This is a genomic window from Pseudomonas fontis (assembly GCF_028656955.1).
Lineage (GTDB): Bacteria > Pseudomonadota > Gammaproteobacteria > Pseudomonadales > Pseudomonadaceae > Aquipseudomonas > Aquipseudomonas fontis.
This window is the reverse complement of sequence record NZ_JAMDGY010000053.1, coordinates 57,672-115,342: the sequence shown is the minus strand read 5'-3', so window position 1 is coordinate 115,342 and position 57,671 is coordinate 57,672. Positions and strand designations below refer to the sequence as shown.

At 61.4% G+C, this 57,671-nt stretch carries 45 protein-coding genes (2 of these 45 cut by a window edge); 26 read left to right on the top strand and 19 right to left on the bottom strand.

What is annotated here, in order from left to right; all coding sequences use genetic code 11:
* On the bottom strand, window positions 1-246 hold the start of the coding sequence (gene rlmKL, locus M5G11_RS17300) for a bifunctional 23S rRNA (guanine(2069)-N(7))-methyltransferase RlmK/23S rRNA (guanine(2445)-N(2))-methyltransferase RlmL (RefSeq protein ID WP_273911776.1). 1,959 nt of this gene lie to the left of the window's left edge; 246 of the gene's 2,205 nt are visible here — the first part of the coding sequence; the start codon lies at window positions 244-246; its stop codon lies off the left edge, out of view.
* A 543-nt stretch (window positions 247-789) separates the two neighbouring features.
* Between rlmKL and rmf the strand changes: the two genes are divergently transcribed.
* Window positions 790-1,005 carry a ribosome modulation factor gene (rmf, locus tag M5G11_RS17295; protein ID WP_128326123.1) on the top strand — a complete coding sequence of 72 codons (216 nt, stop codon included), beginning with the start codon at window positions 790-792 and terminating at the stop codon, window positions 1,003-1,005.
* Window positions 1,006-1,099: 94 nt separating this feature from the next.
* On the opposite strand, the gene M5G11_RS17290 is transcribed toward rmf, so the two are convergent.
* From M5G11_RS17290 to ppsA, 9 genes are all read right to left on the bottom strand, one after another.
* A complete protein-coding gene (locus M5G11_RS17290) occupies window positions 1,100-2,125 on the bottom strand; it encodes a quinone-dependent dihydroorotate dehydrogenase (RefSeq protein WP_273911775.1) in 1,026 nt (341 codons plus the stop codon).
* Window positions 2,126-2,288: 163 nt separating this feature from the next.
* Window positions 2,289-3,326 (bottom strand): OmpA family protein, encoded by a 1,038-nt coding sequence (locus tag M5G11_RS17285; protein WP_273911774.1) that lies wholly within the window; start codon window positions 3,324-3,326, stop codon window positions 2,289-2,291.
* 109 nt (window positions 3,327-3,435) lie between these two features.
* A complete protein-coding gene (sigX, locus tag M5G11_RS17280) occupies window positions 3,436-4,002 on the bottom strand; it encodes an RNA polymerase sigma factor SigX (RefSeq protein ID WP_420793829.1) in 567 nt (188 codons plus the stop codon).
* 112 nt (window positions 4,003-4,114) lie between these two features.
* Complete coding sequence (locus M5G11_RS17275; RefSeq protein ID WP_273911772.1) at window positions 4,115-4,939, bottom strand: mechanosensitive ion channel family protein; 825 nt, start codon at window positions 4,937-4,939, stop codon at window positions 4,115-4,117.
* A 2-nt stretch (window positions 4,940-4,941) separates the two neighbouring features.
* Window positions 4,942-5,190 (bottom strand): CrfX protein, encoded by a 249-nt coding sequence (locus tag M5G11_RS17270; RefSeq protein ID WP_273911771.1) that lies wholly within the window; start codon window positions 5,188-5,190, stop codon window positions 4,942-4,944.
* 101 nt (window positions 5,191-5,291) lie between these two features.
* Window positions 5,292-6,287, bottom strand: a complete 996-nt coding sequence (locus M5G11_RS17265; RefSeq protein ID WP_273911770.1) for a zinc transporter ZntB — start codon at window positions 6,285-6,287, stop codon at window positions 5,292-5,294.
* Window positions 6,288-6,314: 27 nt separating this feature from the next.
* Complete coding sequence (gene rraA / locus M5G11_RS17260) at window positions 6,315-6,803, bottom strand: ribonuclease E activity regulator RraA (RefSeq protein WP_273911769.1); 489 nt, start codon at window positions 6,801-6,803, stop codon at window positions 6,315-6,317.
* 252 nt (window positions 6,804-7,055) lie between these two features.
* On the bottom strand, window positions 7,056-8,054 hold the full coding sequence (locus M5G11_RS17255) for an alpha/beta fold hydrolase (RefSeq protein WP_273911768.1): 999 nt from the start codon (window positions 8,052-8,054) through the stop codon (window positions 7,056-7,058).
* 109 nt (window positions 8,055-8,163) lie between these two features.
* The gene (gene ppsA / locus M5G11_RS17250; RefSeq protein WP_273911767.1) at window positions 8,164-10,539 is read right to left on the bottom strand and encodes a phosphoenolpyruvate synthase; all 2,376 of its coding nucleotides are present in this window, start codon (window positions 10,537-10,539) and stop codon (window positions 8,164-8,166) included.
* Between the two features lie 177 nt (window positions 10,540-10,716).
* Between ppsA and ppsR the strand changes: the two genes are divergently transcribed.
* Window positions 10,717-11,535, top strand: a complete 819-nt coding sequence (gene ppsR / locus M5G11_RS17245; protein ID WP_273911766.1) for a posphoenolpyruvate synthetase regulatory kinase/phosphorylase PpsR — start codon at window positions 10,717-10,719, stop codon at window positions 11,533-11,535.
* Between the two features lie 183 nt (window positions 11,536-11,718).
* Here the strand turns inward: ppsR and M5G11_RS17240 are convergent, their stop codons facing one another.
* Window positions 11,719-16,584, bottom strand: coding sequence for an NAD-glutamate dehydrogenase (locus M5G11_RS17240; RefSeq protein WP_273911765.1), 4,866 nt, complete (start codon window positions 16,582-16,584; stop codon window positions 11,719-11,721).
* A gap of 343 nt (window positions 16,585-16,927) precedes the next feature.
* Here M5G11_RS17240 and M5G11_RS17235 point away from each other — a divergent pair, with 343 nt between their 5' ends.
* The 7 genes from M5G11_RS17235 to M5G11_RS17205 all read left to right on the top strand — a co-directional run bounded on the left by M5G11_RS17235 (window position 16,928) and on the right by M5G11_RS17205 (window position 24,849).
* Complete coding sequence (locus tag M5G11_RS17235; RefSeq protein WP_273911764.1) at window positions 16,928-17,281, top strand: hypothetical protein; 354 nt, start codon at window positions 16,928-16,930, stop codon at window positions 17,279-17,281.
* A 12-nt stretch (window positions 17,282-17,293) separates the two neighbouring features.
* A complete protein-coding gene (locus M5G11_RS17230; protein WP_273911763.1) occupies window positions 17,294-18,043 on the top strand; it encodes an amidohydrolase family protein in 750 nt (249 codons plus the stop codon).
* A 76-nt stretch (window positions 18,044-18,119) separates the two neighbouring features.
* Complete coding sequence (locus M5G11_RS17225; protein WP_273911762.1) at window positions 18,120-18,830, top strand: FadR/GntR family transcriptional regulator; 711 nt, start codon at window positions 18,120-18,122, stop codon at window positions 18,828-18,830.
* A 111-nt stretch (window positions 18,831-18,941) separates the two neighbouring features.
* Window positions 18,942-20,135 carry an L-2-hydroxyglutarate oxidase gene (gene lhgO, locus M5G11_RS17220; protein ID WP_273911761.1) on the top strand — a complete coding sequence of 398 codons (1,194 nt, stop codon included), beginning with the start codon at window positions 18,942-18,944 and terminating at the stop codon, window positions 20,133-20,135.
* A gap of 45 nt (window positions 20,136-20,180) precedes the next feature.
* On the top strand, window positions 20,181-21,509 hold the full coding sequence (locus M5G11_RS17215) for an MFS transporter (RefSeq protein ID WP_273911760.1): 1,329 nt from the start codon (window positions 20,181-20,183) through the stop codon (window positions 21,507-21,509).
* 97 nt (window positions 21,510-21,606) lie between these two features.
* Window positions 21,607-22,860 carry an alpha-hydroxyketone-type quorum-sensing autoinducer synthase gene (gene cqsA / locus M5G11_RS17210; RefSeq protein WP_273911759.1) on the top strand — a complete coding sequence of 418 codons (1,254 nt, stop codon included), beginning with the start codon at window positions 21,607-21,609 and terminating at the stop codon, window positions 22,858-22,860.
* Window positions 22,861-22,926: 66 nt separating this feature from the next.
* Window positions 22,927-24,849: a DNA topoisomerase III gene (locus M5G11_RS17205; RefSeq protein WP_273911789.1), complete on the top strand. Its 1,923-nt coding sequence runs from the start codon at window positions 22,927-22,929 to the stop codon at window positions 24,847-24,849.
* Window positions 24,850-24,872: 23 nt separating this feature from the next.
* On the opposite strand, the gene M5G11_RS17200 is transcribed toward M5G11_RS17205, so the two are convergent.
* Window positions 24,873-25,640, bottom strand: coding sequence for a GntR family transcriptional regulator (locus M5G11_RS17200; protein ID WP_273911758.1), 768 nt, complete (start codon window positions 25,638-25,640; stop codon window positions 24,873-24,875).
* 357 nt (window positions 25,641-25,997) lie between these two features.
* Here M5G11_RS17200 and M5G11_RS17195 point away from each other — a divergent pair, with 357 nt between their 5' ends.
* Entirely contained in the window at window positions 25,998-27,347 is a 1,350-nt protein-coding gene (locus M5G11_RS17195) for an NCS2 family permease (RefSeq protein ID WP_273911757.1), read from the top strand.
* 306 nt (window positions 27,348-27,653) lie between these two features.
* Here M5G11_RS17195 and uraH read toward each other — a convergent pair whose 3' ends face one another.
* On the bottom strand, window positions 27,654-28,007 hold the full coding sequence (gene uraH / locus M5G11_RS17190) for a hydroxyisourate hydrolase (protein ID WP_273911756.1): 354 nt from the start codon (window positions 28,005-28,007) through the stop codon (window positions 27,654-27,656).
* 385 nt (window positions 28,008-28,392) lie between these two features.
* Between uraH and puuE the strand changes: the two genes are divergently transcribed.
* From puuE to M5G11_RS17155, 7 genes are all read left to right on the top strand, one after another.
* A complete protein-coding gene (puuE, locus tag M5G11_RS17185; RefSeq protein WP_273911755.1) occupies window positions 28,393-29,319 on the top strand; it encodes an allantoinase PuuE in 927 nt (308 codons plus the stop codon).
* A complete protein-coding gene (uraD, locus tag M5G11_RS17180) occupies window positions 29,319-29,834 on the top strand; it encodes a 2-oxo-4-hydroxy-4-carboxy-5-ureidoimidazoline decarboxylase (protein WP_273911754.1) in 516 nt (171 codons plus the stop codon). Before puuE ends, uraD begins: the two co-directional genes overlap by 1 nt.
* Window positions 29,835-29,945: 111 nt before the next feature.
* Window positions 29,946-30,449 (top strand): ureidoglycolate lyase, encoded by a 504-nt coding sequence (locus tag M5G11_RS17175; RefSeq protein ID WP_273911753.1) that lies wholly within the window; start codon window positions 29,946-29,948, stop codon window positions 30,447-30,449.
* Between the two features lie 50 nt (window positions 30,450-30,499).
* Window positions 30,500-31,825, top strand: a complete 1,326-nt coding sequence (locus M5G11_RS17170) for a urate hydroxylase PuuD (protein WP_273911752.1) — start codon at window positions 30,500-30,502, stop codon at window positions 31,823-31,825.
* A gap of 93 nt (window positions 31,826-31,918) precedes the next feature.
* Entirely contained in the window at window positions 31,919-33,274 is a 1,356-nt protein-coding gene (locus M5G11_RS17165) for a nucleobase:cation symporter-2 family protein (RefSeq protein ID WP_273911751.1), read from the top strand.
* 138 nt (window positions 33,275-33,412) lie between these two features.
* Window positions 33,413-34,198 (top strand): outer membrane protein OmpK, encoded by a 786-nt coding sequence (locus tag M5G11_RS17160; protein ID WP_273911750.1) that lies wholly within the window; start codon window positions 33,413-33,415, stop codon window positions 34,196-34,198.
* A 362-nt stretch (window positions 34,199-34,560) separates the two neighbouring features.
* Window positions 34,561-35,346 carry an outer membrane protein OmpK gene (locus M5G11_RS17155; RefSeq protein WP_273911749.1) on the top strand — a complete coding sequence of 262 codons (786 nt, stop codon included), beginning with the start codon at window positions 34,561-34,563 and terminating at the stop codon, window positions 35,344-35,346.
* Window positions 35,347-35,446: 100 nt separating this feature from the next.
* Here the strand turns inward: M5G11_RS17155 and M5G11_RS17150 are convergent, their stop codons facing one another.
* Window positions 35,447-35,758, bottom strand: coding sequence for a hypothetical protein (locus M5G11_RS17150; protein WP_273911748.1), 312 nt, complete (start codon window positions 35,756-35,758; stop codon window positions 35,447-35,449).
* A 230-nt stretch (window positions 35,759-35,988) separates the two neighbouring features.
* On the opposite strand from M5G11_RS17150, the gene M5G11_RS17145 reads away from it, so the two are divergent.
* Window positions 35,989-37,935, top strand: a complete 1,947-nt coding sequence (locus M5G11_RS17145; protein ID WP_273911747.1) for an LTA synthase family protein — start codon at window positions 35,989-35,991, stop codon at window positions 37,933-37,935.
* A 12-nt stretch (window positions 37,936-37,947) separates the two neighbouring features.
* Here the strand turns inward: M5G11_RS17145 and M5G11_RS17140 are convergent, their stop codons facing one another.
* From M5G11_RS17140 to M5G11_RS17125, 4 genes are all read right to left on the bottom strand, one after another.
* Window positions 37,948-38,265, bottom strand: coding sequence for an isochorismate lyase (locus M5G11_RS17140; protein ID WP_273911746.1), 318 nt, complete (start codon window positions 38,263-38,265; stop codon window positions 37,948-37,950).
* 45 nt (window positions 38,266-38,310) lie between these two features.
* Complete coding sequence (locus tag M5G11_RS17135; protein WP_273911745.1) at window positions 38,311-39,537, bottom strand: histidine decarboxylase; 1,227 nt, start codon at window positions 39,535-39,537, stop codon at window positions 38,311-38,313.
* Between the two features lie 65 nt (window positions 39,538-39,602).
* Window positions 39,603-41,438, bottom strand: coding sequence for a (2,3-dihydroxybenzoyl)adenylate synthase (locus M5G11_RS17130; RefSeq protein WP_273911744.1), 1,836 nt, complete (start codon window positions 41,436-41,438; stop codon window positions 39,603-39,605).
* A 24-nt stretch (window positions 41,439-41,462) separates the two neighbouring features.
* Complete coding sequence (locus M5G11_RS17125; protein WP_273911743.1) at window positions 41,463-42,608, bottom strand: isochorismate synthase; 1,146 nt, start codon at window positions 42,606-42,608, stop codon at window positions 41,463-41,465.
* A 148-nt stretch (window positions 42,609-42,756) separates the two neighbouring features.
* Between M5G11_RS17125 and M5G11_RS17120 the strand changes: the two genes are divergently transcribed.
* Entirely contained in the window at window positions 42,757-47,091 is a 4,335-nt protein-coding gene (locus tag M5G11_RS17120; RefSeq protein WP_273911742.1) for an amino acid adenylation domain-containing protein, read from the top strand.
* 89 nt (window positions 47,092-47,180) lie between these two features.
* Window positions 47,181-48,500 (top strand): putative histamine N-monooxygenase, encoded by a 1,320-nt coding sequence (basC, locus tag M5G11_RS17115; protein ID WP_273911741.1) that lies wholly within the window; start codon window positions 47,181-47,183, stop codon window positions 48,498-48,500.
* Window positions 48,501-48,567: 67 nt separating this feature from the next.
* Here basC and M5G11_RS17110 read toward each other — a convergent pair whose 3' ends face one another.
* Entirely contained in the window at window positions 48,568-50,730 is a 2,163-nt protein-coding gene (locus M5G11_RS17110; protein ID WP_273911740.1) for a condensation domain-containing protein, read from the bottom strand.
* A 228-nt stretch (window positions 50,731-50,958) separates the two neighbouring features.
* Here M5G11_RS17110 and M5G11_RS17105 point away from each other — a divergent pair, with 228 nt between their 5' ends.
* The 6 genes from M5G11_RS17105 to M5G11_RS17080 all read left to right on the top strand — a co-directional run.
* Window positions 50,959-51,483: a sigma-70 family RNA polymerase sigma factor gene (locus M5G11_RS17105; RefSeq protein ID WP_273911739.1), complete on the top strand. Its 525-nt coding sequence runs from the start codon at window positions 50,959-50,961 to the stop codon at window positions 51,481-51,483.
* A gap of 121 nt (window positions 51,484-51,604) precedes the next feature.
* Window positions 51,605-53,401 carry an ABC transporter ATP-binding protein gene (locus tag M5G11_RS17100; RefSeq protein ID WP_273911738.1) on the top strand — a complete coding sequence of 599 codons (1,797 nt, stop codon included), beginning with the start codon at window positions 51,605-51,607 and terminating at the stop codon, window positions 53,399-53,401.
* Window positions 53,395-55,164 carry an ABC transporter ATP-binding protein gene (locus tag M5G11_RS17095; protein WP_273911737.1) on the top strand — a complete coding sequence of 590 codons (1,770 nt, stop codon included), beginning with the start codon at window positions 53,395-53,397 and terminating at the stop codon, window positions 55,162-55,164. Before M5G11_RS17100 ends, M5G11_RS17095 begins: the two co-directional genes overlap by 7 nt.
* Complete coding sequence (locus M5G11_RS17090) at window positions 55,161-56,105, top strand: ABC transporter permease (RefSeq protein ID WP_273911736.1); 945 nt, start codon at window positions 55,161-55,163, stop codon at window positions 56,103-56,105. Before M5G11_RS17095 ends, M5G11_RS17090 begins: the two co-directional genes overlap by 4 nt.
* The gene (locus tag M5G11_RS17085; RefSeq protein WP_273911735.1) at window positions 56,102-57,052 is read left to right on the top strand and encodes an iron chelate uptake ABC transporter family permease subunit; all 951 of its coding nucleotides are present in this window, start codon (window positions 56,102-56,104) and stop codon (window positions 57,050-57,052) included. Before M5G11_RS17090 ends, M5G11_RS17085 begins: the two co-directional genes overlap by 4 nt.
* Window positions 57,049-57,671, top strand: partial view of an iron ABC transporter ATP-binding protein gene (locus M5G11_RS17080; RefSeq protein ID WP_273911734.1) — the 5' portion only. Its footprint extends 160 nt past the window's final position; 623 of the gene's 783 nt are visible here — the first part of the coding sequence; it begins with the start codon at window positions 57,049-57,051; the stop codon falls past the right edge of the window. Before M5G11_RS17085 ends, M5G11_RS17080 begins: the two co-directional genes overlap by 4 nt.

The following is a 57,671-nucleotide window of genomic DNA, read 5'->3' as shown; positions in this document are numbered from 1 at the left end:
GACTTCGTTGACGCCGTCGTAGAGGTCGTCGGCGTTCTTCATGTTGAAGCGCTTGAGTACCAGCAACACGCGGTTGCCCAGGCGTGACCAGAGGCACAGGCGGTAGGCGGTTTCCATGTCGGCGGTGCCGCGAATGGCCGAGGTGTGCTCACGCACGTCTTCCAGGCCGAGCCCTCGCGCTTCTTCAGCGAGCAGGCCTTCCAGGCCTTTGGGGCAGGTGAGATAGAGTTCGAAACGGTCCGACATGAGGTATCCAAGCCTTGAGCAATAGGTGAAAGGGCAAACGCATCGCCCCTCCGCTGTTTGATCGAACGCCTTTCCAGCAAGCGCTCGAATGGCACTCACCATGAGTGCCGGGCCACCCGGGCAGCGCCTTTTGCAACAGGGCAAAAAGGCTTTGATGCCTGGGTAGAACGAAAAATTCCGATTACGAAGGCCCGATAGTGACCCTTCGTCGTTTTATCCCATCGTGTTGAAAGTGTTTCTCAACGATGGCCATCTGCTTCGAGATTCGGGCAAAGGCTGATGATAGCTGGCTTTGCTGCAAATCCCTTGCTGAATCAATTTTTTACTTATCCTTAGACCCTATGAAAGGTTACGTCCTTATGACAAAACGGTCATTCACAGTGTGACTCGCATTGGTTAGAACTCAACTCAGGTTGTCACCGCAATGGGGCAACACTTCAGCTCGCCACGCCGGCAGCGAGCGCATAAACCGGCAGAACGACTCTGCCCGGCCTCAGACGAGGCCGACGGGACATTACAGTCAACAAGTGAGGGCAACACCCTATGAGAAGACTTAAGCGTGATCCGTTGGAAAAAGCATTTACACGAGGCTACCACTATGGGGTAGCCGGCAAATCCCGCGAGCTTTGCCCTTTTACTCTACCGTCGGTACGCCAAGCCTGGATCAACGGCTGGCGCGAAGGACGCGGCGACAACTGGGACGGTATGACCGGCACTGCGGGTATCCATAGACTCAACGAACTTCACGCCGTTGGCTGAACGAGGATCTGAATTCTAATTACCATGCGCGCCCTATCCGGGCGGCGGGCTTCGGCCCAGGGGCCCCTCTTAAGGGGCCCTTTTTTATGCCTGCTCAGCGCTTGGGCAATGCCGCAATCGCATCGACCGACTCACGAATCAGCGCCGGCCCCTTGTAGATGAAGCCCGAATAGATCTGCACCAGGCTAGCGCCTGCGGCGATCTTCTCGGCCGCGTGCTTGCCTTCGGTGATGCCACCAGCAGCGATGATCGGCATCTTGCCGCCCAGCTCCCCTGCCAGCACCTTGACCGTATTGGTGCTCTTCTCACGCACCGGCGCACCGGACAGGCCACCGGCCTCGTCAGCGTGCTGCAGGCCTTCCACGCCTTCGCGGCTGAGCGTGGTATTGGTCGCGATGACTGCATCCATTCCGGTTTCCAGCAACGCGGTAGCGACCAGCGCCGTCTCTTCGTCGGTCATGTCCGGGGCGATCTTGATTGCCAATGGCACGTGCTTGCCATGCACCGTCGCCAGCTCTGCACGACGGACTGCCAGGGCTTCAAGCAGTTGCTTGAGCGAATCGCCGAACTGCAGGCTGCGCAGGCCCGGGGTGTTGGGTGAGCTGACGTTGACGGTGATGTAGCTGGCGTGGTCGTAGACCTTGTCCAGGCAGATCAGGTAGTCGTCCACGGCGCGCTCGACCGGGGTGTCGAAATTCTTGCCGATGTTGATGCCCAGCACGCCTTTGTAGCTGGCGGCACGCACGCGGTTGAGCAGATTGTCGACACCCAGGTTGTTGAAGCCCATGCGATTGATGATCGCGTTGGCTTCCGGCAGGCGGAAAATGCGCGGCTTCGGATTACCCGGCTGCGGGCGCGGGGTGACCGTGCCAATTTCGACAAAACCGAAACCGAGCTGGGCGAAGCCGTCGATAGCCGCGCCATTCTTGTCCAGGCCCGCTGCCAAACCGACCGGGTTGGGGAACTGCAGCCCCATCACGGTGACCGGCAGTTGCGCCGGCGCCTTGGCCAGCAACCCGTTGAGGCCCAGACGGCCACCGGCACCAATCAGGTCCAGCGACAGGTCGTGGGAGGTTTCCGGGGACAGTTTGAACAGCAGCTGGCGGGCCAGGGTATACATGGGCGGGCTTAGCTCGAGGTTGGAGAGGTGGCGATTATAGCGATGGCGTGGCCCCGGGGACAGGACTAGCTGAGTGGATCGGCAGCGGCCACACCATCACGCCAAATCGCAGGCAAAGAAAAGCCCGGCCTAGGGCCGGGCTTTTCGCGTAGCGTCAGACCAATTACTTGGCTTGAGCTTCTACTTGAGCTTCAACGCGACGGTTGACAGCACGACCAGCGTCGGTAGCGTTGTCAGCAACCGGACGGGTCTCACCGTAGCCAACCGACTGAACGCGAGTCGACTCAACACCGTACTGGTTGGTCAGAACTTGCTTAACGGCGCTTGCACGACGCTCAGACAGTTTCTGGTTGTAAGCGTCAGGACCGACGGAGTCAGTGTGACCTTCAACAGTGGTGGTGGTTTGTGGGTACTGCTTCATGAAGTCAGCCAGGTTTTTGATGTCACCGTAGCTGTTTGGCTTGACGACCGACTTGTCGAAGTCGAATTTCACGTCCAGCTCAACACGAACAACTTCAGCAACTGCCGGGCAGCCATCAGCGTCAACGGTAACGTTGGCTGGGGTGTCTGGGCACTTGTCGACGTTGTCGCACACGCCGTCGTTGTCGCTGTCGGAGCAGACTTCAGCTACTGGAGCTGGAGTAGGGGCAACTTTGCCGCCGCTGCCGCCGAAGTTCAGGCCCAGACCAACGGAAGGACCCCACTCGGTGTTGCCGTTGTCGATGTTGTACATGGCTTCAACGCCAGCACGGGCGAAGAACATGTCGGTGATGTACCACTTGGCGCCAGCGCCAACGTTGGCGAAGGTGGAGTGGTCACGACCGTTGTTGAAGCTCTGGCCGAGGCTCTCGTGAGCGAAACCAGCCGATACGTATGGACGCAGAGCGTCGCCAACGGTACCGAAGTGGTAGGTAGCGTCCAGTTTGGCTTTCGAACCTTTGATGTCCTTGTTGAAGACATCGCCACGAACGTTGTGAGTTTCGTTGTAGCCCAGGTCGATCGAGACGTCGTCGGTCAGGAAGTAACCGAGGCGAACACCAGGATTGGTGCCGTCGTTCTTGAAGTTGCGCTCGCTATCGTAGTACTGCTTGGTAACGTTGCCTTCAATTTCGACCGCGCCTTGGCCCTGTGCCAGAGCGCCGAACGAAGTAGCGGCTACGAGAGAACCAATGGCCAAGCCCAAGGTGTTTTTCAATTTCATCCGTTAAATCCCCATCTGGTGATTGTTAAGCAGTCCCACCAAATCCGGGGGACAACTCGCCGGCAAGTTTAGCAGAACTAGCCGGTACGTTAGAGAATTTTGCGACAGACTAAGTTTCAATCTGGCCCGCAAATTTCTCGCGTAGCTTGTCCAGCGCACGCTTGTAGCGCATTTTCGTGGCGCTCAAGCCCATGTGCATGATGTCGGCAATCTCCTGGAATTCAAGTTCTGCGACAAATCGTAGCACGAGAATTTCACGATCAATGGGGTTCACATGAACCAACCATCTATCCAACCCGCCCTTCTCTTCCGGCTTTGGCGACTTCTCTTCAGAGGCCTCCTCAAGTGGATCGAGACTGAGGACGTCCATCAACCGACGCTTGCGTCGCTCCTTTCGGTACTGGGTGATGCATTCGTTATAGGTGATGCTGTATAGCCAGGTCTTGAACTTCGATTTGCCCTCGAAGTTCTTCAAACCATAGAGCACCTTCAGCATCACCTCCTGACAGACATCGTCAGCATCTCGATCGTTCCCCAAATAACGTGAACACACGTTAAAAAGGGTTCGCTGATAGCGCCGCATGAGCTCTTCATAGGCGCGAGTAACATGAAATAGCTCCTCATGCGAACGCGCCACCAACTCCTCATCAGTGAGCTCGCGGGGGTCGTAACGCATGGGCAGCGAGTGAACTTTATTCAAAACAAATCTGGCCGACAGTCAGGTCATCGTCGCCGCACACCCTGCTCGGGTGATTTCGCGGCGGCATACATTAGCAGGATTCGCCCAACTAGCGGCTATTGACCTGCTGCTCCAGCAAGATCCGGTTGGACAGCGACACTAGTTCGCCATCATCGGTCAGCACCGTGGTTTTCACTGTTCCGATCTCTTCGATCTGCCCTTCGATCGCACCAATCTGCACGTATTGACCCACTTGATACAGTTCTCGCACATAGATTCCGGCAAGGATCTGCCCGGCGATTTCCCGGCTGCCAAGGCCCATGGCCAACGCAACTGCCAGACCAACGGTAATCAAACCGATCACGATCACGTGGTTCAGCAGGTCGGTTTTCACCTCCAACTGGCTGATCGCCACCGAAATGCTGATGATGATTACCAAGCCTTGGGCAATCCGCCCCAGGCCCGCAGCGTATTCCAGGCCGACACCCTCGGCAGCGCCGCGCACCAGGCCATTGGCCAGTTGTGCCAGCAGCACCCCCACCAGCAACACCAGCGCCGCGCCGAAGACTTTCGGCAGGTACAGGGCCAGCATGTCCAGCGTAGCGGAAACTCGCTCAAGGCCAAGCGATTCGGCTGCTGAAACGAGGAAAATCAACAATACGAACCAATAGACGATCTTGCCGACCAGGGTCGAAATCGGTACCTGGATACCGGCACGCCCCAGCAGCTTGGTCAGCCCAGTGCCCCCCATAAGCCGGTCAAGGCCGAGCTTGGCGAGCAGTTTCGACAGCAGCGTATCGAGCAGCTTGGCGACCACAAAACCAAGCACCACCACCACCAACGCCCCGAACAGATTGGGGATGAAGTTCGCCACCTTGGTCCACAACGCAGTCATTGCAGCGACCAGACTCTGGGTCCAGAGATCAAGTTCCATATTCAATCGGCCTTATCAGCTTTACGGGCAGAAGCACTACGGCTCACCGGCGCAACATGCGCCGAGCCATTATTCACGGCGATCATCAAGGCCTGGCTCCAACGGCCAAGCAACTTGAACAGATCGCCCGCACCAACCTGGCGATTGGCGGTTTTCAGGACCCGGCCCAAACAGGCGTCGTCGTCGCGGTCTTGACCGGACGCTGACGACTTGAGCAGGTCCCGCAGGGATTCTTCAAACGGATCGCGCATGGGCACCTCGCGTAATGTCTGTCAAAGACGAGGGCGCCTCTACACGGGTCACATGAACGATGCGGCCAGCTGTGACTGGTATTTTCAACGACAGTTCCCTCTCAAACCCAACGCAAGCGGCGAAACAGCCACCATTGACCCAAGGCCAGGGCCAGTACCAGCAAGCTGGCGAACAAAAATCCATAGGGGCTGCCGGAGCCGGGAATGCCGCCGACGTTGATGCCGAGCAGGCCGGTCAGGAAGCTCATGGGCAGGAAAATACAGGTGATGATGCCAAAACGGTACATGGTCCGGTTCATGCGTTGGCTCAAGCGCCGATCTTCGCTTTCCAGCACCAGTGCCACTCGCTCACGAGTCAGCTCCAGCTCTTCGAGGTAGCGGGTCAGGCTGTTGTTCAGCTCGTTCCAGTAGTCAGCGTCGTCTTCAACGAACCAGGGCCATTTATTGCGCGCCAACTGGGCGTAGATTTCCCGCTGCGGCGCGAGAAAACGCCGCAACCCGGCGGCGCGACGGCGAATTTGCTGAAGGTTGTCGTGCTCTGGAGTGTACCGTTCGTCGGTTTCTTGCTTTTCTTCCTCGTCATCAACCACTTCCGAGAGGTCCGAGACCAGTGCCTGGACTTTTTCGGTCAGCAATTGAGCAACGGAAAGCAGCAACTCGGACGCGGTTTTCGGCCCGCGCCCCTCTTCAAGCTGTTGCAGCAATTCGTCCGTTGCGCGCAATGGGCGCAAACGCAGGGAGATCACCCGCTGGGCCTGGGCGAAGATGCGCACCGAAACCATGTCTTCAGGCTCGGCCCCAGGATTGAGGTTGACCCCGCGCAGGAACAGCAGCATTTGCGCATCCGGCAACGGCAGCAAGCGCGGACGGGTGTTTTCTTCCAGCAACAGGTTGCAGGCAAACTCGTTCAGGCCGCTTTCCTGGCGTAGCCAGGTCTGGGTCTGCGGGTGGCTGCGATCCCAATGCAGCCAGAGGCTCTCCTCCGGCTGCAGGGGCAGTTGATCCAGTTCAGTTCGAGCGATCGAACGCGCACCGCCCTTGCCATCCAGCACCAGGGCATGTACCAGCCCCCATTGCGCGTTGTCTTCCTCGAACATCCCTACTCCATTCGACCTTGTCAGCCCTTACTCGGGCATTTTCAGCGGGCTTGGCGAGACGATCACGCCATTGTTGTCGGCATAGATGTATTCACCCGGACGGAAGGTCACCCCGGCAAACGTGACCACCACGTTCAGATCGCCAATGCCACGCTTGTCCGTTTTCATCGGGTGGCTGGCCAGGGCCTGCACACCTACATCGGTTTGCACCAGGACATCCACATCGCGCACACAACCGTAGATCACCAGGCCTTCCCAGCCGCTCTTGGCGGCCTTTTCGGCAAGCATGTCGCCCAGCAGCGCGCGACGCAGGGAACCGCCACCATCGACGACCAGCACCTTGCCCTTGCCGTTGAGCTCGACCTGCTCCTTGACCAGCGAGTTGTCTTCAAAACACTTGATGGTGACGATTTCACCACCAAAGGAATCACGGCCGCCGAAGTTGCTGAACATCGGCTCAAGCACCGTGACCAGTTCAGGGTAGGCGTCGCACAGATCGGGCGTTAGGTAATGCATGGGAAACTCCTGTCGGTAGCCAAGAAGATGGAAGTCGGATTTCACACGTTCATTGAAGTGACGAAGCCTGGCAATGCAGCTTTAGCCAAGGCTACACGTGGATACCGATCCGGTCACCCTCATACGCCAGCATCAACAGTGTCAGCCCATTGCAGCCAGGCCCACTGCAGATTGATCAAGCGGCGCAGTGCAACGAACACGACACTGGCACAAATAAGCAAAAATGACCGAAACCACAATAATCGTCACATCTTAGCCGCTAGCAGGCTCCGGCGAAATATCTTGTACCTGTTCGCGTGGAATCATCGCCTGCGGATCCTGCAGCCAACGCTCGACCAACGGCCAGACCTGGGTCTGCGCAGCCTTGCTGACCAGCATGTCGACATGCCCGAAATTGTCGAAGCCCTCTTCGCGACCCAGGCGCATGAAGCGCTTCTGTTCGCTACCGATTTGCTCGAACAGCTTGCGACAGGCCCATGCAGGGTCCTGATGGTCACCCGCACCGGCAACCGCCAGCACCGGCACCTGGACCTCGGCCAAACCGGCCCACCAGTCGCGCTCCTTGTCGCCAAAGCGGCCGAACAGACCGAACCAGCGCATGCTCTCCAGCGCCAACCCGATCGGCTCGTCTTCCGGGCCGCGCTTGAGGCGTGAACCGGACAGGTGGGCGAAGCGCTTGAGCAACACGCGGCCGCCCCACTCCACCGGCGGAATTTTCAGTGGCCAATAGGTACGGCTGACCTGGGTACCGAAAAACGCGGCACTGGCCACCTGGGCTGGCTCCAGGTACTGCCCGCCCAGCGCTGCCGCCAGCGTCGTGCCGCCCAGTGAATGGCCCAGCCAGTGTGGTGCCTGCCCGGTCTGCTCGCAGACGAAGGCGGCAATTACCGGCAAATCGTAGCGTGCATAGTCGGCCACCCGGTTGTGCCGGTAGTCACGGTTGCGCGGCGACAGGCCATGCCCGCGCATTTCCGGGACCCACACATCGAAACCGGCCCGGGCCAGGTGCGCGCCCAGGCCGATACCCCGAGGCGAAAACCAGAAGCGCCGGTTGGAAAAACTGCCATGCAACAGGATGACCGGTACGCCGCGCGTCTCGCCTTGATCGGCCATGCCCAGACGGGTCAGCGCCAGCTCTACGGTACGGTCAGGGCTGTTGCCGGCCTTCAGGCGATAGACATCTTCGCTAAGATCACCGCGACGCTCGGCACTGAGCAGGGCGACGGGAAAAAGGGTGCTGCTACTTTGCATAGATTTCTTGCACAAAAAAGGGCGAGGCCCATCACTGGATCACGCCCTGGAGAATACCGTCGAGACGGCCACCAGGCACTTCCTGGCAGGTGACCGCCCCTTTATTGCATCAGTTGGCGTCTTGGCCTTCGGCCAGGAAGAACCAGGTCTCGAGTACCGAGTCCGGGTTCAACGAAACGCTTTCGATGCCTTGTTCCATCAGCCACTTGGCCAGGTCCGGGTGGTCCGAAGGGCCCTGACCGCAAATGCCGATGTACTTGCCAGCCTTGTTGCACGCCTGGATGGCGTTGGCCAGCAGCTTCTTGACGGCCGGGTTACGTTCGTCGAACAGGTGGGCGATGATCCCCGAGTCGCGGTCCAGGCCCAGGGTCAGCTGGGTCAGGTCGTTGGAGCCAATGGAGAAACCGTCGAAGTACTCGAGGAACTCGTCCGCGAGGATCGCGTTGGACGGCAGCTCGCACATCATGATGACGCGCAGACCGTTGTCACCCCGTGCCAGGCCGTTTTCAGCCAGCAGGTCGACGACTTGGCTGGCTTCGCCCAGGGTCCGTACGAACGGCACCATGATCTCGACGTTGGTCAGGCCCATCTCGTTGCGCACACGCTTGAGTGCACGGCACTCCAGCTCGAAGCAGTCACGGAAGGACTCGCTGATGTAGCGCGAGGCACCACGGAAGCCCAGCATCGGGTTTTCTTCTTCCGGCTCGTAGAGCTTGCCGCCGATCAGGTTGGCGTATTCGTTGGACTTGAAGTCCGACAGACGCACGATGACCTTTTTCGGCCAGAACGCTGCAGCCAGGGTGCTGATGCCCTCGACCAGTTTCTCGACGTAGAAGCCGACCGGGTCGCTGTAGCCGGCAATGCGCTTGTCGACGCTCTCTTTCAGCTCTTGCGGCAGGCCCGCGTAGTTCAGCAGCGCCTTGGGGTGCACGCCGATCATGCGGTTGATGATGAACTCCAGGCGCGCCAGGCCGACACCGGCGTTGGGCAACTGGGCAAAGTCGAATGCACGGTCCGGGTTACCGACGTTCATCATGATCTTGAACGGCAGATCAGGCATGGCATCGACGGAGTTCTTGCGCACATCAAAGCCCAGCTCACCTTCAAAGATGAAGCCGGTATCGCCTTCTGCGCAGGACACGGTAACGCCCTGGCCGTCTTTCAGCAGCTGGGTGGCGTTGCCACAACCGACCACTGCCGGGATACCCAATTCACGCGCGATGATCGCCGCGTGGCAGGTACGGCCGCCACGGTTGGTGACGATGGCGCTGGCGCGCTTCATGACCGGTTCCCAATCCGGGTCGGTCATGTCCGACACCAGTACATCGCCTGGCTGGACCTTGTCCATCTCGGACACGTCCTTGATGATGCGCACCTTGCCGGCGCCGATGCGCTGGCCAATGGCACGGCCTTCCACCAGCACGGTGCCGGTTTCCTTCAGCAGGTAACGTTCCATGACGTTGGCCTGGGCGCGGCTCTTCACGGTCTCAGGGCGTGCCTGAACGATGTACAGCTTGCCGTCATCGCCGTCTTTGGCCCATTCGATGTCCATCGGGCACTTGTAGTGCTTCTCGATGATCATGGCCTGCTTGGCCAGCTCGCTGACTTCAGCATCGCTCAGGCAGAAACGGGCGCGGTCGGCCTTGTCGACGTCAACGGTCTTGACCGAGCGACCTGCCTTGGCTTCTTCGCCGTAGATCATCTTGATGGCTTTGCTGCCCAGGTTGCGACGCAGGATGGCCGGGCGGCCAGCTTCCAGCGTGCCCTTGTGGACATAGAACTCGTCCGGGTTGACCGCGCCCTGGACGACGGTTTCACCCAGGCCGTAGGCGCCGGTGATGAACACCACGTCACGGAAGCCCGATTCGGTATCGAGGGTGAACATCACGCCAGCGGTACCGGTTTCCGAACGCACCATGCGCTGCACACCGGCCGACAGGGCGACCAGCTTGTGGTCAAAGCCCTGGTGCACACGGTAGGAAATGGCGCGGTCGTTGAACAGGGAAGCGAAGACTTCCTTGGCGGCGCGGATGACGTTCTCGACGCCACGGATGTTCAGGAAGGTCTCTTGCTGACCGGCGAACGAGGCATCGGGCAGGTCTTCGGCGGTAGCCGAGGAACGCACGGCGACTGCCATGTTCGGGTTGCCTTGGGACATTTCTGCAAAAGCTGTGCGAATTTCGCTGTTCAGGCGCTCGGGAAACTCGGCTTCCATGATCCATTGGCGGATCTGCGCACCGGTCTTGGCCAGGGCGTTGACGTCTTCGACATCCAGCGCGTCGAGCGCGGCATGGATTTGCGAGTTGAGCCCGCTCTGCTCGAGGAAATCACGGTACGCCTGAGCCGTAGTGGCAAAGCCGCCGGGAACCGATACACCGGCGCCCGCGAGGTTACTGATCATCTCGCCCAGGGATGCGTTCTTGCCCCCCACGTGCTCCACATCATGGACGCCGAGCTTATCGAGGGAAACTACGTACTCTACCAAGGTGATCTCTCCACTAAACTGTATTGGAAAAGCTCAGAACGCCGGCGAATCCCGCAGGACCGTCCGGGCGATTGTGGCCTGGACCTGGAAAATAAGTGAGAATGCCGACGGTGATCGTTCGGCAAACCGAACGTATCATATCCAAGATTCGTCACCAGCTTAAGGCCCATGGCGCAAATGAAACGATCTGCTTTCTTTATTTCCGACGGCACCGGCATCACCGCCGAGACCCTCGGGCAAAGCCTGTTAGCGCAGTTCGAGAACATTCCGTTCAACAAGTTCACGCGACCTTACATCGATAGCGTGGAAAAAGCGCGCGTCATGGTACAACAAATCAACGCCGCGGCAGAACGGGACGGGGTGCGTCCGATTATCTTCGACACCATCGTCAATCAGGATATCCGCGAGGTGCTGGCCACCTCCAACGGCTTCATGATCGACATCTTCTCGACCTTCCTTGCCCCGCTTGAGCAGGAGCTGACAGCCCATTCGTCGTATTCGGTGGGCAAGTCCCACTCGATTGGCGGCAACTCCAACTATATGGAGCGCATCGAGGCGGTCAACTTTGCCCTGGACAACGATGACGGTGCCCGCACGCATTATTACGACAAGGCCGACCTGATCCTGGTCGGCGTGTCGCGCTGCGGCAAGACCCCTACCTGTCTGTACATGGCTATGCAATTCGGTATCCGTGCGGCCAACTACCCGTTGACGGAAGACGACATGGAGCGCTTGCAGTTGCCAACGGCGCTGCGCAATCACCAGCACAAGCTGTTCGGGCTGACCATCGACCCGGACCGCTTGACTGCCATTCGCCATGAGCGCAAGCCGAACAGCCGCTATGCGAGCTTTGCCCAGTGCGAGTTCGAGGTGCGCGAGGTGGAAAACCTGTTCCGCCGGGAGAATATTCCGCACATCAACTCCACGCATTTCTCGGTGGAAGAGATTTCCGCGAAGATCCTGGTGGAGAGAGGTGTGGAGCGGCGGTTCAAGTAGCGTTGGCACTATCGCCGGCAAGGCCGGCTCCCACAGGGTTCGTGACGACACTGATGTCTGTGGGAGCTGGCCTTGCCAGCGATCAAGTGCGTAGCGCTTGCAATTTCCCCCACAGCCCCACTGATTTTCTGCAGGCAAAAAAAAGCCCCGGTTCACACCGGGGCTTTTTCATTCAGCGCAGACTCAGGACGGCACCACCGCCGCCTGACCGCTCATTGCCAGGTCCACCAGCTCCCGGTTCGCCACCGCATACATGGCGTAGTCGGTGCCGGTTGCCGCGCGCAGCTCGTCGAGCATGGCGCGCCAGCGCACCACCATCACGCCGTGCTGCTCCACCCACAAGGCCACCCGCTCATCCATGTCCTGCGGGGCATCGGCCATTTGCAGGACGGAGATGGTGATCGCCCGCTGCTGCAGGTCGATATCGTCGCGGAATGCCTCGCGAGCCAGCGCCTGCCAGTTGTTTTCCACCGGCAGGTTGCTGATTTCCTGCAGGTACCAGGTCAGGTCCAGCGCGCTACCTACCGCGAAGAACGCCTTGGCCACTTCAGCCGGGTCCTGGCCGGTGACGTCGGACGCCTCGATGATCGGCAACAGCGTGTACAGGTGCGTAGTGCCCGCCACCATGCGCGCCAGCAATTCCGGCACACCGGCCTCGACAAAGCCCTGGTAACGGGTCTGCCAGCGTTCGCGGGTCGGCCCTTCCAGCAGTTCGTCCAGCTTCAGGCCCAACGAAGCGATCTTCGGCCCGAAGTGCGCCACGTCACGCCCGGCATCCTGCTCGTTGCGACGGCTGCGCAGGAACCAGCGGGTGGCACGGCGGCCCAGGCGCATCAGCTCGTCCATCAGGGTCAGCTGAACTTCAGCCGGCACCTGGTAATCCAGCGCCTCGATCTGCCGGAACCAGTGCGGGAGATGGAAGATGTCACGCACGATCACATACGCCCCGGCCACGTTCGCCGGGCTCATGCCGGTCGACTCTTTCAGGCGCTGGACGAAGGTGATGCCCATGTTGTTGACCAGGTCGTTGGCGATCTGGGTGCTGACGATTTCACGCTTCAGGCGATGGCGACGCATGGCCTCGGCGAACTTGCTGACCAACGACGGCGGGAACGCGGTCTCCATGTCGCGGGTCAGGTAGTCGTCATCCGGTACCAGCGACTTGAGCAGCGCTTCCTTGAGGTCGATCTTGCTGTACGAGATCAACACCGACAGCTCAGCCCGGGTCAGGCCCTGGTTGGCCGCCAGACGCTCGACCAGTTGCTCTTCGGTAGGCAGGAACTCGATGGCACGGTCCAGCTTGCCACGGCTTTCCAGGTCGGCCATCAGGCGCTTGTACTCGGCGATGCGCTCTTTGGCGCGGCGCGCCGCCAGCGACAGGGCCTGGGTCTGCTTGTAGTTGTTGCCCAGCACCAGGCCGGACACTTCCTCGGTCATGCTACCCAGCAGCTGGTTGCGCTGCTTCTCGGTCATGTCGCCAGCCTGCACCACTTCGTTGAGCAGGATCTTGATGTTGACCTCGTGGTCGGAGCAGTCCACACCACCGGCGTTGTCGATGAAGTCGGTGTTGGTGGCGCCGCCATTCAGGCCGAACTCGACACGGCCCAATTGGGTCATGCCCAGGTTGCCGCCCTCGCCCACTACCTTGCAGCGCAGTTCGTTGCCGTCTACGCGCAGCGCGTCGTTGGCCTTGTCGCCAACGTCAGCGTGGCTTTCTTCGCTGGATTTGACGTAGGTGCCAATGCCGCCGTTCCACAGCAGGTCAACCGGCGCCTTGAGCAGTGCATTGAGCAGCTCGGTCGGGGTCAGCTTGTCGGCTTCGATGGCGAAGCGCTCTTTCATCTGCGGGCTGATGGTGATGCTTTTCGCGCTACGCGAGAAGATTCCGCCGCCCTCGGACATCAGGCTGGTGTCGTAGTCGCTCCAGGCCGACCGCGGCAGGTCGAACAGACGCTGACGCTCGGCAAAGCTGCTGGCCGGCTCCGGGTTCGGGTCGATGAAGATGTGCAGGTGGTTGAACGCAGCCACCAGTTGCAGCTTGTCCGACATCAGCAGGCCGTTGCCGAACACGTCACCGGCCATGTCGCCCACACCCACCACGGTGATGCTGTCTTCCTGGACGTTGATGCCGCGCTCACGGAAGTGACGCTGCACGCCGACCCAGGCGCCACGGGCAGTGATGCCCATCTTCTTGTGGTCGTAGCCGGCCGAACCACCCGAGGCGAATGCATCACCCAGCCAGAAGCCGTAGTCGATGGCGATGCCGTTGGCGATGTCGGAGAAGGTCGCGGTGCCTTTGTCGGCGGCCACTACCAGGTACGGGTCATCTTCATCGTGACGCACCACGTTGGCCGGAGGGACGACGCCGCCGTCCTTGAGGTTGTCAGTGATGTCGAGCAGGCCGGAAATGAAGATCCGGTAGCAGGCGATGCCCTCGGCCTGGATCTCGTCACGGCTGCCGCCCAGCGGCAGGCGACGCGGCAGGAAGCCGCCCTTGGCACCGACCGGCACGATGACCGAGTTCTTCACCTGCTGGGCTTTTACCAGGCCGAGCACTTCGGTACGGAAGTCTTCTTCGCGGTCCGACCAGCGCAGGCCGCCACGGGCAACGTTGCCAAAGCGCAGGTGCACGCCTTCGACACGCGGCGAGTAGACGAAGATTTCAAACTTCGGCACCGGCTTGGGCAGCTCCGGAATCAGCTTCGGATTGAACTTGAAGCTGAAGTAGGACTTGGCGTGGCCCTGTGCATCCGGCTGGTAGAAGTTGGTGCGCAGGGTGGCCTTGATCAGGTCCAGGTAGCGACGCAGGATGCGGTCTTCGTTGAGCACCTGAACGTCGTCCAGGGCCGTGAGGATCGCCTGTTCCAGACGCTGCTGCTTGTCGTCGAGGTCTTCGACGGTGAGCTTGCGGGCCAGGTAGAAACGGGTCTTGAACAACCGGGTCAGCTCGCGGGCAATGTCCGTGTGGTTGTTCAGGGTGCTGGCGATGTAACCCAGGTCGAAGCCCAGGCGGATCTGCTTGAGGTAGCGCGCATAGGCACGCAGCAGCGCCACGTCACGCCATGGCAGGCCGGCGGTCAGCACCAGGCGGTTGAACGCATCGTTTTCGGCATCGCCTTTGACGATGTGGACGAAGGCGTCCTGCAGCGTGTCGTTGAGCTGCTGGATATCCAGGTTCAGCCCTTCGCTGTAGGTGAACGCGAAGTCATGAATCCAGAACTCGCGGCCATTGTTGTGGCGCAGGCGATACGGGAACTCGCCGAGCACGCGCAGGCCCAGGTTTTCCAGGATCGGCAGCACGTCGGACAGCGCCAGCGGGGTGTCGGCGTGGTACAGCTTGCAGTGCAGCTGCTGTTTGCCGGCCTGGGTCAGCGGCTGGTAGAAGCTCATCACCAGCGGCTTGCGCTCGGACAAGGTCAGCAGGTGCTGCATGTCGACCACGGCCGAATGCGCGGCGAAACGCTCGCGGTAACCTGCCGGGAAGCCTTTCGGGAAGTCGGCAAGGACGTTGGTGCCCTGCGCTTCGCCGAAGCTTTCTACGGTCAGGCTGGCGTAGTCGTCCTGCCAGGAGCGGCAGGCCTGGATGACTTCGTTTTCCAGTTGTTTCGGGTCGATGTCGATACGGTTTTTCGGGTCGACACGCAGGATCAGCTGTACGCGGGCCAGCACCGATTCGGAGAAGAAGGTCCAGAACTCGCAGTCGCTGGCCTTCAGGCGCTCCATCAGGACCTGCTGGATCTTCTGCCGCACTTCGGTGGAGTAGATGTCACGCGGCACATAGGCCAGGCAGTAGCAGAAGCGGCCGTACGGGTCTTTGCGCAGGAACACGCGAATCTTGTTGCGCTCCTGGATCTGCACGATCGACATCACGGTGCTGAACAGCTCGTCGACCGAGGTCTGGAACAGGTCGTCACGCGGCAGCACTTCGAGGACCTGGGCCAGTTCCTTGCCCAGGTGCGCTTTAGGGTCGAAGCCGGAGCGACGCTCCACTTCGGCAACCTTGCCGCGCAGGTAGGGAATTTCTCGCACGCTCTCGCCGTACACCGACGAGGTGTACAGGCCCATGAAGCGGCATTCCTTGATGACCTTGCCGTCGGCATCCAGCTGGCGGATGGAGACGTAGTCCGGGTAAGCCGGACGGTGCACGCGGCTTGGGTGCGCGGCCTTGGCGAAGGACAGCAGCAGCGGCTCCTTCAGGTAGCTGACGGCGTAGTCTTCGATGCGCAGGTCGTCGGCGGTGAGGCCGGCGCGCAGCAGGCGGGTCAGGCCGAGGAAGGACTGCTCGTCATACACCAGTTGGCCGCCTTCGGCGTCGCCATGCACGACGAACTCTTCGTAGCCGAGGAAGGTGAAGTGGTTGCCCACCAGCCATTCCAGGAAGCTCTTGACCTCGGCTTTCTGTTCACCGGCCGGGGCGTAGGCGGTTTCGTCGACCAGCGTCAGCAGTTCACGGATCTTGGCCTTCATGGGCTCGAAGTCGGCGACTGCCACCCGCACCTCAGCCAGCACCTGCTCCAGTTCGTGGGTCAGCAGGTTCAGCTCGGCAGCGTTGGCGCAGCGGTCGATCTCCAGGTACATCAGCGACTCTTGCAGCACGCCGTCGCCATGGGTGCCCTTGGGCAGGATTTCCAGCAGCTCGCCCTTGGCCCCGCGACGCACGCTGAGCACGGTGGTCTGCAGGGTGTGGATGCTGTAGCCACGGCGGTTCAGCTCGGTGCGGACCGAGTCGACCAGGAACGGCAGGTCATGGTGCAGGACTTCCACGGCGGTGTGGGTCGACTGCCAGCCATGACGCTCGTAATCGGGGTTGTAGACGCGCACCTGCGGGGCGGTGTGGTCGAAACGCTCGATGATGCGCCAGGCAGAGAGGGTGCAACCGGCCAGGTCCGAGAGGCGGCGCTGGGTAAGTTCGTCCAGAGAGATGATGCCGAAGAACTGTTCGGCGAACAACGCCACTTGTGGCAGTGCCTGTTCGCTGATGTGCTGCGCCAGGGCCGCTTGCAGTTGATGCTGGAAGTCGGCTTTGCTGGCTGCGGTGAAGAACGCCATCTGTGGTACTCCGCTTGGGCTTTATTTTTGAGGAAGCGTCGCGCGTGTCCGCCATGCTCGGATCAACGATAGCCAACCCGCAGCAGGAAGACGGTAAAAACCTGTAAGAACGGATGTGGACAGGGCCCAGTGCATACCGTTCAACGGATGGGCATCTGCAAAGACGACTGCCGCCAAGAGGGCTGTGTCTTTACGGGTGTCCATCGACAGCGCAGCTTAACGACTGCCCGGTCATTGCTGCTTGCGGTGCTGCGACATATTCGGTCATTGAGGGGCAGCCGGCGATTTATCCCTGGGCCGAAGACTGGCACACTGGTATTTCAATCTGCGTATCGAGACACCCATGCAACTGAATACTGCCCTGCTGATGGCCACCCCCTGCGACGACGAAGAAGACAACATGGCCACCCTGTGCTTCCACAGCGAAAAGGGCCATATGTTCGTGATGACCCGTTATCCGGACGAAGACCGGGTGGATATAACGCTGGACGACGAATACGCCCCGGTGGAGAACCTCAAGGTCACCCTGAGCGCCAGCCGCTTGCTGGTCGAAGTCACACCGCAGGATGCCGACGTGTTCGGCGGCGACGACCACCTGGAAATCACCCTGACCAGCACCGGCACCGACCTGGCCGAAGTCGAGGAAACCCTGCAGAACATCCTCAAAGGCACCGGTACCTACGTTAGCGAGTTGTAACAGGAGCCCTGCATGACCCGGCCGATCTTCGACGCCCACTGCCACATCATCGACCCGCGCTTCCCGCTGGTCGCGAACAATGGCTATCTGCCTGACCCGTTCAGCGCCGCAGATTACCTGGCGAGCGTCGAACCGTTGGGCATTCAAGGGGGCGCGGTGGTTTCCGGCTCGTTCCAGGCGCTCGATCAGTCCTATCTGCTGGCAGCGCTGCAATACCTGGGCCCGACGTTCGTCGGCGTGACCCAGGTGCCGGCCGAAATCGGCGATACCGAACTGCTGCAACTGGACGCCGCCGGCGTGCGTGCCGTGCGTTTCAACCTCAAGCGCGGCGGCTCGGAGCACATCGAACAGCTCGAGCGCATGGCCGCCCGGGTGTACGAGTTGGCTGGCTGGCATGTGGAGCTGTACGTCGATGCCCGTGAGCTGGCAGACCTTGCACCGGTGCTGCGCCACTTGCCGGCTGCCAGCATCGACCACCTCGGGCTGAGCCGCGACGGCCTGCCCGAGTTGCTGCGCCTGGCCGAAGCCGGCGTGCGCATCAAGGCCTGCGGCTTTGGCCGGGTCGATTTCGACGTGGTGCCCGCCCTGCGCGACATCGAGGCAGCCAACCCCCACGCCCTGATGTTCGGCACCGACCTGCCCTCCACCCGCGCCCCGCGCCCATTCGCCGCCAGCGATATCGAGCTGATCGGCGAAGCCCTGGGTGCAGAGGCGCTCGAGCGCGCCTTGTGGCGCAACGCCTGGGCCTTCTATCGCTGCTAAACCCCGCCACGGGTTGTTGACAGGGAAACACTGCGCAGGCATTGTCTGACAACCTGATTAATGAGCCACACCCTTCATGCTTGAGCTACAGCGCCCCGACACCCTGGTAGAACGCGTGGTCGGCGCCATCCGCGCCGAAATCGATTCAGGTCGCCTGGCGGCAGAATCGCGTCTACCCACCGAACAGCAACTGGCCGAGCAACTGAACGTCAGCCGCTCGGTCGTGCGTGAGGCGGTGGCGCAACTCAAGGCTGACGGCGTACTGATTGCTCGGCGCGGGCTGGGTTCGTACATCTCCCAGACCCCCAATGGCACCGTGTTCCGCTTCCCCAGTGCCCAGGGCCGCTCCCCTGACCTGGTGCAGATGTTCGAAGTGCGCCTGTGGATCGAAACCCAGGCTGCCTCCATCGCCGCCCAACGCCGCGACGCCGCCGACCTGGCGCGCATGCGCACGGCGCTCAAGGTGATGCAGGACAAACGCAGCGAGTTCGATATTGCCGCCGCCGCCGACGTCGAGTTCCACCGCGCCATTGCCGACGCCAGCAAGAATGACTACTTCGTGGCCTTCCACGACTTCCTGCGCGGGCAACTGGCCGCCGCGCGCAAGACTGCCTGGGAAAACTCGGCAAAACTGCTGGTAGGTGGTTCGGCCGACGCCATTCGCGAACACGAAGCCTTGTACCAGGCGATTGCCGATGGCGACCGCCTCGCCGCTGCCGCGTGCGCCGAAGCGCACCTGCGCGCCTCGGCGCTGCGCTTGAAGCTCGACCTGCCCAATATGGAATAAGCCAACAGCCGAATTGATCGGCGCTGCCGTAGCAGCGCCTTTTCTTTGCAACCATTAGTCTGACAACCTGATAGCAAGACCATCTGACAAGAACAGCAAGGTGACACCTGCATGATCTACGACTACTGCATCATCGGCGGCGGCATTGTTGGCCTCGCCACCGCCATGGCCCTGCTCAAGCGTGAACCCGGCGCCTCGCTGGTCATCCTGGAAAAGGAAACCACCCTGGCCCGCCACCAGACCGGGCACAACAGCGGCGTGATCCATGCCGGCATCTACTACGCGCCGGGCAGCCTCAAGGCCGACTTGTGCAAGCGTGGCGCCCAGGCGACCAAGGACTTCTGCGACGAACACGCGATCAAGTACGACGTCTGCGGCAAGCTGCTGGTGGCCTCCAATGCCCTGGAAGTGCAGCGCATGCAGGCGCTGTACGAGCGCTCCCAACAGAACGGGCTGAAGGTCGAACGCCTGGATGCCAGCGAGCTGCGCGCACGCGAGCCAAACATCGTCGGCCTTGGCGGGCTGTTTCTCGATGCCACCGGCATCGTCGACTATAAGCAGGTCTGCCAGGCCATGGCCAAGGTCATCCAGCAGGCTGGCGGGGAAATCTGCCTGGGCACCCAGGTCAAGGCGATCCACGAGAGCAGCGACAACGTCACCGTCAGCAGCCCGGACCGCGTCTGGCGTGCCAAGCAACTGGTGGCCTGCGCCGGCTTGCAGTCCGACCGCCTGGCCGCGCTGGCCGGGGTCAAGATAGACCACCAGATCATCCCCTTCCGTGGCGAATACTTCCGCCTGCCGGCGAGCAAGAACGACATCGTCAACCACCTGATCTACCCGATTCCCGATCCGGAATTGCCGTTCCTCGGCGTGCACCTGACGCGGATGATCGACGGCAGCGTCACCGTCGGGCCGAACGCCGTACTGGGGCTGGGCCGGGAGAACTACCGCAAGTTCTCGATCAATTGGCGCGACGTGGCCGACTACGCCAGCTTCCCGGGTTTCTGGAAAACCATCTGGAACAACCTCGGCTCGGGCACTACCGAGATGAAGAACTCGCTGTTCAAGCGCGGCTACCTGGAACAATGCCGCAAGTACTGCCCATCCCTGGAAGTCGACGACCTGCTGCCCTATGAGGCCGGCATCCGCGCGCAGGCGGTGATGCGTGACGGCACCTTGGTGCATGACTTCCTGTTCGCCGAAACGCCACGCATGGTGCACGTCTGCAACGCGCCCTCGCCCGCCGCCACCTCTGCCATCCCGATCGGCGAAATGATCGCCGAGAGGATCTTCAACGCCCGCTGAAACCCGCTGCCTCCCCAACTACAAAGACAATAAGGAAACCTTTCGATGTCGGTACAAGAAGCGGCCCCGACCGCAAGCGAAACCCCGGAACAAAAGAAGAAGCGCCTGCGCAAAGTCGCGGCCGCGACCATTTTCGGCTCGATGCTGGAGTGGTACGACTTCTACCTGTACGCGACCATGGCGGCGATCGTCTTCTCGAAGATCTTCTTCGACCCGAGCAACCCGCAGGTTGCCTCGCTGCTGGCCTTCTCGACCTTTGCCATTGGCTTCATTGCCCGCCCCTTTGGCGGCATTCTGTTCGGCTACCTGGGCGACAAATTCGGACGCAAGCAGGTACTGGTGATCACGTTCTGCATGATGGGCGTGTGCACCACGCTGATCGGCCTGATCCCCAGCTATGCCTCGATCGGCATCTGGGCGCCGATCCTGCTGGTGGTGATCCGCATCTTCCAGGGCCTTGGCGCGGGTGCCGAGCTGTCCGGTGCGGCGGTGACCTCCTACGAGCACGCCAGCGAAGGCAAGCGCGGCAGCCAGGGTGCCTGGCCGGCACTGGGGCTGAACCTGGGCCTGCTGCTGTCGTCGTTGACCGTGTACCTGCTGACCATGAATGGCAACGAGTTCATGCTGTCCGGCGGCTGGAGGATCCCGTTCATCTGCAGCATCGTGCTGGTCGGTGTCGGCCTGTGGGTGCGCAGCAGCATCCCGGAAACCCCGCAGTTCGCCGAACTGGAACAGGCCCCGGCCAAGTCCACCGAATCCCCGCTCAAGGCCTTGTTCCGCAATGACCTCAAGGGCCTGGCCGTGGTGTTCTTCGTGGCGATTGGCTACAACGCGCTGAGCTACATCTTCAAGACCTTCTCGCTGGCCTACCTGACCCAGTACAAAGGTGTTGAAGCCCACGTCACCTCGCTGTCGGTGACCATCGCGAGCCTGGTAGCCATCGTTGCCGTGCCGTTCTTCGGCTGGCTGTGCGACCGCTGGAGCAGCAAGACCGTGCTGATGTTTGGCGGGTTCTTCTCGGTGCTGTTCGCCTACCCGTTCATGGCGCTGCTGAACACTGGCGAGCCGACCATGATCTACATCGCCATTGCCATTGGGACCGGCATCCTGGCGCCGATGATGTTCGCCCCGCAGGGTTCGTTCCTCAGCCGTCAGTTCCCGACGCAGACACGTTCGTCGGGCTTCGGTACCGGCCGGGAAATCGGCACTGCGGTTGCCGGTGGCCTGGCGCCACTGGGCGGCCTGGCACTGGTTGCCAGCTCCCCTACCCACTCCACTGATGGCGTGGTGGTGATCCTCGCCATTGCCGCGGTGTTCGTGGTGGTGTTTGCCCTGTGTGACCAGGGGCGCAAGCATTCCAGCTTCAAGAACTGATGCGATGACCGACGCACCTGATATTTCTACCAGTAGTCAGGTGCGTCAATGAAGCGCTTACTCCCTTCAAATTGAACGTGAAGAGGAGTCATTTCCTGTGAGCACGCAACCAGCTGCACCCTCATCCGCCCCAGCCCCTCTCCCGGATTTTGTTGCTCGGCGCATTGAGCGTTTCTACACGGAACGATTCCAGCGGGACTGGGGCGGCCAACATATCCTGCACGGTACCGTGCCCGGCACGAATGCTCTGCATCTTTCAAGCAATGACTACCTGTGCCTGTCCAATGAGCGCTCGCTCCTTGACGCGCAGGCGCAATCCATCAAGCGGGCTGGTTACCAGTTGCTGATGTCGCTTTCGCTGCACCATGGCAACTGTCCAATCGCGCGCCTGGAACACAAACTCGCGCAGTTTCTGAACACCGAGAGCACCATTGTTTGCCAGTCCGGCTGGGGCGCCAACACCGGTCTCATGCAAACCATCAGCGGCCCCAGCATCCCCGTCTATCTGGACCGCCAGGCCCACCCTTCGTTTTGGTATGGGGCCACAGCTGCCAATGCCGATATCAAGGTTTTCAGACACAACAGTGTGGACCATGCCTGTGAACTGATCACCCAGCATGGGCCAGGGGTCCTGGTGATTGATGCCATTTACAGCATCAACGGCAGCGCTGCCCCGCTGAACGCATTTTGTGATCTCGCACAACAAACCGACTGCGTCTTGGTTGTCGACGAATCTCATTCAGTCGGCGTATGCGGGCCACACGGCAGCGGCCTGATCTCGGAGCTTGGCCTGGGCCCTCGCGTCCATTTCATCACGGTCAGCCTTGCAAAAGCCTTTGCTGGAAGAGCTGGAGTCATTGCATGTCCAACAGCGTTCAAGGACTACTTCCATATGAACTCCTACCCCACTTCGTTCAGCTCGACACTGCTCGAGCATGAGCTGACGTGGTTCGAATACGCTGCGGACTTCCTCTCTATGGCAGATGACCGGCGCACTCGCCTCGAAAGCATCACGCGCCATACACGCGAGAAACTCAGTGACCTCGGGTACGATGTTTCAACCGGCACCGAACAGATCATCGCACTGACCCCCGGTACCGAGAAAGAGACTATCCAACTGCGTGACGCACTGGAGCACCGAGGGATATTCGGCTCAGTATTCTGCTGGCCCGCAACGCCAAAAGACGGTGCGTTGGTACGCTTGACACTAAATAGCGGCTTGTCTGATGAACATATTGAACAACTCATTGCGGCGTGCACAACAATCCGCGCAGAGGTACGCCCTGAGCGCTGGCCCCATCGCCCCCATGAAGAACAGCTGACACACAAGGCTGTATATCCATCCAGATAAAACTTGCCTGAGCCCGATTCTCTGCGCATGCTATGGGTTATCGGCAATCACCCACAGTGTTCGAGCATGCGCCTGTTCCTCTGCGAAAAACCCTCCCAGGCAAAAGACATCGCCAAGGTCCTCGGGGCCACTCGGCGTGGCGATGGCTGCTGGGTCGGCACTGGCGTGACCGTCACCTGGTGCATTGGCCACCTGCTGGAGACCGCCCCACCCGACGCGTATGACGCGCGCTACAAACGCTGGGTCCTGGCCGACCTGCCGATCATCCCCGCCAAGTGGAAGATGCTGGTCAAGCCGAAGACGGCCAGCCAGTACAAGGCGGTCAAGCGCCTGCTCGGCGAGGCAGCCGAGCTGGTAATTGCCACGGACGCCGACCGCGAGGGCGAGATGATCGCCCGCGAACTGGTCGAGCATTGCCGCTATCGCGGGCCAATCCAGCGCTTGTGGCTTTCGGCCCTGGACGATGCCTCCATTCGCAAGGCACTGGCCACCCTAAAACCGGGCGCCGCGACCTTCAGCCTTTACCACTCCGCGCTCGGCCGCTCGCGGGCAGACTGGCTGATCGGCATGAACATGAGCCGCCTGTTCACCCTGCTCGGGCGCCAGTCGGGTTATCAGGGAGTTTTGCCGGTCGGCCGGGTACAAACGCCGACCCTGCGCCTGGTGGTGGATCGCGATCGCAGCATTGCCGATTTCGTTCCGGTTGCGTTCTGGGCCATCGACGTGCAGTTGAGCAGTGCCGGCACAGTCTTCAACGCGCAGTGGCGCGCACCGGAAGATACCTGTGACGACCAGGGCCGCTGCCTCAACCAGGCCCTGGCCCAGCAAGCGGCGGCAGCCATTGGCGCTGCCGCGTCAGCACGGGTGATGAAGATCGGCACGGAACGCGTGCGTGAAGCCGCCCCGCTGCCCTTCGACCTGGGCACCCTGCAGGAAGTCTGCTCGAAGAAGCTCGGGCTCGGCGCCCAGGAAACCCTGGATATCGCCCAGGCTCTCTACGAAACCCACAAAGTGATCACCTACCCGCGCAGTGATTGCGGCTACCTGCCCTTGAGCCAGCACGCCGAAGCCGGCTCGATACTGGCGGCACTCAGCCGCGCGGACGCAAGCCTTGCACCGCTGCAGGGGCACCTGCAGCCACAACGCCAGTCACGGGCCTGGAACGACGCCAAGGTCAGTGCCCACCACGGCATCATCCCCACCGCAGCAGCAATCGACCCCAGTCGTTTGCCGGGCAAGCACAAGGCCGTCTACACGCTGATTCGTGCGCGGTACCTGGCGCAGTTCCTGCCCAACCACGAATACGACCGTACCCAGGCCGATTTCGAGTGTGCCGGGCACGCCTTGCGCGCGGTAGGCAAGCAGATTGTCGAGCCGGGCTGGCGCCGGGCGCTGCCCGAGGCGCTGACCCCGCCCAAAGGCCGTGAAGCGCCGGCGCCGCAGGTGCTGCCAAGCTTGTCCGAGGGGCAGGATTGCGCCGTCGTCGACATCCAGCTCAAAGACCTCTGGACCCAGCCGCCCAAGCCGTTTACCGAAGGCGACCTGATCAAGGCAATGAAGAACGTTGCCAAACTGGTGGACGATCCGCGCCTGAAACAGAAACTCAAGGACACCACCGGGATAGGCACCGAGGCGACGCGGGCGGGGATTATTCAAGGGCTGCTGGATCGCGGCTACCTGGTCAAGCAGGGCAAGGCCCTGTCGGCGACGCCGGCAGCATTCAGCCTGATCGACGCGGTGCCGCGCGCGATTGCCGACCCTGGCACCACGGCGATCTGGGAGCAGGCGCTGGACATGGTGCAAAGTGGCGAGATGACCCTTGAGGAGTTTGTCGCCAAGCAGTCAGCGTGGATGAGCAAGCAGGTGGAGCGCTGCTCAGGGCTGAGCCTGCGCATCAGCGGGCCGGCAGTGCCGGCCGCGACACCATGGAAGAAGCGGCGCAAAACCACTGGCGCGCCACGTAAAACCAAGGCCAAAGCGAAGTCGTAGCAAATTACCGTCGGGGCTGAGGCTCAGCCCTTGGCCGAGACCGAGCCACCACGCTTCTTGGTTTGCAGCAAGTGCGAGAACACTGCGTGCAGGTCATCGGAAGCGCTTTCCTCATCGAGGTTGAGCTTGCTGTCGATGTGGTCCATGTGATGCATCATCAGGCTCACGGCCTGCTCGGCATCGCGCGCCTCGATGGCGTCGATCAACTGCATGTGCTCGTCGTACGAGCAATGCGAGCGGTTGCCGCTTTCGTACTGGGCAATGATCAACGAGGTTTGCGAGACCAGGCTGCGCTGGAAGCTGATCAACGGGGCATTACCTGCCGCCTCGGCCAGCTTGAGGTGGAACTCGCCGGAAAGACGAATGCCGGCGCCACGGTCGCCACGCGAGAAGCTGTCGCGCTCTTCACGGACCATCAGGCGCAGTTCGTTCAATTGCTCAGGGGTGGCGTGCAGCACCGCAAGCTCAGTGATCGCGCGTTCGACCATACGACGCGAGAAGAACACCTGGCGGGCTTCCTCGACCGTCGGGCTGGCAACCACGGCACCACGGTTGGGGCGCAACAGCACCACGCTTTCGTGGGCCAGGCGCGACAACGCGCGACGAATGATGGTGCGGCTGACGCCAAAGATCTCGCCCAGCGCTTCCTCGCTCAACTTGGTACCCGGCGCGAGACGTTGCTCGAGGATGGCCTCGAAAATATGCGCGTAGACGATATCGTCCTGGGTGCCGCTACGGCCGGCCTTGCCGACACGCGTGGGTTTCTTGAGAGGTTGCAGCTGTTCGTTCATGGGCACTCGAGCACGGAGATCCGCCTATCGGACCCTGACTGTAATACCAGCCAGTAGGGCGAAGGCAAGTCCTGGATAGAAAATTAAACGATAAAGGTATTGGCGCATTGTACACAGGCGCAGCGATTTCTGCAGGGGGCGATAGCCTTTATAGCGGCTCCACAGCATATTGCACGCACAACAACGAAAACATTATTTGCATTATTTGTATACAAACGCATAATCCACTCGTGCAACTTCCTGACTCCACGGTCAACAACCGAGTCTGAACGAGCGCCACTCACCCCCTCCAGAGTCCCCTAGTGCGTGCGCAGGACCCGGCTCTGAACAATAAGAAAGACTTGAGGAGTACACGCTGTGGAAAGCCGCAAATCCGACGCCCCTACGCTGGATCTTGCTCCGCCGCTCGAAACGAGCTTGCTGGAGCGGATTTTCAAACTCAAGCTACACGGCACTACCGTCAAGACCGAGATGATTGCGGGCCTGACGACCTTCATCACGATGGCATACATCATCTTCGTCAACCCCAACATCATGGCCGATGCCGGCATCGACCATGGTGCTGCATTTGTCGCGACCTGTATCGCCGCGGCACTGGGTTGCCTGTTGATGGGGCTGTATGCCAACTGGCCGGTTGGCCTGGCACCCGGCATGGGGCTGAACGCCTTCTTCACCTACACCGTGGTTGGCACCATGGGCTACACCTGGGAGGCCGCACTGGGTGCGGTGTTTGTTTCCGGGGTGCTGTTCATGTTCCTGACCCTTTCCCGCGTGCGCGAATGGCTGCTCAACAGCATCCCGGTCAGCCTTCGCCACGCCATGGGCGCCGGCGTCGGATTGTTCCTCGGGCTGATCGGTCTCAAAACGGCGGGCATCATCGTTGACAGCCCGGCCACGCTGGTCAAGCTGGGCTCGCTGCATGAGCCTGGCCCACTGCTGGCCGCCATCTGCTTCCTGATGATTGCGGTGCTCAGCTATCGCCGCGTGTTTGGCGCCATCCTGATCAGCATCATCGCCGTCACCCTCGCGGGCTGGGGGCTGGGGCTGGTCGAATACGGTGGCGTGTTCTCGCTGCCGCCAAGCCTGGCACCGACCTGGATGGCCATGGACGTCAAGGGCGTGTTCAACGTCAGCATGATCGCCGTGGTACTGGCTTTCCTCTTCGTGCACATGTTCGACACCGCCGGTACGCTGATGGGCGTGGCGCAGCGAGCGAACCTGGTGAATGCTGACGGGCGCATCGAGAACCTGTCTCGGGCGCTGAAAGCGGACAGTGCGTCCAGCGTGTTTGGTGCCGTGGTGGGTGTTCCGCCGGTTACCAGCTATGTAGAAAGCGCGGCAGGTGTGGCGGCCGGTGGCCGGACCGGGTTGACGGCCGTAGTGGTCGGCCTGCTGTTTATTGCAGCGATGTTCTTCGCACCATTGGCGGGGATGATCCCGGCCTACGCCACGGCGGGTGCGCTGATCTATGTCGCGATGCTGATGATGGGCAGCATGGCCCATATCGACTGGGATGAAGCGACTGACAGCATTCCAGCAATCGTGACCGCGATCATGATGCCGCTGACCTTCTCGGTGGCTGACGGGATTGCCCTTGGCTTCATTACCTATGTCGTGCTCAAGGCAGGTACGGGGCGCTACAAGGAAGTCTCGGCCAGCCTGTGGGTACTGTGCGCGATCTTCATTGCCAAGTTCGTGTTCCTCTAATCACCCGCTGCTGCAACACCAGAACCTCGCCTACGGGCGAGGTTTTTTGTTTTCCGGGTATGGGCGACAAGACATCGGCAACTGCAAGGACCCGTCTCTGCGGTCCGGCATCCTGTAGCCGCTGCCGCCAGGCTGCGCTGGAGACCGCAAGGGCTCCCAAAAGCGGCGCCTGCGTTGCAGCCGAGCGCAGCCTTACGGCAGCGGCTACACGACAGCACCTGCCATTCAACGCCCAACAAATCCCAGGCGAAAAAAAGCCCGCAGTGTGAGCGGGCAAGGACCTACGAAGATTCTTCTAGCGACCAACTAGCTTCCGCGATAGGTAGAGTAACTGTACGGCGAGATCAACAACGGAACGTGGTAGTGATCCTGCTCGGCGCTGATGCCGAAACGCAGTACCACGACATCCAGGAACGCGGTCCCCGGCAACTGCACGCCACGTGCACGGTAGTAATCGCCAGCGCTGAACTGCAGCTGGTACACACCACTACGGTAGTCATCACCCTGCAACAGCGGCGCATCGCAACGGCCATCGCTGTTGGTCAGGGCAGTGTTCACCAGCTCCAGCTGCTGACCTTCAACCCGGTACAGCTCGACCTTGATCGAGCTACCAGGGCAGCCGTGTGCGGCATCCAGTACATGCGTGGTCAAACGTCCCATTGCTTGCTCGCCTCATTTCAATCTGTGGGCAAAAAATTCCCGCTGAACACCACTGTGTAGCACAGCAGTGTGCGGCTGTCGGATTATTAAGACATTTCCACTGCAAATTGTACACAATTTTTATGACGATCTTGCTAGCCTACCGCTCATCCCCTGTATATAGACCATCAGTCGTAAAGCTAGACAGCTCGGCGACGCCAACGTCATTTGCTGACTAATCAGGCAGGTTTCTTGCACACCCTAATAAGGAAGGCGGCGGAAAGAAATCAGAAAAACAGACTTACAAATCGTCAATAAAGTTGTATACAATCACCCTCATCAGTGTGGCCGACTGCCGACACGGCTCGCCACTCTCCCGTTTTCACGTACAAGAAGGAAGGCTGCAGTGAGCGCTGATTATCCTCGCGACCTGATCGGTTACGGCAATACCCCTCCCCATCCGCGCTGGCCGGGGAATGCCCGCATCGCTTTGTCTTTCGTGCTCAATTATGAGGAAGGTGGCGAGCGCAACATCCTCCACGGCGACAAGGAATCAGAAGCCTTCCTCTCGGAAATGGTCTCTGCCCAGCCGCTGCAAGGCGCACGCAACATGAGCATGGAATCGCTCTACGAGTACGGCAGCCGCGCTGGCGTCTGGCGTTTGCTCAAGCTGTTCAAGGACAGCGGCGTGCCCCTGACCGTCTTCGCCGTCGCCATGGCGGCCCAGCGTCACCCTGACGTGATCCGCAGCATGGTCGAAGCCGGCCACGAGATCTGCAGCCACGGCTACCGCTGGATCGACTACCAGTACATGGACGAGAACCAGGAACGCGAGCACATGCTCGAAGCCATCCGCATTCTCACCGAACTCACCGGCGAGCGTCCGCTGGGCTGGTACACCGGCCGTACCGGGCCGAACACCCGCCGCCTGGTGATGGAGGAAGGAGGCTTCCTCTATGACAGCGACACCTACGACGATGACCTGCCCTACTGGGAATCGAACAACCCGACCGACAAGCCGCACCTGGTGATCCCCTACACCCTGGACACCAACGACATGCGCTTTACCCAGGTCCAGGGTTTCAATTGCGGCGAGCAGTTCTTCCAGTACCTCAAGGACGCCTTCGACGTGCTGTATGCCGAAGGTGCCGAAGCGCCAAAAATGCTCTCGATCGGCCTGCATTGCCGCCTGATCGGCCGCCCGGCTCGCCTGGCCGCGCTCAAGCGCTTCATCGATTACGCCCAGAGCCACGACCAGGTCTGGTTCGCCCGGCGTGTGGACATTGCCCGTCACTGGCATGCCACCCACCCATATAAAGCCGAGAACGCATGATGACCGATTTCAAGACCCTGAAGCCTTCGACCCTGGACCGCGCAGCGTTCGTCGAAGCCTTCGCCGACATCTACGAGCACTCGCCGTGGGTTGCCGAAAAAGCCTACGACCTGGGCCAGCTGCATGAGCTGGACCAGATCGAAGCGCTGCACCAGCGCATGAGCGACATCCTGCTCAGCGCCGATCACGCCGCACAACTGGCGCTGATCAACGCTCACCCGGACCTCGCAGGCAAAGCTGCAGTCCAGGGCGAGTTGACCGAATCGAGCACCAACGAACAGGCCGGCGCCGGTATCCACCAGTGCACCGCCGAAGAATTTGCACGCTTCACCGAGCTGAACGATGCCTACAAGGCCAAGTTCCAGTTCCCGTTCATCATGGCGGTAAAAGGCAGCAACCGGCACCAGATCCTCGCCTCGTTCGAAAAGCGCATCCACAACGCGACTGACGTCGAGTTCAAGGAAGCGCTGGCGCAGATCAACCTGATTGCCCTGTTCCGCCTGCTGCAACTTTAAGGCCTGGCGTTTTGGCCACCTGGCCCGAGTACGGCTCGCGAGTGTACCCAGGGCCTGGTCGAAACCGGCCGTAGCGACAGTCCATACAACACAGAATAAAGAGAGATCCGCATGCGCACTTTAGTGATTGAGCCCTTGACCAAAGAAGCCTTCGCCGCTTTCGGTGATGTAATCGAAACCGACGGCAGCGACCACTTCATGATCAACAACGGTTCGACCATGCGCTTCCACAAGCTGGCCACGGTGCAAACCGCCCAGCCTGAGGACACGGCGATCATCAGCATCTTCCGCGCCGACGCGCAGGACATGCCCTTGACCGTCCGCATGCTGGAGCGCCATCCGCAGGGCAGCCAGGCTTTCATCCCGCTGCTCGGCAACCCCTTTCTGATCGTGGTCGCGCCGGTTGGCGATGCACCTGTATCAGGTTTGGTCCGTGCTTTTGTCAGCAATGGCAAGCAGGGCATTAATTACCATCGCGGCGTTTGGCACCACCCGGTGCTGACGATCGAAAAGCGGGATGACTTCCTGGTGGTTGATCGCAGTGGCACAGGCAACAACTGCGATGAGCATTTTTTCAATGAGGATGAGCAACTGATCCTCGCCCCCCACCAATAAGAGAAGACTGAGCACTCGGTAACAGGGTGCCAGAGCAAGAGGTAAAGACTGTGGAAGCACATCTGTTGGAATGGCTGAACCTGAGCGTGCGCTGGGTTCACATGATCACGGGCGTCGCATGGATTGGCGCATCGTTCTACTTTGTCTGGCTGGAAAACAACCTCAACCGGGTCAACCCGCGCGATGGCCTGGCCGGCGATCTCTGGGCGATTCACGGTGGCGGGATCTACCACCTGGAGAAGTACAAGCTTGCTCCGCCAAAAATGCCGGACAACCTGCACTGGTTCAAATGGGAAGCCTATTTCACCTGGATGTCGGGTATTGCCCTGCTGTGCCTGGTGTTCTACTGGAACCCGACGGTCTACCTGCTGGCCCCTGGCAGCACCCTGAGCGGCGCTGAAGGTATCGCCATCGGTGTCGGCTCGCTGATCGCCAGCTGGTTCATCTACGACTTCCTGTGCGACTCGCCATTGGGCAAGCGCCCTGGCCTGCTCGGCCTGGTGCTGTTCGTACTGGTGATTGCGGCATGCTTCGGCTTCACCCAGGTGTTCAGCGGCCGCGGTGCTTACCTGCACACCGGCGCGATCATCGGCACCATCATGGTCGGCAACGTGTTCCGGATCATCATGCCGGCCCAGCGTCAGCTGGTTGCCGCCATCGAGAAGAACGAATCGCCTGATCCCAAGCTGCCCGCCAAAGGCCTGCTGCGTTCGCGTCACAACAACTACTTCACCCTGCCGGTGCTGTTCATCATGATCAGCAACCACTTCCCGAGCACCTACGGTAGCCAGTACAACTGGCTGATCCTGGCCGGGATTGCAGTGGCTGCGGTATTGGTACGCCACTACTTCAACACCCGTCACGACAGCAACAAGTACGCCTGGACCCTGCCGGTTGGCGCCCTGGCGATGATCTGCCTGGCCTACGTCACCGGTCCAAAGCCAATGCCGACCGCGCCAGAGCAAGCCGCTGCAAAAGTCCAATACCAGCCGCTGCCGGAAACGGCGCTGGGTGGCAAGACCGCCGCAGAAAAAGCTGCCGAGAAAGCCGCTGCACCGGCTGAACCTGCGACCCCGGCCGAAGCGCCAGCCGCAGCCACCGCCAAGCTCGACGATGCCGGCTTCGACAAGATCCACAGCGTCATCCAGGAACGCTGCACCGTGTGCCACTCGGCCAAGCCGACCAGCCCGCTGTTCAGCGCCGCCCCTGCCGGCGTGATGCTCGACACCCCGCAACAGATCCAGCAACTGGCGCCGCGCATTCAGGCCCAGGCTGTTGCCAGCCAGATCATGCCACTGGGCAACATCACTCAGATGACCCAGCAAGAGCGTGAACTGATTGGTGCATGGATTGCCAAGGGCGCTCCAACCAATTGATCGACCCGGGTGGCCCGCAAGGGCCACCCAACGGCGTCTTGTCTAACGCCGCGCACATAAGACGAACAATAAAAACAAAACTCGAGGTGCTGCATGTCCGAGTCACGCAAGGCGTATATTCCCGTTGCGCCGCCACGACAGCCCCTGCCCATGCTCCAACTGATTCTGGTAGGCCTGCAACACGTGTTGCTGATGTACGGCGGTGCCATTGCGGTGCCACTGATCATCGGCCAGGCTGCCGGGCTCTCCCGTGAAGAAGTTGCGTTCCTGATCAATGCCGATCTGCTGGTCGCTGGTGTCGCCACCATGGTCCAGTCGTTCGGCATTGGTGCTGTAGGGATCCGCATGCCGGTGATGATGGGCGCCAGCTTTGCCGCCGTGGGCAGCATGGTCGCCATGGCCGGGATGCCCGGTGTCGGTCTGCAGGGGATTTTCGGTGCGACCATCGCCGCCGGTTTCTTCGGCATGATCATCGCCCCGTTCATGTCCAAGGTCGTGCGTTTCTTCCCGCCGCTGGTGACCGGTACGGTCATCACCTCGATTGGCCTGTCGCTGTTCCCGGTTGCCGTCAACTGGGCGGGCGGTGGCGCCGCCGCCAGTACCTTCGGCGAGCCGATCTACCTGATCGTGGCCGGCCTGGTCCTGGCTACCATCCTGCTGGTCAACCGCTTCATGCGCGGTTTCTGGGTCAATGTCTCGGTGCTGATCGGCATGGGCTTTGGCTACATCCTTGCCGGCTCCATCGGCATGGTCGATCTCTCCGGCCTCGATGAAGCCCCTTGGCTGCAAGTGGTCACCCCGCTGCACTTCGGCATGCCGACCTTCAGCCTCGCACCGATCCTGTCGATGTGCCTGGTCGTGGTGATCATCTTCGTCGAGTCCACCGGCATGTTCCTTGCCCTGGGCAAGGTCACCGACCGCGAAGTCACCCCTGGCATGCTGCGGCGCGGCCTGATGTGTGATGCCGGCGCCTCGTTCGTCGCAGGCTTCTTCAACACCTTCACCCATTCCTCGTTTGCCCAGAATATCGGCCTGGTGCAGATGACCGGCGTGCGCTGCCGCTATGTGACCGTGGTCGCGGGTGCATTCCTGATCCTGCTCAGCCTGCTGCCCAAGGCAGCCTTCCTGATTGCCTCGATCCCACCGGCAGTATTGGGCGGGGCTTCGATCGCGATGTTCGGCATGGTCGCCGCCACCGGGATCAAGATCCTCCAGGAAGCCGACATCGCCGACCGCCGCAACCAACTGATCGTCGCTGTCAGCGTCGGCATGGGGCTGATCCCTGTGGTGCGTCCCGAGTTCTTCGCGCAAATGCCGCAATGGATGGAACCGATTACCCACAGCGGCATTGCCATGGCAACCGTCGGCGCGCTGACCCTCAACCTGCTGTTCAACATCCTGGGTGGTGCTGAACGCGCCGTGCACAACGACGCTGCACACCAGCACTGAGTTATTGGGCGGCGCCTTGCCGCCCAGCTCCTTCACGCAGTACCGCAAGACCGTCGAGTTGTGGAATGAGCTCGTCCGGGGCGCGTTTGCGCCGAAAAAATCCGCTAGCGAACAATAACAATAGTCGGGAAGCACAACATGAAGCGCATCACCTCGTCCCTTTTGCTGGGCAGCAGCCTGCTGGCCACCGTTCCAGCCATGGCCTCGGATCTGCTGCTCTGGCAGACCAACAGCCTCACCTACCTGTACGGCACCAAGTTTGAGGTCAACCCTGCGATCCAGCAGACCGTGACCTTCGAGCATGCCGACAAGTGGAAGTACGGCGACAACTTCCTGTTCGTCGACAAGATCTTCTACAACGGTGGCCGGGACTTCAACAAAGGCACCAACACCTACTACAGCGAGATCAGCCCTCGCCTGTCGTTCGGCAAGATCTTCGACCGAAAATTCGAGTTTGGCCCGATCAAGGACGTGTTGCTGGCGATGACCTACGAGACCGGCGAAGGCGATACCGAAGCCTTCCTGATCGGCCCGGGCTTTGATCTTGCGATTCCCGGCTTCAACTATTTCACCCTGAACATCTACCAGCGCAACACCATTGGCAGCCGCCCTGGGGACCACGTCTGGCAGATCACCCCAGCGTTCTCCTACACCATCCCGGTAGGCCGCTCCGACATCCTCATCGACGGCTACATGGACTGGGTGGTCGACAACGACCAGTCCCGCCGTGGCACCTACCACGCCAACCTGCACTTCAACCCACAGGTCAAATACGACCTGGGCAAGGCCCTCAACTTCGGCGCCAAGCAGCTGTATGTGGGCTTTGAGTACAGCTACTGGAAAGACAAATACGGTATCGAAAACAGCGATCGTCTGGACACGCGCCAAAGCGTCGCCAGTGCCCTGGTCAAATTCCACTTCTGATTCCTGATCGAACGCACAGTTTTGGATTTACTTGCTCCAGGACGGAGCACTTGAGGGACAGCGCGCAAGCCAGTAATCTGCGCGCCCCCTCGATCAGGGCAGGACGGATCCTGCCTGCGTTTGCTGACCGCTCAGTCAATGAATTCGGGCGGTTGGCAAGCGTCACGCCAACCTGAAATACCCTTTTCATCTGTTCAGAAAGACGTCGAGCAGGACTGCTGTGAGCCATGCGGAAAGTTGGCCCGGCACTTGCCAATTTTTTGTGGCCAATCGAAAAAAGCTGACCCGCTGGACAACTTAACCCGTAAACGGCACCATTCCAGAGCGCCGAAAACAAAACCAATCAATGGAGCAACATTGCAATGCGCATAACCAACAGCCTGATGCTTGCCGGTGGTCTTCTCGCCGCCAGCACCGCCGCCATGGCAGGCGATCTGCTGCAATGGCAGAACAACAGCCTGACCTACCTGTACGGCAAGGACTTCACCGTCAACCCGTCGATCCAGCAGACCTTCACCTTCGAGCACGCCGATGGCTGGAAGTACGGTGACAACTTCCTGTTCGTCGACAAGATCTTCTACAACGGCAAGAAGGACTTCAACGCTGGCCCGAACACCTACTACGGTGAGTTCAGCCCGCGCCTGTCGTTCGGCAAGATCTTCGACCAGAAGATCGAGTTCGGCCCGATCAAGGACGTGCTGCTGGCCATGACCTACGAGTTTGGCGAGGGTGACAACGAGTCCTACCTGATCGGCCCTGGCTTCGACCTGGCCATCCCGGGCTTCGATTACTTCCAGTTGAACTTCTACCAGCGTCAGACCGAAGGCAACCGCCCGGGTGATGGCATCTGGCAGATCACCCCGGTCTGGTCCTACACCATTCCGGTGGGCAAGTCGGACATCCTGATCGACGGTTTCATGGACTGGGTCGTGGACAACGACGAGACCCGTCGCGGCACCTACCACTCCAACCTGCACTTCAACCCACAGATCAAGTACGACCTGGGTAAAGCGCTGAACTGGGGCGAGAAGCAACTGTACGTCGGTATCGAGTACGACTACTGGAAAGACAAGTACGGCATCGAAGATACCTCCAGCTTCGACACCGACCAGAACACGGCGAGCCTGTTGGTAAAAGTGCACTTCTGATGTGTCATTGGCCGTGCTTCGTGCTGAGGCACGGCCAATTAATAAATAACCTCAATAAATTTGCGAAATATCTTACACAGCGTTTCACAAAAACTAACACTCAACTCAAATGGACATGTTTGTAGAGCATCACCAACAAAGCAGCCGGTAACAGTATCCCCACCACTAGCAAACCGTACTCCACCACTTCGTGGCCATAGAACGCCCAGATATCCAGCATCAATATCCCCAGGCACACCACCACGGCGCAGATCGGCAACAGTATCCGCCCCAGCAGCGCCAGCCGCGCCAGCCGCGGTGCGAGGCGATGAGCCGCAAACAGCATCATCAGACACAACATTGCCCAGCTCACGATTGCAGCCAGGTAAATACTCAAATGATAAACATCGTACGCCATTGACTTGCCGAACACTGACAGCCTCCTTTTATTCGCCCCCCTGTACAGAGCGTCTTATTGGCAACGCCCCAGCATAGTCGTCTATTTCACACGGACACTGCATCCGGTTGACAATTTTTTCTCTTTTTGACTGATATTTTCCTCAGCCACTCCCTTTACTCATCTATAACTTAGCGCGCAGTACGTCTGTTTGCGCCTGCGTTATATGCCAGGGACACGGCATCAATACAAAAAAGGAAATCACAATGCGCACCCCTTCATCAGCACCGTGGCGTTATCTGGTGCTGTTGACCGCCACCTGGCTGGTCATCTTCCTGCTCACGCGCAGTACCTTGCTGTTTACCCATTTGAATGAAGCCGGGCATGCCTACCTCTCGGTGTTCGGCGTCGGCCTGATCTATGACCTGAGCTTCCTGGTGTATGCCGCGCTGCCGATCGGCCTGTACCTGCTGCTGTGCCCGCAGCGCTTGTGGCGTTCGCGCTTCAACCGCTGGCTGCTGCAGGGCGTGCTGGCCCTGAGCATTTTCGCCATGCTGTTCACTGCCGTAGCCGAATGGCTGTTCTGGGACGAGTTCGGGGTGCGCTTCAACTTCATCGCCGTGGATTACCTGGTGTACTCCGACGAGGTGCTGAACAACATTCTCGAGTCGTACCCGATCGGCCTGCTGCTGAGCATCCTGGCGGTGGTTGCGCTGTTCCTCTGCGTCGTTCTGCGCAAGCCGCTGGTGCAGGCACTCAACGCGCCCTTCCCGGCATTGCGTCAGCGCCTCGTGGGGTTGGTCGGTCTGTTGCTGGTGGCGGGCCTGTGCCTGCAGTTTGTCGACCAGGACAGCCCGCGCGGTCAAGGCGGCAACGCCTATCAGCGGGAATTGGCGAGCAATGGCCCGTACCAGTTCTTTGCTGCCTTCCGTAACAACGAGCTGGACTACACGCAGTTCTACAGCAGCCTGCCCGACGCCGAGACCTCGGCGCAGATACAGGGCGAGTTGAACGAACCCGATATTCGCTTCACCGGCAAGGAGCCCATGGATATTCGCCGCAGCGTGACCAGCACCACCCCGGCGCGTCAGCCGAACATCGTCCTGGTGACCATCGAAAGCCTCAGCGGCAAATACCTGGGCAGCAACGGCGACACGCGCAACCTCACGCCGAACCTCGACGTGCTGCGCAAGCAGAGCCTGTATTTCAATAATTTCTACGCCACCGGTACCCGCACCGACCGTGGCCTGGAGGCCATCACCCTGTCGATGCCGCCAACGCCTGGCCGCTCAATCGTCAAGCGCATCGGCCGGGAAAGCGGCTTCGCCAGCCTCGGCCAGCAACTGAGCGATGTCGGCTATGACAGCGTGTTCGTCTATGGCGGGCGCGGTTATTTCGACAACATGAATGCCTTCTTCAGCGGCAACGGTTACCGCGTGGTCGACCAGAGCAGCATCAAGGAGAGCGACATCAGCTTCAAGAACGCCTGGGGCATGTCCGACGAAGACCTGTACACCGAAACCCTGCGCCTGGCCGACACCGACCATGCCAACCAGGTGCCGTTCTTCCTGCAACTGATGACCACCTCCAACCACCGCCCCTACACCTACCCAGAGGGACGCATCGACATTCCCTCGGGCAACGGCCGTGACGGCGCGGTGAAGTACACCGACTACGCCATTGGCCGCTTCCTGGAACAGGCACGGGCCAAGCCGTGGTTCGACAATACGATCTTCATTTTCGTTGCCGACCACACCGCCGGTAGCGCGGGCAAGGAAGACCTGCCGGTGCAGAACTACCAGATCCCGTTGTTCATCTATGCACCCAAGTTGATCGAGGCCCGTGAAGTGTCGAAGCTGGCCAGCCAGATCGATCTCGCACCGACCCTGCTGGGCCTGTTGAACATGAGCTACACCTCGACCTTCTTTGGCCGTGACCTGATGCTCGAAGACACCCTGCCCCCACGCGTACTGATCGGCAACTACCAGCACCTGGGCCTGTTCGATGGCAAGGACCTGGCGATCCTCAGCCCGCGTGATGGCTTGCGCTTGCACAAGGATGCGCTGGGAGAAAGCCGCGAAGTCCCGGCCACCCGTGACGACCCGCTGATCAAGCGCGCCATCGCCTACTACCAGGCGGCCAGCCATGGCTTCAAGCAGCACCTGCTCGACTGGGTACCGGACAAGCCTCAGCGGGTGGTGCAGCAGGATTGAGCAGCGGCTGGATCAGGACGCCTCTTGATGAAGGGAACGCCAATGCTGAATCTGCTGCTGGATGTTCCAGTGAATGATCTGCGTAAATAATGTCTCGATGAAGTCGGGGTCAAACCCTGCTTCGGCGGCCCATTCAAGGCGTTCCTTCAACATCACCACGACCCGCTCCGGCGCCGGTATCGCCTGTTCGTTGGCTTTGAACTGCACTGCTGCCTTGACGTAGCCCAGGCGTTTTTCCAGCGCCTCGAAGATCTGTCGGTCGTAATGGTCGATGCCTGCACGAATATCATTCAGGCTCGTGCAGGCCTCTGGGGTTTTGAGTGGCGACATGTTGGTTTTCTCGAATCAGCAAAAATGAAAGTCAGCGGCATGCCGTCAGATGACGTCAAAACGCGCATTGGAAACCCGGACCTGCGCCGGCACCTGCGCGCCCCCCTCGCGCTGCTCATCACTCCCACGCTTGGCGCGCCAGGCGTGCGGCTCGGTTTCGGCGATCACTTCATCAATCAAGGCGTCGATGGTGCGATTGTCCTGATGATGCGGCGTGGTAATCAGGTGCGCCGTGTCGCCGGAGGTGGCCAGGCAATACTTCTTGGCAATCCGCGCCGACGGGCACGGAAACACCACGGTGATGGAGTTGTCGTTGCGCCAGGCCTGGATGCCGGCAGCCTGCAAACGGTCGACGGCATACTGCGCGGTGCTCAAGCTGTGCTTGATCCGTCGCCGCCATTGCGCCGCCGAATAGCTGCGCAGGGCTGCCCACATGATCATCGGCGTATGGCCGTTGCGCGAACCGCTGATGGTCTTGTCCTTGGCCGAGATGTAGTCGACCTCGACCGAAATGCGCTCAACGTTTTCGCGCTTGGCCACGACAATCCCGCAGGGGATTGGCGAACCAATCATCTTGTGCCCGGAGACACAGATCGAATCGATGCCATCGGCGAAGGTGAACGGCTGCGGCTTGTCGACAAACGGCAGGATCATCCCGCTCAGCGCCGCGTCGGCGTGCAGGTAATAGTCCTGGCGGGCGATACCGGCCTGCTGCAAGCGCTGTTGGATAGTCGCGATGTTGTCGATGGCGCCACGCATCGTGGTACCGATGTTGGCGAAAATGATCGGGTGGCGCTCCCCGTCCTCGGCAATTTTTGCGATCAGGTCGTCATAGTCGATTTCACCATTGGCCAACGACTCGACGGCACGGCACTTGATGCGCAGCAGCTTGACGATTTTCGCCACCGAGTAATGGGTGTCCTTCGAGTAATACAAGGTGCCGTCCGGGAACAGCTCGCGGCCCAGGTAGCAACCGAACATATTGCCCTCGGTGCCGCCGTTGGTGACGTAGCCCCAGCTGTCTTCAGGGTGGATGTCGAACAGCGTGGCGAAGTACGCCATGACGTCCTTCTCGAAATCGAAGGAGTTCAGCACGTAGTTGCTGTGCTCGCTCCAGTCCCCGCAATTGTTGATGGAGAAGCGCAGGAAGCGGTGCAATTGGGAGTAATCGAAGTCGGCATTTTCCGGGTAGCCAATATTGAAATACTGGTGTTTCAGGCAATGCTGCCAGAACGTGTCCAGCTGAATTTGATCGGCAGAAGACAAAGTCATATCTAACTCCATTTAAATTGACTTGGCGGGCCGCATCCAATGCTGGTGCGGCCCGCAGCAGTAAATCAGGCTGCTTGCTGACGCGACTCCACCAGCGACCACCAACGGGACAGGGTTGGCGAACTGGCCAGCTCTTCAAAGCTCACGGCGACGCGGCGTTCCTTAAGCTCGGCGGCCAGCTTCATCACGTGCAACGAATCGAGGCCGTAGAAAATCAGGTTCTCCTCCGGGTCGAGTTCTTCACCATCCTCGATCAATTGCAGCAAGCGCGTTTGCAGCCAGGCACGGGTGGTCTCCACCGCCAGCAGCTGACGCAGCTGCTTCTTGTCGATCTTGCCGACCGCCGTCAGGGGCATGCTCTCGATCAGCCGGATGCGGTCAGGCAGCTTGTACTCGGCGATGCCAAGCTCCAGCAGGTGACGGCGGAGTGCCGGGGCTTTGAGGTTCGGATTATGCGAGACCACGAACGCGCAGCTCTTCTCACCCAGGCTCTCGTCGGGCATGGCGACCAGGCCCGCGTGGGTGACATCGGGGTGCAGGACAATCAGGTTTTCAATCTCTTCCGAAGCGACTTTCTCGCCACCCCGGTTGATCTGGTCCTTGATCCGGCCGACCACCCGCAGATCACCCGTTGGGGTGAGCTGTACCAGGTCGCCGGAGTAGTAGTAACCGTCCTGGTCGAAGGCCTGGGCATTCTGCTCCGGGCTCTTGTAGTAGCCGCAGAAGGTGTACGGGCCACGCGTGGCGAGCATGCCGGCCTCGCCGACCGGCACGGGCTCGCCGTGTTCATCGACGATCTTGATTTCGTCCGCCGGGCTGATCGGGCGACCCTGGGTGGTGAAGACCTGCTCGTCGCTGTCATCCAGGCGGGTGTAGTTGATCAGCCCCTCGGCCATGCCGAATACCTGCTGCAACTGGCAGCCAAGTACCCCCGGCACCTGACGCGCCAGCGAGTCGGCAAACACTGCGCCTCCTACCTGCAGGTACTCCAATGATTGCAGTTGCTCGCGGTGCTGCGGAGCCGCCTGCAGCCACAAGGCGACGGCGCTTGGCACCAGGGCCACGGTATTGATTGCGTGGCGTTGGATCAGCTCGAAGCAGCTCATTGGCTCCGGGCTGGCCGCCATGACCACGCAACCACCGGCATGCATCACGCCCAGTGCGCCCGGCGAGCTGAGCAGGAAGTTGTGCGCGGCCGGCACGGCGCAGAGGAAGCGGGTGCGCGCGGTGAGCTGGCAGACTTCGGCGCAGGTGCGAGCGTTGTAGTGGTAGTCGTTGTGGGTACGCGGGATGAGTTTTGGCGTGCCGGTACTGCCGCCGGAAAGCTGGAACAACGCCACCTGATCGGCGCCGGTGGGGGCATAGTGGACAGGCTGGCTACTCGGCTGTTCGATCCACTGCGCCAGGTTGTTGTCGGCGTGTGCCTCGCCCATCAGCAAGGTGATTTGCGGGTGCGCGCCCACCTGGGCAAAGGTTTCCAGGTAGCCATCATCACGAAACACTTCATGTTCACGCGAGGCGATCACCAGCTTGGGCACGATTTGCTTGGCGTAGGCCGTCAGCTCCAGCTTGCGATGGCTGTAGAGCGCATTGAGCGGCGCGATGCCAGCCTTGAGTAAGGCAAACAGCACGATGTAGAACTCGGCCACGTTGGGCAACTGCACCAGCGCCGCATCGCCCTGGCCTAGCCCGCGTTCGGCCAGGCGCGAGGCCAGGTTGGACGACAGTTGTTCGAGCGCAGCATAGGTGAAACGCCGCTCCCCACAAATGATCGCCAGCGCATCAGGCTGTGCCTGGCTGCGTGCGTGGAGGATCTGGGTCAGCGGCTGGTCGATCCAGTAGCCGTGGTCGCGATAGCGCTGGGCCCGCTCTGCGGGCCAGTGAGTAAATTCTAGAGTCATGGTTTCACACGTCGAAGGGTTGGATTAAGCCTGCAGCCCGCAGGCCCGCAGCATGGTGCCGAGCTTGGTCTGGACTTCTGCCCATTCGGAATCGGGCTGCGAGGCCTCAACGATGCCGGCACCAGCGAACAGGCGGACGCGATTGCGCTTGACCGTGCCGCAACGGATGGTCACTACCCACTCGCCATTGCCCTGGGCATCGCACCACCCGACCATGCCGGTGAACAGGCCGCGCTCGGACGGTTCGACAAAGCGGATCAACCGCCGCGCCCGCTCGGTCGGGAAGCCGCACACCGCCGGGGTCGGGTGCAGACGGCAGGCCAGCTGCAAGGCCGACACCGTCGCATCGGACAATGTGCCCTCGATGCGCGTGGAAAGATGCCAAAGCGCAGGGGTGCTGATCAGTGAAGGGCGCTGTGGAACGTCCAGTTGGGTGCACAGTTCGCCAACGCGGGCGGCAATGTCCTGGGTGACAAAAGCATGCTCGTAGTGATCCTTTTCCGAAGCGGCCAGCCACTCGGCATTACGCCGGTCGTCCTGGGCATCGGCCATGCGCTTGGCCGAGCCGGCCAGCGGATTGGAGACAAAGTTCAGACCGTCCTTGCGCACCAGCAACTCGGGGCTAACGCCCAGCAAGGTGGCGCCATCGGCCATTGGCACACGGAAGTGATAGCCGCCCTGGTTCTGCGCCCGCAAGTTGCGCTGCATGACATCGACATCGACGTCCTGCGCAAACACCAGCTCACGTTGCACTGACAGCACCGCCTTGCGCACATCGCTAAGGCGGAAATTGACGATGGCGTGTTCTACCGAGCGCTTGAAGGCGTGTTCATCCGGAATATTGTGCTGTTCGAGCAAGCTTGGCAGGGCGTCATCGTTACCCGCCGCAGTGGCGCAACGCGCCCGCCATTCAGCGTGTTCGGGGATATAGAGGCAGGAGGCCTCGGCAGGATCGAACGGGATCGCACCAACGATAATCGGGTTGCTCTGCCCGGCCTTGCGGGCACGTTCAAAGGCCTGTTCGATGGTCTTCTGAAACAGGCTGTCAGCGTCAGCACCGCCAATGGCAGGGGTTTCGACGCGTTGCAGGGCACCGCTTGCGATTAACTCTCGATCCCCCGAGGTAAATGAAAAAATCCCTTTTTGATTAAACACTTGTACTTCGTCCATGTCCTTTTCCCTAAGGATTACCGCACTCATTTTGTAGTGAGCCTCCATGCTTGCTCGAGAAAATTTAGAGTGTGAATCTTAATCATTATCGTTTCTAATAGGGGACTCCAATATTTGGAACTTGTCAATCAAGCGAGACGATTGAGCCATGAGAGAGTTAACTTCAATGCAAGCTGCCTGTTGGATCGGGCGCACTGCTCATGCGGATCTAGGGAAGGTTTCAGCTCATCTGTACGCTGAGTTCGATGGCCATGCCATCGACCTGGAACGACTGCGCAAGGCCCTTGAAAAGGTTTGCATGCTTCACCCGATGTTGCGCCTGCGACTGAGCCCCGAAGGGCTGCAAAGCGTGGTCTCGATGGACCAGTCACCGACGCTGGAAGTCGATGATCTGCGCCAGCTGCCCGCTGCGCAGGTGACCGAACATTTGCTGCACAAGCGTGATCAGTGGACGCATCAGCAACTGGATTTGCGCCACTGTTCCGGCGCCCGCTTCAGTGTCAGCCTGCTGGCGGATGAGCAGTTCCGCCTGCACGTCGATACCGACATGATCGCCATCGACCCTTCAAGCTTCCGGCCGCTGATGGAAGACCTGGCGGCGTGCTACGAAGCACCCGATGCACCCATGCCGGCCACGCCGACCTTCTTTGAATGGTGGGACCGCGCACGTGCCGACAGCGCACTGAAAACCGCGCAAGAACGCGACCGGCGCTGGTGGCGTGAGCGTCTTGAACACATCGCCCCAGCCCCCACCCTGCCCTATCTGGTTGAGCAACCCGCGCAAGCCCGCAGCCATCGCCTGCACACCTGGCTCGGCGCCGAGCAACGCCAGGCATTGCAGCGCCTGGCCCGCGACCGCAGGGTTACCCTGTCGAACCTGGTGCTCGGGCTGTTTGCCTCGGTGCTGGGCGCGCAGACCGGCGATCGTCGCTTGCGTCTCAATGTCCCAAGCTTCTGGCGTCAACCACTGGTGGCAGATGTGCAGCGCAGCGTCGGCGAATTTGCCAATGTGCTGATACTCGACGTGGATGCCGAAGCTGCTGAAAACCCCGCGGCAATGTGCCGGCAACTGGCGGCGAAAATGCTTGAACTGCTGGAGCACAGCGCCTATCCAGGGGTCAACCTGATGCGCGACCTGTCGCGTCACCATGGCTCGCCACAGCTGGCACCGGTGGTGTTTACCGCCGCGCTGGACATGCCCGGCGGGGAGCTGTTTTCCGAGCGGGTAAAACGGGCTTTCGGGCCGTTGAACTGGGTGATTTCGCAAGGGCCGCAGGTTGCCCTGGATGCGCAGATTGCCTGCGCCGATGGCGGCATCCTGATCAATTGGGACATTCGCCTCGACGCGTTGCCACTGGCCTGGGTAACTCAACTGTTCGAGCGTTTCGTGACGCTGGTACGCGCAGTGGCCGAACACCCCGCCACCCTCGACCAGCCCCTGGCACGCCCCGCTGGCGAGCAGCCCCTGAATACGCTGCAACAGGCCTACCTGCTAGGGCGCAGCGCGCAGATGCCACTGGGGGGTGTGGCCATGCAGGAGTTTCGCGAGTACCGCGGCCAGCTGGACATCACCCAGTTGCGCAGCCGCCTGACTGCAATGGTGCGCCGCCACCCGAGCCTGCGCACACACATCGACGCACACCGGCTGGTGCAGTACGTCAGTGACCAGGTGCAGGTGAACCTGGATGAAATCGACCTCTCCAACCTGCCTATAGAAGAGGCGCTGCGCGACATCGAGGCGCGCCGTGAAGTCTATGCGCATGGGATTTTCGAGCTGGATCGCAGCCCGTGGAATGTCACGGTGTTCCACCTTGGGCAGGCGCAATCAGTGGTGTTCGTCCGTCTGGATGCGTTGATTCTGGATGGACGTTCAATCGCCGCCCTGCTGCTGGAGCTGTTCACCGGCAGCGAAAGTGAAACGCAGGCGAGCGAAGCCGATACAGCGCCGACTGACTTGGCCCAGCAACGCAAGGCCGACGCCGCTTACTGGAGCGCCAAGCTGGCCGCTGTGACCGGCGCACCACGCTTGCCCTGGACTATCCCGCTAGAGCAGGTCGGCGCGTCCCGCTATGAGCGCCAACGCCTGCTGGTGCCCAAGCAAACTTTCGCGGCGCTGTGCAAGGTGGGCGCACACCAGCGCCTGTTCAAGAACTCGGCGTTGATGGCGGTGGTGCTGGAGGTGCTCTCGCACTGGGTGCACGAGGGCGATCTGTGTGTCGCCGTGCCTGTCGCAGCGCAAACCAGTGCCGCGTTTGCCAACCGTTCCAGCTTTATCGCGGTCAACTGGGCAACGGCTGGCGACACCTTCGCGCAGCGCGCCGCCGCGCTGCAGGTGGATGTCATGGAAGGCCTGCAACACCTGGCGTATTCCGGCGTCGACCTGGCGCGCCAGTTGTTCGAGACCCACGGCCCCGGCCCGATATTGCCGGTGGTGATCACCAACGGTTTCTCCTGGCCGGTCACCCCTGCAGACAGCCCATTGCACTGGCATGACGGCCTGACCCAGACGCCACAAGTGGCCATGGACATCCGCTTCTCGGCCAACGCCGAAGGCGCGCTGCTGCTCGAAATCGACTACGCCCGCGAGGTACTGGCCCCGGCATTGATCAGCGATATCCTGCGGGCGCTGGACAAAGCGATCCAGCAGATTGCCGCCAGTGGCACCCTGGCCCTCGACGCCCCGGCGATCATCGACACAAGTCACTACTGCCTCAACAGCCCCGCCAATGAGGCGTGTCGCGAAGGCTTCCTCGGGCGCATCGCGAACAATATCTTCAACCCCGACAACCACAAGGTCGCATTGATCAGCGGTGAGCGGCACATCAGCTATGCCGAGCTTGGCCACAACGTGGCCAGGCTCATCGCAGCACTGAAAGCCCGCGGGTTTGGGCCGGGGCACGTGGTCGCCATCTGCCTGCCGCGCAGCCCGGAACACACCCTGCTGACCCTGGCCTGTGCCTTGAGCGGCGTGATCTGGGTACCCATCGACGCTTCGGCACCCGAGGAGCGGCGAGCGTACCTGCTGGAAAACTGCCGCCCCGACCTGGTGGTGCTCGCCGAGCTGGAACCCATCGAGCACCCGGCGGCGACCTGCGCGATGCTGCTCGCCGAGCCTGCCAGTGCACCACCCACCCTGACCGACCTGTCGCTGAGCGACGCCCCGGCCTATTACCTGTACACCTCCGGCACCACCGGCAAGCCGAAGTGCGTAGTGCTGAGCAACCGCGCCACCGCCAACGTCATCGGCAGCACCTTGAAGCACTGGGGTGTCAGCGAGCAAGACGTGTTCATCTCGGTCACCCCGCTGCACCACGACATGTCGGTGTTCGACATTCTCGGCAGCCTGACGGCGGGCGCGACACTGGTCCTCCCCGGCCCCGGCGAGGAAAAGGACGCGCTGCGCTGGAACCAGCTGATTGCCCAGCATCAGGTCACCCTGTGGTGCTCGGTGCCGGCGATCCTGGAGATGCTCATCGCCTGCCGTGGCAACCACACGCTGCACAGCGTGCGCCTGATTGCCCAAGGCGGCGACTACATCAAGCCGGCAACCATTGCCGAGTTGCGTGCATTGCTGCCACAGGCCCGGCTGATTTCCCTCGGCGGACCGACCGAGACCACCATCTGGAGCATCTGGCACGAGATCGGCGACGCTGACCGCGCGCAAGTGCCCTACGGCCAGCCATTGCCCGGCAATCGCTACCTTGTGCTCGATGCACAGGGCGAGCATTGCCCAGCCGGTGTGGTGGGCCGCATTCACACCGCCGGGGTCAACCTGGCGCTGGGTTACCTGCAGGACGGTGCGCTGCAACAAAGTGATTTCGTCACTGTCAACGACGAGCATGGCGAGACGGTCCGCGCGTTCCGCACTGGTGATTGCGGGCGCTATCGCCAGGACGGCACGCTGCTGTTCGACAGCCGGGTCAACGGCTATGTGAAGGTACGCGGCGTGCGCGTGTCGTTGCCGGATATCGAAATGGCCCTGAGCAATCACCCCTCGCTGCGCCAGGTGCTGGTGGTTGATTACGGCGATGCACGCCAAGGCGAAGTCAGCCTCGGTGCGCTGTACGTCAGCGCCGCGAATGCCGCCGAGCCGAGCATGGCCGAACTACGCACCTACGCGCGCCGCCATCTGCCGCAATCGCATGTGCCCACCCGGCTGCTCTGCGTGACCGAACTGCCCCTGTCGCAAAACGGCAAGGCGGATCGTCAGCGCGCACGCAGCCTGCTCAGCGCGCCAGTGGCGGACACGCCCCCGGCGACCAACAAGGTGCTGGCCATCTACCTGAACGTGCTGGGTCGCCCGGCGCACGAAGGTGCCAACACAGCGCTGGACTTCATCAGCCTGGGCCTGCGCCCGCAGCACCTGAAAGCCATTTCGGCGCAGGTGCAGGAACAGTTCGCCGTCGCCCTGTCACCCGGGCAACTGCTGCGCTGCCGCAATGCCCAGGAGGTTGAACAGCTGCTTGCGGCGGTCAGCGCATGAGCCCACGAACAGCATCGCTTTGAATCGAGCGCGGCGCCTGTACGGGCGACCGCGACACCCAAACTGCAAGACCTAAGGAGTTGGATCGGATGAAGGATATTCCCGCTGTAGACATCGTCGGCGTTGGCATTGGCCCGTTCAATCTGGGCTTGGCCGCGCTGCTTGCCGCGCACACCGAAGTGCGCGGCATTTTCCTTGAGCGCAAGACGGAATTTCGCTGGCATGAGGGGCTGCTCCTGCCCGGCACCACGCTGCAGGTGCCCTTCCTCGCCGACCTGGTGACGATGGCCGACCCCACCCACCCGCTGAGCTACTTGAACTACCTGCATCAGCACGATCGCCTGTACCCGTTCTACTACTACGACAACTTCCAGGTACCGCGCCGCGAATACGATCACTACTGCCGCTGGGCTTCACAGCAATTGGCGGCCTGTCATTTCGGCGAAGAAGTCTGCGATGTCCGCTACGACGCCAGCGCCGGGCGCTTCCTGATCGAAAGCCAGTCGCTGTCGGGCTTCAAGCGCCAGTACCACAGCCAGCACCTGGCCGTCGGTGTCGGCACCACCCCGCTGCTGCCGCGTTGGGCCCAGGTAAAAAGCGCAGCACCGATCATGCACTCGGCCGAGTTCGGCAAGCGCCAGGCGCAGTTGGCGCAGTGCCAACAGGTCACGGTGATCGGGTCCGGGCAGAGTGCTGCGGAGTGCGTGCTGGCGTTGTTCAATGAGCTGACCCCGGAGCGGGTTGCCGCAGGCGCATCGATTCGCTGGATCACCCGCTCGCCGGGCTTCCACCCGATGGAGTATTCCAAGCTTGGCCAGGAATGCTTTACCCCGGCCTACATGGAGTACTTCCACAGCATCCCGCGCGAACGCCGCCGCGACATCGTTGCCGGCCAGGGGCTGCTGTACAAAGGCATCAGCTTCTCGACGATTGGCGACATCTTCGACCTGATCTACGAGCGCTCGATTGGCGGCGCCGACCCAGGCCTGACGTTGTTGTCCAACTGTGAAATCGAGCAGGTCGAGGACATCGACGGGCGTCTGCGCATGACCTATCGGCACCGCGAACTGGGCCAGAGCAGCACCCTGGAGGCAGATGCAATCGTGGCGGCGACGGGCTATGGGCATGCCTGGCCGCAGTGGTTTGAACGGCTCAAGGGCAGCGTGCTGGCAACTGATGAACAGGGTGACTGCATCGTGCAGGAGGACTTCACCGCGCGTCGCTGTGATGACGGCGCCGGGCAGGTATTCATTCAAAATGCCGAGATCTTCCAGCATGGCGTCGGCTCGCCGGACCTGGGCATCGCCCCGGTGCGCAATGCGACGATTGCCAATCAGTTGCTGGGCCGCCCGCACTACCGCCTGCCCAAGCGTTCGGCGTTTCAGCGCTACGGCATGCACGAAGCTTGAAATGAGCGGTAGCTGAACGAGCACCGATAGCGGCCGGCCTGAAGACAATCAGGCCGGCTTGGCGGCTTTACGTACGTATGTGCTCCACCACCACACCCGCCGCATCGTCGCTGACGAACAGGGCAAGCACCTGTTCGATGGCGCTGCGTACCTGCGCCATCTGCTCGGTGCTGTAGCGGTCGGTGCGGTGGGTGACCACCAGGCGCAACGCGCGCTTGCCCTCGATCATGTTTTCCATGATCTCGAACTGGATGCCGAACATCGACTGGTTCTTGTCCGGGTCGATCTGCCGGTAGCGGATGCTGCCCGTCTCAGGCGTACTCAATGCGCCATTCAGGGCGTTATTGGCGTGGATCTGGATATACACATCGAACAGCAGGCCGTCCGCTGCCGTCATGCCCAGCGCCTGCTGGATCTGCTCCATCGGCACGTCGGCATAGGCCATGGAGTCGTTGATCAGGCGGCTGACCTGCTCGATCAGCGCCCCCACCGCCTGTTGCGGATCGAACTGCACGCGGTGCGCAACCATGGTGGTGAAGTAGCCGACCGTGTCGTAGTACGCCGGGTCAGTGCGTCCGGAGGCCGAGGTGCCGATCACCAGGTCGTGCAGGCCGCCGACCTTGTGCAGGGCCAGGGCAATGGCGGTGTACACCACGCCAAACAGCGACGCATTGTTCTGCCGGGCGAAGCCGTAGAGGTTGTCGGTGAGCGCCTGGTCGGGCTTGATCTCGAACCACTGTGCACGGGTCGACGACTCGGCAGCCGGCACGCTCGGCTCATGCGCTGCGGCTGGCAGGGTCAGGCCACGGCTGGCGTCGCGCAACATGTCGGTCCAGTAGGCCAAGTGCTGCGGGTTGATTCCAGTGGCCTGGGCCTGCACGGCGTAGGCGTGGAATGAGCGCGCCGGGGTGGCCCAGGCCGGCGCCTGGTCGGCTGCACGCATCCGGTAGGCGTGGGCCAGCTCTTCCATCATGACGTTGAGCGACCATTCATCGATGGCCATGTGGTGCACCAGCAACGACAAGGTCTGCCGCTGGCGCTGCGCGTCGTACAGGAAGCGCACGCGCAGCGGCAGCTCGCGGGACAGGTCGAACTGATGGCTGGCTTCGCTGGCCAGGCTCGCGCCGTGGCTGGCCTGGCTCGACCAGAACCACTTGTACTGCGCCAACTGCGTGACCGGGACAATCTGCTGATATGCCTCGTCCGCGTCGAAGTGGAAGGTGGTGCGCAGGCTGGCGTGGCGCTTGAGCAGGTCGCAGAAGGCCTGTTCGAACAGCACCTCATCGACCTGGTCGAGGAATTCCATGGCAAACGGCAGGTTGAAGATGGTGCCGAATTCAAAAGCCGCATAGGCGCGACCCAGTGACGCCTGGGCAAGCGCGAACGGTGCCTTCTGCACCTCTGCGCCCTGCTGGGCGCAGACGGATTCAACGGGTTGGCCGAGCACCTGTGCACGCGCCGCCAGTGCTGCAGCTGACGAGGCGCTGAAGAAGTCGTTGAAACGTACTTCAATGCCATGATTGCCCGATAGCTTGCCGATGATCCGCGTGGCCAGCAGCGAGTGCCCGCCAAAATCGAAGAAATCATCGGTCGACGTCATGTTGGGCGCGGCCAGGGCCGTGCGAAATTCGTTGAGGATCACGGCGGCAATGGCGCTGCTGTCGGCTGCCCCTTCGGTGCTCACAACCGTCGCTACCGCCGCGTCGGCCGCTTGGCGCTGCAACCAGGGCAGGTGTGGCGCGCCGACCGGGCGCCCGGCATAGGCATCCATGACCATCCGGTACAGGTCGTCTTCGCGGCAGGTCTGGTCCAGCACCTGATGCAGCACGAATGCCAGGATCAGGTCGTGTTCGCTGTGGATGATCAGTGCGGCCGACGGCGCCTGGCACTCTGCATCCCAGGGCTGCACCTGCTGCGCCAGCAACTGTTTGCTGGCATCGCCATCGTCACGCGCGCGCAACACGGCAACACAGGCCTGCCAATCAGTGCTGAAGGTCTTGCGCAAGTCACCGCCGTCATCGAACTGATAGCGGGCGTTGAGTGCTGGCAGCGAGGCGACGAGCGTTTGCAGGGCCCTTTCGAGCCTGGCCGGATCGGTATCGGCCGCGAGGCGCCAGGCGCTGAAATGCTTGAGGACTTGTTCGGGGTATTGCTGTTGCACGAGCCAGACCTGCTCTTCGTGCGGCGTTACAGAGAGTGGCGACGCCTTCCCTGGGTTGAGTTCCATCATGGAGATTTCCCACCTTAACAAACTGAATAGTAAGAAGTAGAGACGGCATCGGATGCCGACAGACCCATCCTCGGTCTGGAGATAAAACGCGGATTTCTTGAACGCTGGCAGGAGGCCCAGCAAGGTGCGTTGCACGGGCTAGGTGAACACCGTATGCTCTAAATGGTAATCATACATATTCGCATTAGTCAAAATCTGCTGACGGATGCTGAAGCCTGGAGACGTAACGTGGACAACGGATCGTTCGCGCTGATGCAACAGCTGGAGCAGCTGTATATCGATCATCACAGCTGGCTGAGCAGCCTGTTGCGGCGCAAGTTGAGCAACTCATCAGATGCCGCTGACCTCGCCCATGACGTCTATCTGAACCTCATCAGGAAGGGCGGCGTGCCCTCGGCAGAGAACTGCCGCCGCCACCTCACGCAAATCGCCAAAGGCATGGTCATCGACCTGTACCGCCGCCGACGCCTGGAGGCCATCCACCTCGAGGCGCTGCGCGAACAACCCGAGCCACTGGTGCCCTCCGAAGAAGTCCGCGCCCTGGCCGTGGAGGCGCTGAGCCATGTCGATGCCGCCCTGCGCAACCAGCCAAGCAAGGCACGCCAGGCCTTGCTCATGCACAAGTTGAGCGGCATGGGCCACCGCGACATTGCCGCTGAACTGAAGGTTTCGGTGTCGTCGGTGGAGAAATACATCGCCTCGGGCCTGCGCGCCTGCACCCCATATGCCGTCAAGCGCAGGCCGTTTCGCTGAAACCGATTGAGGGTTTTGCGCTGCTGTTCGTAATACACAGTAAGTACCGCGCAATCCGCCCACACGCAAAGGACACCAGGCACGCCAAGGCGCTGCCTGCAGCAGCTACTGAGGAGGTTCAATGAGCGTCAACGAGGCCAAGGCCACCGCCAGCGGCACGGTATCCCAGGTATTGCAGCCGATCCGCGGGCGCCTGATCGGCGCCGGCACGCTCGCCGCCCTGGGCAGCATGCTGACCATGGTGCCGCTGGCTGGCATCGCCCACATCGCCCAGCTTGCGTTGAGCCAGGGTGATGCGGTCGGCAACTGGGCGCAGATCGGCGGCCAGGTCTGGCAGGTACTCGGCGTCAGCCTGGGCTGCCTGTTCCTGGGGATGATCCTGATCTCGCTGGGCGAGATGATTGCCCACCTGGCCGACAACCGCATCACCGGCCACCTGCGCCTGGCGATTACCCGGCGGCTGGCCAAGGTGCCACTGGGCTGGTTTACCAGCAGGGCCTCCGGCGAGGTCAAGCAAGCCATGCAGGAAGACATCAATACCTTGCACAGCCTGACCGCGCATTTCTACACCACCCTGGGCCGCACCGTCGGCGCGGCGCTGATTGCCGTGCTGTACCTGTTCGCCATGGACTGGCGCATGGCAATCGTCTCGCTGCTGCCCTTCCCGCTGTTCTTCCTGTTCGTAGCGCGGGCCACCAAAGCCAGCAGCGCGAACATGCAGGCCTTCGGTGCCGGCATGGCGCGGATCAACAATGCCGTGGTCGAGTTCGTCAACGGTATCCCGGTGGTCAAGGCCTTTGGCGTCGAGGGCAAGGCCCATGGCAGCTACCGCGAAGCCGTCGATGCCTTCGCGGCAGCGTTCACCGATTTCACCCGGCCGCTGGTCAGCGCAATGGCCAACGCCCATGCCCTGATAACCCCGGTGGCGGTACTCGGCATCGTCCTGGCATTTGGCACGCTGTTCGTCAGCCTGGGCTGGATCACCCCGTTGCAAATACTGCCGTTCGCCCTGGTCGCGCCGGGCATGTGCGCCCCGCTGTTGCTGATGAGCTACATCACCCACGATCTGCACAACGCCACCGGCGCAGCCCAGCGCGTACACACCCTGCTGCATACGCCCGTGCTGGAAAACCTCGCCGGTACCGCCCCGCTCTTGGCGCAAAACGCGCAAGTGCGCGTCGAGCACCTGAGCTACAGCTACGACGGCGAAACCCGCGTGCTCGACGACGTCAGCTTCACCCTCAAGCCCGGCACCGTCACGGCGATTGTCGGCGCATCCGGTGCCGGCAAGTCGACCCTGGCCCGGCTGTTGTTGCGCTTCTTCGACCCGAGCGCCGGGCGCATCACCCTGGGCGGTGTCGACCTGCGCCAGCTCGATACCGCGCAGTTGTACCGACATATCGGCTTCGTGTTGCAGGAGGTTCGCCTGATCCATGCCAGCCTGCGCGACAACATCGCCCTGGGCCGCCCCGGCGCCAGCCAGGAAGAAATCGAGGCAGCGGCACGTACCGCCAACATTCACCAGCGCATCCTCGCCCTGCCTCGCGGCTATGACTCGGTCATCGGTGAAGACGCGCAGCTCTCCGGCGGTGAACTGCAACGCGTGAGCATCGCCCGTGCAGTGCTGCTCGACCCGCCCATCCTGGTACTGGACGAAGCCACCGCCGCTGCCGATGCGCAAAACGAGGTGCAGATCCAGCACGCCCTGTCGCGCTTTGCCCGTGGCCGCACCCTGCTGGTAATCGCCCACCGCCTGGACACGGTGATGCACGCCGACCAGATCATCCTGATCGACAACGGCAGCATCCGCGAACAAGGCAACCACGCCCAATTGCTCGCGCGCAACGGCCAGTACGCCCGGCTGTGGGCACTGGGCGGTTATCAACAGGCCAAGGAAAAGGCGCAATCACCATGCTGAAAACCTTTATCCAACTGCTGGGCGACGACGCGCCCGTACTGCACCGCTACCTCATCATGACCCTGGTCTATGGCGTGCTCTGCGGGCTGACCATCATCACCCTGATGCCGGTCTTCAACAGCCTGCTGGCCGAAGACCTGCGTACTGCCTGGCAATGGCTGGCCGTGCTGCTGGTCGGCGTGCTGCTGTGCTGGGCGCTGCGGCGCACGGTTGAAAAAGCCGGCATTCGCGTTGGCATCGCAGTGCTGCAACGTGGCCGTCATCGCCTGGGTGATCATGTCGCGCAGCTGCCGATGGGGTGGTTCAACGCACACAACACCGCACGCCTGAGCCATGTCACCTCGCAAGGAATGATGGCCCTGGCGCAGCTGCCCGCCCACGTCTTCACCCCAGTGATTACCGGCGTGGTCACTCCCGTGGTGGTGGTCGCGGCGTTGTTCACCCTCAATATTCACATGGGCTTGATCGCCCTGCTGACCCTGCCAGTCCTGTTCGCCGTGTTCGTGCTCACCGCCCGCCTCGGCCAGCATGCCGACGAACGTTTCAACAGCGACACCGCACATACCAGCCGGCGCATGGTCGAGTTCGCCCAGGCGCAGTCGGTGCTGCGGGCGTTCAATGGCGAAGACGGCGGCACGCGCTTCCTTGAACAGGCGATCACCCGCCAGCAGCAGTCGGCGCGGCACCTGATTCATGTTTCGGCGATGTCGGTGGTGTTCAACACCTGGGCGGTGCAGGCCGCGTTCGCCGCGCTGCTGATCGCCGCTGCGCTGTGGCTGGGGGACTTGACCGGCAGCCAACTGCCGGCAGGTTCCGTGGTCGCGGTCATGCTCGCGTTGCTGCTGGTCAGCCGCTTTGTCGACCCGCTGCTGGAGGTGGCCAGCTACAGCGAGGTGCTGCGCAACGCCCGCAGCCAACTGGCAGTGGTACGCGAACTGTTTGCCGTGCAGCCATTGCCGCAGCCGCGCAACCCGCAGGCACCGAGTGATGGTGCGGTTGAGCTGCGCGACGTGAGCTTGCGCTACGAGACCGACCAACCCGATGTACTGCACAAGGTCAGCCTGCAGATTGCCCCGGGCAGCATGACCGCGTTGGTCGGTGCGTCCGGCTCGGGCAAGACCACCCTGGTGCGGCTGATTGCGCGGTTCTTCGATGCCAGCCAGGGCAGCGTCCTGGTCGGTGGCGTGGATGTGCGGCAGATGTCCAGCGGCCAACTGGCGGCGCAGATCAGCCAGATATTCCAGGACGCCTACCTGTTCCAGGGCAGCATCGCCGACAACATCCGCATCGGCAAAGCCGACGCCACGGATGCCGAAGTCATGGAAGCTGCACGCCAGGCCGGCGTGGTGGAAATCATCGAGCGCCTGCCGCAAGGGCTGGACACCCCGGTCGGCGAAGGCGGCACGCGGCTTTCCGGTGGCGAACGCCAGCGCATCTCGATTGCCCGGGCGCTGATCAAGGATGCACCGATCCTGCTGGTCGACGAGGCCACCGCCGCACTCGATGCCGAAAACCAGGCGGCGATTGCCGAGGCGCTGGCGCGTTTGCGCGGCAAGCGCACGCTGATCGTGATTGCCCACCAGTTGTCGACGGTCGCCATGGCCGACCAGATCGTGGTGCTCGACAACGGCCAGGTCAGCGAACACGGCTCGCCAGCACAACTGAGTGAACAACCCGGCCTGTACGCCCACTTCCTCGCCCAGCGGCGCGCCGCCAAGGGCTGGCGGATTGCAGGCGAGCCGGCCAGCGAGGGCAGTGTTTGAGACGCGCCGCCCTGCCCCTGCTGTTTCTGCTGCTCTGTTGCCTGTCACTGATGGTCGGGGTCAAGCAGGTGTCCTGGAGCGCACTGCTGAGTTTCTCCGACGATGCCTGGCTGACCCTCACCGCCAGCCGCCTGCCGCGCCTGGCGGCACTGGTGCTGACGGGCGTGGGCCTGGCGATGTGCGGAGTGATCCTGCAGCAGATCGTGCGCAACCGTTTTGTCGAGCCGGCCACTTCCGGCGGGCTGGATGCAGCCAAGTTGGGCATCCTCATATCGCTGACCGTGGTCCCGTCGATCGGCACCGTGGGCAAGATGCTGTTTGCCCTGGCCTTCTGCTTTGTCGCCAGCCTGCTGTACGTGGCCATCATCCGCCACATCAAGTTCAAGAGCATCGTGCTGGTGCCGGTGGTGGGCCTGATGTATGGCAGTGTGCTGAGCGCCATCGCCGAGTTCTACGCCTACCGCCACAACTTCCTGCAAAGCATGCAGGGCTGGTTGCTGGGGGACTTTTCCAAGATCGTCCAGGGCAACTACGAAATCATCTACCTGATCCTGCCGATCGTGGTGCTGACCTACCTGTTCGCCCAGCGTTTCACCGTGCTGGCCATGGGTGAAGGCATGGCCAGCAGCCTGGGCCTGAACTACACGGCCAATGCGACGCTGGGCCTGATGCTGGTGGCGGTGACCGTCTCCGCCACGGTGATCACCGTGGGCGCGATCCCGTTTGTCGGGCTGGTGGTGCCCAACCTGGTGGCGATGTACTACGGCGAAAACCTCGAGCGCACCCTGCCCATCGTGGCCCTGTACGGGGCATCGCTGCTGCTGGCCTGCGACATCCTCGGGCGCCTGTTGATCTACCCGTTCGAAGTGCCCATCGGCCTCACCGCCGGCAGCGTGGGTGGCGTGGTGTTCCTCGTGCTGCTGATCAGGAAGTACACATGAGCCGCCTACTTGCCCGTTACGGCGTCTGGCTGCTGGTGCTGGCCCTGGCGCTAGGCTTCCTGCTGCTGGGCTCGGGCCTGGACTTCGCCTACGTGATCCCCAAGCGGCTGACCCGCCTGGCGGCCATCGGCATTGCCGGGGTGTGCATCGCCTATGCCTCGGTGATTTTCCAGACCATCGCCGGCAACCGCATCCTGACCCCGGCCATCATGGGTTATGAGGCCATCTACCTGTTGTTCCAGGCACTGCTGATCCTGCTGCTGGGCACCCAGAGCCTGGTGCTGCTGGGGCGCCACGGCAATGTGCTGCTGTCGATCCTGCTGATGCTCGGCTATTCCTGGCTGATCCACCGCTGGCTGTTTCGCAACGGTCGCAACAACGTGTACATGCTGTTGCTGCTGGGGCTGGTACTGAGCATGGTCATGGCGACCTTCACCCAGTTCATCCAGCTGAAGATCAGCCCCGGCGAATTCTCGATCCTGCAAGGCTTCAACTACGCCTCGTTCAACAAGGCGCAGCCGGCGCAGGTGATCTATTCGGGGCTGCTGGTGGCGCTGGTTTGCCTGCTGGTGCAGCGCACCCTGCCGCTGCTCGACGTGCTGTCGCTGGGGCGTGACCAGGCGATTTCCCTGGGGGTCGACTACCTGCGCAGCGTCAGCCTGCAATTGGCGCTGATTGCCGTGCTGGTGGCGGTCTCCACCAGCCTGGTCGGGCCGACCGCGTTCATGGGCGTGTTCGTCGCCAACATCACCTATGCACTGGCCCGCACCAACCGGCACCGCGTCACCCTGCCCATGGCCAGCGCGATTGCCATCGCCCTGTTAATCATCGCCCAGTACCTGGTCGAGCAACTGTTCAACTACAACACCTCCGTCAGCATTCTGATCAACCTGGTCTGTGGCGTGTACTTCCTCACGCTGATGGTTCGCACACGAGGCAGCGCATGATCTCCCTTAGCCATGTCTACAAGGCCTACGGCAACCAGCAGGTGCTGAACGATGTCAGCATCGAGTTCCCGCCGGGGCAGGTGACGTCATTGATCGGCCCCAACGGCGCGGGCAAGACCACCCTGCTGATGCTGATCGCACGCTTGCAGGCGCCGACACGCGGCGAGCTCAAGCTTGGCGGGCGCAGCATTGCCTCGATTCCGATCCGCGACTACGCCAAGCAGGTCGCCACCCTGCGCCAGGCCCCGGAATTCAACCTGCGCCTGACCGTCGAGGAGTTGGTCGCGTTCGGCCGCTTTCCCTACAGCCGGGGCAACCTGACCGCCGCCGATCACCAGGCCATCGATGAGGCCATCACTTTTTTGTCGCTGCAGGCGCTGCGCCTGTCCTACATCGACGAGCTCAGTGGCGGGCAGCGGCAGATGGCGTTCCTGGCCATGACCATCGCCCAGCAAACCGACTACCTGCTGCTGGATGAGCCGCTCAACAACCTCGACATGAAGCACGCCGTGCTGATCATGCGCGCCCTGCGTCGCCTATGCGACGAGCAGGGCCGCACGGTGATCCTGGTGGTCCACGACATCAACTTCGCCGCCAACTATTCCGACCATATCGTCGC

Bases quoted from the DNA above. Each gene is read 5' to 3' on its own strand.
- M5G11_RS17095 (WP_273911737.1), top strand. From the start codon at position 53,395: ATGCTGAAAACCTTTATCCAACTGCTGGGCGACGACGCGCCCGTACTG.
- M5G11_RS17140 (WP_273911746.1), bottom strand. From the start codon at position 38,265: ATGTCGCCACTCAAAACCCCAGAGGCCTGCACGAGCCTGAATGATATT.
- M5G11_RS17160 (WP_273911750.1), top strand. From the start codon at position 33,413: ATGAAGCGCATCACCTCGTCCCTTTTGCTGGGCAGCAGCCTGCTGGCC.
- M5G11_RS17135 (WP_273911745.1), bottom strand. From the start codon at position 39,537: ATGACTTTGTCTTCTGCCGATCAAATTCAGCTGGACACGTTCTGGCAG.
- uraH (WP_273911756.1), bottom strand. From the start codon at position 28,007: ATGGGACGTTTGACCACGCATGTACTGGATGCCGCACACGGCTGCCCT.
- M5G11_RS17145 (WP_273911747.1), top strand. From the start codon at position 35,989: ATGCGCACCCCTTCATCAGCACCGTGGCGTTATCTGGTGCTGTTGACC.
- M5G11_RS17255 (WP_273911768.1), bottom strand. From the start codon at position 8,054: ATGCAAAGTAGCAGCACCCTTTTTCCCGTCGCCCTGCTCAGTGCCGAG.
- ppsR (WP_273911766.1), top strand. From the start codon at position 10,717: ATGAAACGATCTGCTTTCTTTATTTCCGACGGCACCGGCATCACCGCC.
- M5G11_RS17270 (WP_273911771.1), bottom strand. From the start codon at position 5,190: ATGCGCGATCCGTTTGAAGAATCCCTGCGGGACCTGCTCAAGTCGTCA.
- M5G11_RS17130 (WP_273911744.1), bottom strand. From the start codon at position 41,438: ATGACTCTAGAATTTACTCACTGGCCCGCAGAGCGGGCCCAGCGCTAT.
- M5G11_RS17155 (WP_273911749.1), top strand. From the start codon at position 34,561: ATGCGCATAACCAACAGCCTGATGCTTGCCGGTGGTCTTCTCGCCGCC.
- M5G11_RS17265 (WP_273911770.1), bottom strand. From the start codon at position 6,287: ATGTTCGAGGAAGACAACGCGCAATGGGGGCTGGTACATGCCCTGGTG.
- uraD (WP_273911754.1), top strand. From the start codon at position 29,319: ATGACCGATTTCAAGACCCTGAAGCCTTCGACCCTGGACCGCGCAGCG.
- lhgO (WP_273911761.1), top strand. From the start codon at position 18,942: ATGATCTACGACTACTGCATCATCGGCGGCGGCATTGTTGGCCTCGCC.
- M5G11_RS17215 (WP_273911760.1), top strand. From the start codon at position 20,181: ATGTCGGTACAAGAAGCGGCCCCGACCGCAAGCGAAACCCCGGAACAA.
- M5G11_RS17200 (WP_273911758.1), bottom strand. From the start codon at position 25,640: ATGAACGAACAGCTGCAACCTCTCAAGAAACCCACGCGTGTCGGCAAG.
- M5G11_RS17285 (WP_273911774.1), bottom strand. From the start codon at position 3,326: ATGAAATTGAAAAACACCTTGGGCTTGGCCATTGGTTCTCTCGTAGCC.
- M5G11_RS17100 (WP_273911738.1), top strand. From the start codon at position 51,605: ATGAGCGTCAACGAGGCCAAGGCCACCGCCAGCGGCACGGTATCCCAG.
- M5G11_RS17125 (WP_273911743.1), bottom strand. From the start codon at position 42,608: ATGGACGAAGTACAAGTGTTTAATCAAAAAGGGATTTTTTCATTTACC.
- rmf (WP_128326123.1), top strand. From the start codon at position 790: ATGAGAAGACTTAAGCGTGATCCGTTGGAAAAAGCATTTACACGAGGC.
- M5G11_RS17235 (WP_273911764.1), top strand. From the start codon at position 16,928: ATGCAACTGAATACTGCCCTGCTGATGGCCACCCCCTGCGACGACGAA.
- M5G11_RS17205 (WP_273911789.1), top strand. From the start codon at position 22,927: ATGCGCCTGTTCCTCTGCGAAAAACCCTCCCAGGCAAAAGACATCGCC.
- M5G11_RS17120 (WP_273911742.1), top strand. From the start codon at position 42,757: ATGAGAGAGTTAACTTCAATGCAAGCTGCCTGTTGGATCGGGCGCACT.
- M5G11_RS17290 (WP_273911775.1), bottom strand. From the start codon at position 2,125: ATGTATACCCTGGCCCGCCAGCTGCTGTTCAAACTGTCCCCGGAAACC.
- M5G11_RS17230 (WP_273911763.1), top strand. From the start codon at position 17,294: ATGACCCGGCCGATCTTCGACGCCCACTGCCACATCATCGACCCGCGC.
- sigX (WP_420793829.1), bottom strand. From the start codon at position 4,002: ATGCGTTACGACCCCCGCGAGCTCACTGATGAGGAGTTGGTGGCGCGT.
- M5G11_RS17110 (WP_273911740.1), bottom strand. From the start codon at position 50,730: ATGATGGAACTCAACCCAGGGAAGGCGTCGCCACTCTCTGTAACGCCG.
- M5G11_RS17275 (WP_273911772.1), bottom strand. From the start codon at position 4,939: ATGGAACTTGATCTCTGGACCCAGAGTCTGGTCGCTGCAATGACTGCG.
- basC (WP_273911741.1), top strand. From the start codon at position 47,181: ATGAAGGATATTCCCGCTGTAGACATCGTCGGCGTTGGCATTGGCCCG.
- rraA (WP_273911769.1), bottom strand. From the start codon at position 6,803: ATGCATTACCTAACGCCCGATCTGTGCGACGCCTACCCTGAACTGGTC.
- M5G11_RS17240 (WP_273911765.1), bottom strand. From the start codon at position 16,584: ATGGCGTTCTTCACCGCAGCCAGCAAAGCCGACTTCCAGCATCAACTG.
- M5G11_RS17225 (WP_273911762.1), top strand. From the start codon at position 18,120: ATGCTTGAGCTACAGCGCCCCGACACCCTGGTAGAACGCGTGGTCGGC.
- M5G11_RS17175 (WP_273911753.1), top strand. From the start codon at position 29,946: ATGCGCACTTTAGTGATTGAGCCCTTGACCAAAGAAGCCTTCGCCGCT.
- M5G11_RS17085 (WP_273911735.1), top strand. From the start codon at position 56,102: ATGAGCCGCCTACTTGCCCGTTACGGCGTCTGGCTGCTGGTGCTGGCC.
- M5G11_RS17165 (WP_273911751.1), top strand. From the start codon at position 31,919: ATGTCCGAGTCACGCAAGGCGTATATTCCCGTTGCGCCGCCACGACAG.